A 57,671-nucleotide genomic window follows, 5' to 3' on the forward strand; every position below is an offset into this window, starting at 1 on the left:
CTCGGCGGTGCCGCTGTCGGCTGGGTGCTGGCGCGCGTCCTGTTTACCATCCCGCGTGGCAATGTCCTTGCCGACACGGCGTCCGGCGTCTTGGCGATCGCGGGGGTCCTTCTCTGTTACGGCGCAACCGAGCTTGCTGAAGGTTACGGCTTTATCGCCTGTTTCGTCGCGGGCGTCGTCCTTCGCCGGGTCGAAGCCGAGCATGAGTTCCACGGCAAGCTTCATGGCTTCAACGAAGCGATCGAACTGGCACTGACCGCGCTTCTCCTCATTCTCATCGGCGCCACCTTTCCTCGCCTCTTCGGCGAACTCGACTGGGCGCACGCAGGAATTGCGCTCGCTTTGCTGTTTGTCGTGCGGCCCCTGGCCGGCTGGATCAGCCTGCTGCGAACCGGGCCGCCGCCGGCCGATCGGCTCGTGATCGCTTTCTATGGTGTCCGGGGCATCGGCTCGATCTATTACCTTGGCTATGCGGCCAGCCATCTGGAACTGGTGAACGAGGGGCAGCTCTGGGCGACGATTGCGCTCACGATCCTGTTGTCGACCGTTGTTCACGGCTTCACCGCGGGCCCTGTCGTCGACCATATTGTAAGGCGCCGACAGGCAGGGGACATCCAGAGCTAATAAGCGAATCAATATTGTCCTAGAGAGAGCGCTCAGGATTGCATCTGAACGTCCGCGCTCCTCGCTTTCGGCACAAGAGCGGTAAGTCTCCTAACGGCCAATCTCTGCCGAGAGTCGCAGATATCTCCGACACCAAACCCCAATTCTGTCCGAAGGCGCCGCACCGCTGTATCCACGAAATGTGCTATTCGCCGTTGCCACCGTCACGCACGGCGGGCCTCTCCTTTTGGAACCCATGCATGCCGAGCCACCATTGCAGCGCGATGATCGCACCCTTCGCGGGCTGAAGGAAGGCTATCATCAGCGCGAGCATCAGCGGGACGATGATGGCGGCCAGTGCGGGCAGCGGCAGCGCTGTTTCCTGAACAAGCGCGATGATGACCGGCGCCATGATGTGGCCGGTGAGGAAGATCGACACATAGGCCGGAAAATCGTCGGCTTGCTGACGCGTCCAGTCCTGGGCGCAGTGAGGGCAGTGCGCGACTGGCTTAAGGAAGCGGGTAAATAGTCTCGCCTTGTTGCAGCGGGGGCAGCGACCTAAAATGCCGCGGACGACTGCCTCGCGGCCCGTGGCGGGGAGTGCGGGGCACGCATCTTCAGGGACATGGTCGGGCGAGGGGGGAGGCGCCTTCCTCACGATCGGCCGGTCGAAGGGCGTCTGCATGAAATCGGGCATCGGCTATGCCCGCTGCTCGCGTCTGGACGGCGCGTGATTTGATCGATTGCTTAGCATCATCCATATATACAGTATTAGATGATGGTGTTAAGATTGATAAATGATGTCTGAAACGTCAAGGAGCTGATATGATCACGTCGCAGCAGATGCGCGCCGCGCGTGCCCTTCTCGGGATCGACCAGCGGGAGCTCGCTGAACTGGCAGGCCTTTCGCTTCCGACCATCCAGCGCATGGAAGCGTCCAATGGCCAGGTTCGCGGCGTCGTCGATACGCTGGTGAAGGTGATCGGCGCGCTTGAAAGCAACGGCATCGAACTGCTTGGCGAATATTCTTCGAGCGCCGGGACGGGACGCGGTGTGCGATTGCGCGAAGCGGCTGAAACCGATCTTAAGCGGCCCGGGCGCGGGCTTCTTTCCGCCAAATTTCCGAGCCGGCCCGAAATTCGGTGAAACCCGAGGCCTATACGCCGAAGCTTCTGACGGTCTTTCGCGAGGGTTATTCCGCCGCCACCTTCCGCGCCGATGCGATCGCCGGCCTGACTGTCGCGATCGTTGCGCTACCGCTCGCCATGGCGCTCGGCATCGCCAGCGGGGCGTCGCCCGACAAGGGGCTGATTACCGCGGTCGTCGCGGGCTTCCTGATCTCGGCGCTCGGTGGATCGCGCGTCCAGGTCGGCGGGCCGACCGGCGCCTTCGTCGTCGTGATCTTCAATGTGATCGCGATCCATGGCTATGACGGGTTGCTCGTCGCCACTTTCCTCGCGGGACTTATCCTGATCATCGCCGGGGTGCTGCGGCTCGGCCAGATGATCAAATATATCCCGCATCCGGTCATGACGGGTTTCACCGCGGGCATAGCGGTCATCATCGCCTCGAGCCAGGTCAAGGATTTCCTCGGGCTTACTATCGACAAGGTGCCCGCCGATTTCCTTCCCAAATGGCAGGCTTATCTGGGGGCGTTGCCGAGTGCTAGCTGGGCCGCCATCGGCGTCGGCGTCGGCGCCCTCGCGATTATTATCTGCCTTCGCAAGCTGGCACCGCGACTTCCCGGCTTCCTGATCGCCGTGGTGGCCAGCTCGTTCGTCGTGGTGCTGTTGAAGCTTCCGATCGAAACGGTCGGCTCGCGCTTTCCGGACATGCCGGCGGGCCTGCCGATGCCGTCTTTCCCGGAGATTTCATTCGCGAAGATCACGGCCGTCCTGCCGTCGGCCTTCACCATCGCCTTTCTCGCCGGGATCGAGGCGCTGCTCTCGGCGGTTGTCGCCGACGGAATGGCCGGAACGCGGCACCGCTCGAACCAGGAACTGATCGGGCAGGGCGTTGCCAATATCGGCTCGGCGCTGTTTGGTGGTCTTCCTGCCACGGGGGCGATCGCCCGCACCGCGACCAATATCCGTTCAGGCGCGAAGACCCCCGTCGCGGGCATCCTGCACGCGGTCTTCTTGCTGCTGTTCATCCTCTTCGGCACCGACCTGATGGCCTATGTGCCGATGGCGACGCTCGCCGCGATCCTGTTCATGGTCGCTTGGGGCATGAGCGAATATCAGCGCTTCCTCGCCTTGCTCCGCATGCCGAACAGCGATCGGGCGGTGCTACTGCTCACCTTCGGGCTGACGGTGCTCGTCGACCTGACGGTCGCGATCGGTGTCGGTGTGACGCTCGCGTCGCTGCTGTTCATGGCGCGCATGGCTGAGATGGTCGAAGTGGATGGCAGTGGCAAGCGCGATACCGAACTCGATGCCGAGGATCTCGACCAGCGCGATGATTTGCCGCCGGGGGTGGAAGTGTTCCGGATAACCGGTCCCTTCTTCTTTGGCGTTGCGGGCGAATTGCTCGACACGCTGCGCCGGGTGGGGCAATCGCCGCGCGTCATCATCCTGCGCATGCGGCTCGTGCCGCTTCTCGACGCGAGCGGCGCGCAGGCGCTTGAAGAATTTGTCGAGCAGGCGCGGATCGCTGGAGCGCGGGTCATCCTGTCCGGCGTGCAACCGCAGCCCCGTTCGATGCTCGATCGCGTCGGACTTGGTGAAACGTCGGCCAAGCTCTCGCACGCGGTCGATTATGCGCGCGCGCAGTCACTCGCGGTCGAGCTGCTCTAGAAAACATGAACGCGGCGGGGGCTCCGTTGAAGCGAGGACGGGAATATTGACCATGCCCAATGTTCAAGCGCCATTCCAGCGCGGCTTGCTATGGCTTGCGTTTTCCGCGACGGCGCTCGCCGGTTTTGTCGATGCCCTCGGTTTTCTGGCGTTCGGCGGCCTGTTTCTCGCCTCGCCCGACGCGAACAGCATCGTTGCCGCGGTCGCTGGCCGATGGCAGCCGCGTTGCATTACATGCCGGCGGTGCCGTCCTGGCCCTGCTTTCGGGAGTCGTGCTGACCAGCTTGATCACCAGTCGCTCGACGCGCTTCCGGCGCAGCGTCGCGCTGCTGGTGGCCGGCCTGTTCCTGGGTTGCGGTTTCGTCCTCCTTCACGCTGGCCCGGCTTATGGGGCCATCCTCCTCATCGCTTCGGCAATGGGCGCGGCCCATTGCTTGTTCGAACAGGATGCGGCGCCGCTCCGCGACACCTTGCTGCCCTCGGTCCAGGCGGTGCGTCTGGGCGAGGCACTCGCCGCTGGCAGGCTGCGCGAGACAAGGCGGTCACTGGCCTTCTGGCTCGTTTTCGTCGTCGGTGGGATGCTTGGCGCCGGTGCTTGGTTCCTGACCGACCGCTGGGCGCTCGTCCTGGCCGCGGGCTTCGCCTTTTGCGCGGCGATCGGCGCGCGACAACTCGAGCGGTTTCGATCGACCGACGGACCGTCCAACCCCAATGGAGCATGAAATGACCAGCGATAATGATTATGTCTATGACGAGGAAAGCGGCGAGTGGATGCCGGCCTCGCCGAAAGATCGAATATCCGGTTGAGGCCCGATGATTGGGCGCTCGGCACCGCTCGCACCCCGGAAGATTTGGCGATGCCGGGCGAAAGGCGCCCGCGCGAAAACCGGATCGACCTAGATCAACCGGCTCGATGGCTCCGGGCCTCGACGATAAGAAACATGGTGCTTGTCACATGACCTCCCAGCCCAGCCTCAAACCAACGACGCGGAGCGGTGAATTCTATTTGGCCCGCATGCAGGCGTGCCAGGCGGAGGCGAGCGCGACAGCGCTGCCCAATGCCACGCCCGTTGCCGATGCTGCGGCGCCGACCGACGCTGCTGGCTATATCGCGAAAGCGGGTGCGGGTGATCTTTGGGAAATCGAGTCTTCCAAGACGCTGATCGCCAAGTCTACGAAAGACGATGTGAAGGCCTTTGCGCGGATGATGATCGATCAGCACGGAAAATCGACTGCGAAAGTCAAGGCGGCCGCCGCGACAGCCGCGCTGCCGGTCCCGGCCCCGGTCCTCGACAGCAGCCAACTGGCTATGCTCGACGAAATCAAAAAGGCCGACCCGGCGACCATCGACGACATCTACCTGCGTCATCAGCAGACCGCGCACGACGCGGCGCTTGCTTTGCACCGCAGTTACGCGACCAATGGCGATACCGATAACCTCAAGAAAGCGGCCGGAGAAATCGCGCCGGTGGTCGAGACGCATATCGCCGATCTTGCCAAGCTCGGCCAGGCGGAGGCCGCAAATGCCCAGTGACACGACGCCGCGCCGCCCGCTCGGCGACGCCCGCTCCGATGCCGACCCCAAGGATCGGGCGCCCACGCCGGGTTCGCTCAAGCAGGCGGATGTCCAGAACCGCGAGAATGTCGGAACGGTGACGCCCGAGGACTATCCGCATGATCAGCGCGCCAAGCTCGACGAGGCCGGCCTGAACCGGGGCCGACGCGCCGGTACGGGAAGCGGACCGGCGACGGGCAGTGGGGCCGGCGCGGGTGGCAAGGGAAATGACGAGGATTATGACTCGGATCCGCAGAGCGGCGGCGGTGAGGCCGAAGTCCGCACCGATCATGGGCCCAAGACTGGCGGCGATGCGCCTGTTGGCGGCAGCCGCTAAGCTCGAGTTCGTCCGCGGCCGGCTTCAGGCCTGCTGAAGGCGAAGCGTATAGCCCCGAATGCGTTCGTCCTTCTTCCACGCGGCGACGAGCGAGAGCGCTTTCTTCTCGTCGAAACCGTCGGCGACCGCCGCGAATTTGACCGTATCGCCAATGAGTGTCTCGTCGACGGTCAGCGCCTTCAGGCCATGTTCGTCGAGCAGGGCGCGAAATTCGTCGGCGTTGACGTCGGCATTTCGGTCATAGGTCGCGCTGAGCCTTGCGACCCGTCGCTGCGGCGCGTGCCGCTCGGTGATCGTGACGGCGGCGAGAACGAGGAGCGATGCGGCTGTACCAAACAGCGCAAGCTCGTAGAAACCGATTCCGAACAGCATCCCGAGCGTTGACGTCGTCCAGAGCGACGCGGCAGTCGTCAGTCCGCGGACGCTCAGCCCTTCGCGGAAGATGACGCCGCCGCACAGGAACCCGATGCCAGTCAAAATGCCATGCGCCATCCGCACGGGGTCGATCCGGATGACCTCGCTCGGCGCATCGTTGAGCCACGCCATCTGGTGGACCGCGGCGAGCATCAACAGGCAGGAAGAGAGGGCGACGAGAATGTGCGTGCGCAGCCCCGCCGGGCTGGCGCGATATTCGCGTTCGGCACCGAGGATGGCGCCCGCGGCGATGGCGCCGACGATCGGCAGGAAAAGCCCGGAATCGAGAATGTTCATGCGCGATTTACGGTCGGGAGGCCCGAGAGTTCCGCTACGCCGAGGCGCATCATGCCTGTGGCTGTCGCGGCGGCGGAAAATCGTCGTAACATGGATTAATCGGCGCAACTTGGCTGGGTTGGCCTTCGTTTGCCGGTCATGCTTTCAACGACCAATGACAATGATCATCCGCTCGCGCTGCGCTTCGCCGACTTCATCCGAGACGTGGATTTTCCCTGCGTCGGCGCAAAGTCCGCGCTTGCCAAGCAGCAGATCCGCTTCGTCGTCGGGCGTGACCTCCGGTCGGCGTGGGACGATCTGCGCATCTATCCCAACCTGCTCGACCTGGCGTGGTCCTACGCGCGCGAACCGTCGCTCTTCCAGTCGCTCGTCATATTGTTCGAAGAGGACAGCGATCTCGACGAAGCCGGTTTCGAGCGCTGCCTGTGGGAGCGGCTCGCCTCGCTCTCGAACAAGGACGATTGGCATGGCCAGACGCCCGATCCGCGCGTCAGCACGGATCCGTCCGATCCGCATTTCTCGCTCAGCTTTGGCGGCGAGGCTTTTTTCGTCGTCGGCCTGCACCCCCGCGCAAGCCGTCCGGCGCGACGCTTCGAACGCCCGGCGCTCGTCTTCAACCTTCACGGCCAGTTCGAGCAGCTGCGCGCCGCCGGCATGTACGACAAGATGCGCAGCACGATCATCGCGCGCGATATCGCACTTTCCGGCGAGGCGAACCCGATGCTCGCGGCCCATGGGACCGTGTCGGAAGCGCGGCAATATTCGGGGCGCGCCGTTGGCGACGACTGGCGTTGCCCGTTTTCGGGGCGCGCAGTCGCGAGCGTCGGGAACGGCGCGCTCGGCGGACGAGGCGATTAATTGCCGGCCGGCTTGTGAGTTGCTCGAATTGATCTGGGTTGCGACGATTGACGGAGGCTCCTTTGCGGATGGCTTCCGGCGACTTTCGCTCGTTATCGGGGATCATTCTATCCGATAGTGGATCGGTTTGAATGTGCCGCCGCAGCTGTCATAGGCCGAACAGGCCGTCAGCCCGATCACGAGATCTGCGAGCGCGCGCAGGCGGATATAGTCGCCGGCCTTCGTCGTCGGCGGAAGCACGCGGAGCGAGCCATCGTCCGCGACCGGCACGTTCATGAAGATGTTGAAGGCGACGGGAATTGCGTCGGGATCGATGCCAAAGGGGGCGAGCGCTTCGGCAAGATTGCCGAAGCAGCCGCGATGGACGGGCTTGTCGCCATAAAAATGCCGGAAGGTCGCCTCGCTGCACGGGGTCAGCAGGAAGTCGTGCGTGCCAACGCTGTCTTCGATGATCTCGAGCATCGGCGTCGAGCGGTTCGACCAGAGCCGGTGGCCGCGCGTCAGGCGAATCCGTTCCTCATAATCGAAGGTGCGGCCATTCGAGATCGCCTCGCGCGGATCGGCCGCCATGAAGGCGAGCAGGTCGCTGACCTGGCCGCCTTCGGGGTCGATGACGCGGAGAACATCGCCCTTCCTCAATTCGAAGGCGGTGCCGCTGCGCGGCGCGATTTCGACCGCGCTCGCATCGGGCGCGCGGCGCGGCGATCCATTTTGGTCGTTTTGTGATGGAATTTCGGTCATGCTATTTCCTTGCGCTTTGAGGTCCGAGGGTGGCCTTCCGCTCTCCTTCTGACAATCGATCGCCTCATCTTCGGACCCGACGCTCGCTTGCGGCTAGCTCGATCCACGCCGGCGCATGGTCGCTCGTTTTCTCCCAGCCGCGCGGTCGCGTGTCGACGCCTGCGGCCCGCAGCCGCTTCGTCGCCGGCTTGTTGAGAAGAAGATGGTCGATCCGGATGCCGGCATTGCGCTCGAACGATTGCCGCCAATATGCCCAGAAGCTGTAAATGCGCTCGTCGGGATGAAGGTGGCGGATCGCGTCGGTCCAACCTTGGTCGAGAAGACGCCGGTAGGCGGCTTGCGCCTCAGGCGCGTAAAGCGCGTCGTCTTTCCAATTCTCGGGTTTGTAGACGTCGAGATCGGTGGGGATGACATTATAGTCGCCGCACGCGACGACGGGGGCATCGAGCTCGAACAGGCCCGCGAGGTGGCCGTGCAGCCGCTCCATCCACGTCAGCTTGTAATCGAACTTGGGGCCAGGCCAGGGGTTGCCGTTGGGCAGATAAAGGCCGGCGACGAGAATGCCGCCGACCGCGGCCTCGATATAGCGGCTCTGCTCGTCGTGCGGGTCGCCGGGGAGACCGCGCCGCGTCTCATGGATTTCGCCTACGCGGCTGAGCATGGCGACGCCGTTCCAGCGGCTCTGCCCGTGCCAGATCGCGTCATAACCCGCGTCGCGGATTTCCTTCTCGGGAAATTTATCCTGCGGCGCCTTCAGTTCCTGGAGGCAGACGATGTCGGGCTCGGCGAGCGCGAGCCATCTGAGCAGGATGGGAAGCCGTCCGCCGATCCCGTTCACATTATAGGTCGCGATCTTCACAGATCAGCCAGCTTCTGGTCAGCCCGGCGTAGCCGGAGAGGAGGCGAATAGCGCGCAGAAGTCGCAGGCGCCGAACATTTTGGCTTGCCCGCTACTTCGGCTCCTTGGGCAGGGGAATTCGCAGTGCCAGCCATCCTCTATAGACCGACCGCAAGACTATTCGTTCCCGCAGCGACCTCAGCCGCAACTTGCCCCGGGCAAGCGCGTTGCTTTGGGGAACAAGGAGCCGATCATGGCAGACGATAAAGGCAGTACCGGTGCACCCGACCGCGACCGCATCAGTCTCGGCGAAGATTATGAGGTGCGCGACTGGACGAAGACGCTTGGCGTCAGCGAAGCGGAACTGCGCGAGGCGGTCGATGCGGTAGGCAGCGCGACCGATGCCGTCCGCGCCTATCTGAACAAAGATTGATGGCATCCGGCCTCGACCGGGCGATGACCTCGCCGCTCGAACGAGTGGCCCGCGTTCTCGCGGGGCATGCCCTCAGCCGCAACGCCGACGGCGACATGACCTCGGCGGGCGAGGCTGTGGACGCGCTTTGGGGTGACTATAGCGATGCCGCTCTGGCGGTGTCGCGTGCCCTCCGCGAACCGAGCGCCGCGATGCTGGCCGTCGGCGACGGCGACATCTGGGACTGCATGCTTCATGCCGCGATCGAGGATGAAACGATCTCGGACTAAAGGCGCTGGAGGACGGGGCGTGCGATGCCTCGCTACCCGTCTCCCTCCGCCCTATTTCGCGACGAAGGTCAGCGTCGAAACATGGATGGTCTTCTCGACCGTCTTGCCGCCCAGCGTGCGGGCGCCCTCGACATCGTGCGAGACGGACAGCAGATAACGGCCCGGCGTGGTTATCGGAACCGCGATGCCGCCCTGGGGGGTGGCGGTGAAGCTCTTTTGCCAACGGTCGGCATTGACGACGGTGACCTTGGCGCCCGGGAGCGGTTTGCCGAGCCAGTTTACGACGAAGCTGTCGGCGTTGGCGCTGACTGGGCTGATCTCCAGATCGAGTACGGATTTCGCTTCTTCGCGGCCCGCCCGCGCATAATAGACGACGCCTTCCCATTTCCCGCCTTCGCCCTGCCACGGCGCGAAGACATTGTCGTCGGAGAGGCGGACGTCGCCCGAGCCCGCGGCGGCGGCCTCGATATGATTTGCGCGGCGCACGAGCGGCGCGGGCTTTGCGGGATCGCCCTGAAACAGCTTCGGCGCCTTGAGGTTCGGGAACTCGGGATCGCCCGCCTCCGGCACGACATCGGCGGGTTCGCCCAGATAGATGCGCGCGGGGCCTGCGGCGTCCCGCTCGATCCAGACCTCATGCGCCATCGCGGGCGATGCAAGGAAACTGAAAGCCATCAAGGCCGCAAAACTCGTCTTCATAAGAACCTCCAGATGACATCGTTGGCTGCAAGGCAAGCCCCCGGGTGCCCACTATGTGCCCGCCGACGCGCCTTATTGCAAACGATTATTAATAGCTTGCTATTGCACGCGGTTCGCTATAGCCGCCGCCCCTAATTGAGATTGAGTCGCAAAAAGGGGAACGCCATGACCGTCCGAATGATCGCGCTCTGCGGAGCAGCCACACTCGTCGTCGCCGCCAATTCGGCCTGGGCGAGCGAAGCTGCGGGGGCCGCCGTTGCAGAGGCCGCCACCGCCGAAGGTGATGCGGGCGCCGGCGAGGACATGATCGTCGTCACCGGCTATACCGGAACGAAGACCGACACCGCGCTGGCCGAACTGCCGCAGCCGATCAAGGTCATCACCGCCGAGCAATATCAGGCGCAGGGCGCGATCAGCATCAGCGACACGGTGAAATATGCCGCTGGCGTTCTCGCCAATCCTTACGGCCGCGACACGCGCGTCGACGGTTTCAACGTTCGGGGACTCGACGCGTTGCAGTTCCGCGACGGCATGCGCGACATTTTCTCCTATTACGCCTCGATCACCTCGGACCCGTATAATTTCTCGCGTGTCGAGATCGTCCGCGGGCCGGCGTCGGTGCTGTTCGGCCAGGGGTCGATCGGCGGCCTCGTCAATCTGGTCAGCAAGACGCCGGACTTCGTCACGCGCGGTGAAGTCAATCTCGTCTATGGCAGCTATGACCGCAAGGAAGTGCTGGGTGACGTCAATCTTGCGCTCGCCGACAATCTCGCCGTCCGCTTCGTCGGCCGCGCGCGCGACGCCGACACCTTCATCGACCATGTCCCCGACGACCGCGTGATGTTCGCGCCCTCGATCCGCTGGCAGCCGACCCCTGACACCGACGTCATTCTCACCGGCCTCTATCAGGAGGACGACACCGGCTCGACCTCGCAATTCCTGCCGATCGTCGGCACCTTCCGGCCCAACAAAGTCGCGGGCGCGCAGCTCGATCGCTATACCTTCGTCGGCAAGGCCGGCTGGGACCGCTATAACGGCCGCTCGCTCCAGGGCGGCGGATCGATCACCCACCGCTTCTCGGACAATGTGAAGCTCAGCCTCAAGGCGCGCTACATCGACAGCGACCTCGAATATAACACTCATTATGCCGACAGCTACACCAACCCGCAGGACCCTTTCTCGGTCTATGGCACCAACGGGCGTACAATCGCCCTGATCGCCGACGCCAGCGACGCGCGGATGAACGTCTTTTCGACCGACAATAATCTCCAGTTCGATTTCGCCACCGGCGCCAATATCGAACACAAGCTGCTCGTCGGTATCGACTACAGCTGGAACAAGGTGGGCAAGCGTTACGCCGGGGGGCGCGAGATCGTCGACCTCTACGACATCGATTATGACGCGCTGCTAACCTATGATCCGAGCGGCGACTTCACGAAGGAAAGCCAGAAGCAACTGGGCATATACGTCCAGGACCAGATCCGCTTCTTCGACCGCGTCTCGGTCGTGCTGGGCGCGCGCCGCGACCGCGTCACCGGCTCGTCGGGGCAGAAGGATAATGCCACGACCTTCCGCGCCGGGATCATCGGCGAGATCGGCGCGGGTTTCTCACCCTTCTTCAGCTATACAGAGAGCTTCCTGCCGGTCGCCGGCCGCATCGACAATGGCGACGGCACCTTCGGCGATCCTTATCGTCCGCAGACCGGCACTCAATATGAAGCGGGGGTGAAGTGGCAGCCGACACCTAACACGCTCGTCACCGCGACCGCCTTCAAGATCAAGGAACGCAACCGCGTCCTCTATCTCGCCGCCGGCGGTACGACCCAGTCGGGTGAGCTCAACACAAAGGGTTTCGAGATCGAGGCCAGTCACACGCTACCGGGCAATTTCGAACTGCTCGCCAATTACGGCTATTCGAAGCTCAAGTCCGAAACCAACACCAGCCTCGACTATATGCCGCGCCACACCGCGTCGCTGTGGTCGACCAAGACCTTCGGCCTTGCGGACGAAGCGCAGCTGCGGCTCGGCGGCGGCGTCGTCTACAGCGGCAAGAGCGTGTCGACGAGCGACATCTGGTCGATCGTCACACCGTCGCGCACGACGGTCGATGCGCTGGCCGAGATCAGCTGGAACAATTGGCGCGTCGCGGTCAACGCCACGAACATGCTGGGCAATAAATATTACGCCTCCTGCCTCGCGCGCGGGGACTGCTTCGTCGGCGCGCCGCGCAACGTGATGGGTACGCTCGGTTATCGCTTCTAGTGCGCTATTGCGAGTTAGTCGCAATCTTGCGATAGGGTCATCATGAGCAGGGCGGTCGAAATTTTACGCGGCGCAATATGGCGCGATGTCGCTGCGCGCGCGCTGGCCGCGGTGCCGCTAAACTATGCCGTGACCAGCGCGCTGACGATGCTGATCGCGCGGCTTTTGCCCGGCGGTGCCCAGCAGGCGTCGGTCGGCGCGACGCTTCTGTCCTTCCTCATCTTCGCGGGCGTTGCGATGGCCGCGTTCGCCGTGCGCTCGGTGTCGTGGCTGTGGGCGGGGCTGATCGCGACGGGGGTGGCCGCGGGGCTCGCCGACTGGTGCTTCATCGCCTGGGGAGGCCGGCTGTGAAGAACGGCTTCCGGCAATCGATGGCGTGGCTTCACACCTGGACCGGCCTGCTGTTGGGCTGGCTGCTTTTCGCGATCTTCGTCACCGGCACGTCTTCTTATTTCCAGGAAGAGATTACCGCCTGGATGACGCCCGAGGTTCGCAGCGTTCCGGCGGACGGCCCGAAAAGCTTTGCGGCGGCGACGCGCTGGCTTGAGCGGGAAGCACCGGGCGCCAGCGAATGGTCGGTCTATTCGGCCGGCAAGCGCGCGGCGGGCCTTCAGCTTTATTGGGTCAACGGTCCCGATGCGCCCGCAGACGCACCGACCGATGCACGCCTTGACGGGGGGGGTCGCAAGGCAGAGGCACGCGAAACGCGGGGCGGCGAGTTCCTCTACCGCTTCCACTACGACCTCCATTATATCAACTGGTACTGGGCGCGCTGGATCGTCGGGATCGCCGCGATGGCGATGCTCGTTGCGATTTTTTCGGGCATCGTCACGCACAAGAAGATCATCGCCGACTTCTTCCTGCTTCGCCTCGGCAAAGGCCAGCGGAGCTGGCTTGATGCGCATAATGTGTCGAGCGTGCTGTTCCTGCCCTTCATCCTGATGATCACCTATACCGGGCTGGTGAGCCTTGCGACGCATTATATGCCTTGGGGTATCGCCGCGAATTATGCCGACCAGCAAAAATTCTTCGACACGACCTTCCCCTGGCCGACGCCGGCCGAAAAGGTGGGACCGGCGCCGCTGACCGCCGTGGCGCCGCTGGTCGAGCGCGCCGAGCGCACATGGGGCGCCGGCGCCGGAAGCGTCCGTATTCTTAACCCGGGCGACCGGACGGCGCAGGTCATCGTATCGACCGCGCCCGACGCCGGCATGTCGGTCCGGCCGCGGTCGCTGACGTTCGACGGCGTGACCGGTAAGCTGATTTCGGCGCACAATCCGTCGGGCGCCTCGACGGCGACCGAAGGCACGATGATCGGCCTGCACGCGGGCCGCTTCGCCAGCGGCGTGCTGCGCACCCTCTATTTCCTCTCGGGCCTCGCCGGCTGCATCATGGTTGCCTCCGGCCTGATCCTGTGGACGGTGAAGCGCCGCGCCAAGCTGGCCGATCCCGACCGGCCGCATTTCGGGTTTCGCCTCGTCGAGAAGCTGAACGTCGGCGCGATTGCAGGGCTGCCCTTCGCAATAGCCGCCTACTTCCTCGCCAACCGCCTTTTGCCCGTGGGCGGGGCAGGGCGAAGCGACCGCGAGATCGCGGCCTTTTTCATTGCGTGGGGCGCCGTGTTCGTCTGGGCGACGGCGCGCCCCTCAGCGCGGGCCTGGGTCGAGGCTCTTGCCGCGGTGGCTGTGTCCTTTGCGCTCGTCCCGGTGATCAATGCGCTGACGACCGACCGCTCGCTGGTTGCCAGCCTGATCGCCGACGATTGGGTCTTTGCGGGCTTCGACGCGACGATGTTGCTTATCGCCGCCGGTTTCGGATGGGCCGCTTCGAAGGTGCTGCGTCGCTCGGCGGGCCCAAGGACGGCGAGAGGCAAGCGGCCGGCCAGATCGCCTTCGGTCGAGGTCGCATGATCCATTTCCTGCTTCTGCTGCTCGCGACCGCGGGCTTCGGCCTGCTGTGCCTGTCGCGCGAACGACACCAACGCGACCTGATCGGCCGCAAGCTTCCGATGCGAACGGGATATTATGCGCGGTGGAGCGGGATCGCGATCCTTGCCATTGCCTTCGTGCTTGCGGGCAGCCGCCTGGGGTGGGGCGTCGGTACGCTCGAGTGGCTGGGTCTGGCGAGCGTGGGAGCCGTCCTGACGATGGCGATGCTTTCGCGCCGATCGGGGCGCATTTCGTAGCCGCGCTGACAAGGCTGCCATCGCGGTCGGAATCCCGTGAGCAGGATTGGCAAAAAAGGAGGGCCCCGAGGGACCCTCCTTTGTTTTCAGTCGCTCCACATCACTTCATCTTGAAGCGGACCCCTACGCGGAAGGTGCGGCCCAGCAGGTCCGAAAACGTGCTGTTCGCTGCAAGGCCGGTTTCAGGCAAAAGCAACGGATCGGCGTCGAACAAATTGGTCACGTTGAAGAAAAATTCGCTTTCCGAGGCGTTCCCCACGCTGACCTTTTGCGTCAGGTTGAGGTCGATGTAGAATGTCCCCTTGACGTGATTATTGTCATAGGTCGGGAACTGGCTGCTCGAAGTCGGGCATCCCGATGTACATTCTATGGCATTAGCCAGATATTTGCCCGAACTGACGCCGCGGCCTGTGACCGTACCGGAGAAGGTCGGGGTCGAATAGTTGAGGTTGGCGCGGAATATCCACTTGGGGGTGCTAGCCTGACCGCCATTTGCCCCGACCGTGTTCACGGGGGTCGTTCCGGCGATGCCGGTGTCCGAAAGATTTTCGATATAGCGCGTCGCGGTTCCCTTCAGGGTGATGGCGCTATTTTCCCCGACCGGCAGACGATAAGCCGCGTCGAAGTCGATACCGCGCACCAGCCGGCTCACATAGTTGAACGGCTGGGTGCGGATCAGCAGATAAGGCGTGGTCGGCGTCGAACGGGTCGGGTCGGTGGTGATCGCGTCGCAGAATGTCTGCACCCCTTCGTCGCACCGGTTGACGACTTCCTGCGCACTGATCGTGTCGATCGCATCTTCGAGGTCGATGCGGAAATAATCGACCGATGCGCTGAAGCCCGGCAGGAAGCGCGGCGTGATCACGCCGCCGATGTTCCACGAATCCGCCTTTTCGGGCTGGAGCGCCGGGTTGCCCGTCGTCAGGCCGGAATAGGGAAAGAATTGCGGCCCATTGGCCGGATTGTTGGCGTCGAAGTTCGGGTTGCGGACCGAATCGCTGTTCGCGGTGCCCGCCTGAAACTGCTCGTTCAGGTTGGGTGCGCGAATGTCGCGCGACCGTGTCACGCGGAACCGGATATCCTCGATCGGTGCCCAGGTCGCGCCAAGCTTCCACGTGGTGACATAGCCCGAGGTCGAATAATCGGTCGCGCGCACCGCGCCGTTGAATTCCAGGCCAAAGCCAAGCGGAACCACGGTCTCGAGATAAGCTTCCTTCACATTATAGCTGCCCTTGAACGGCAGATAGTTGCCGACCGACCAGGCATTCCGGAATCCGGGCCGCCCGTTGGAGTCCACCGTCGCGATCGGCTGGAACTCGGTCGGCACGCTGCCGCGGATCTTTTCTTCACGATATTCGCCGCCGATCGCGACGCTGACGTCGCCCGCCCAGGTAGCGAACGGCGTCAGCGACAGGTTGGCGCCGGCGACATATTGTTCGAGCACCTGTTTGCGGTACGGATCGCCGAGCACATAATCGATCGCCGCCGGATCGGCGACGCCAATGCCTAGGCGGTTCAGCGGCACGCAGCCGGCATCATTGTTTGTGGTGTCGGCATCGACGTTGATCAGGCACTGGATCGAACCGTCGGGCGCAAAGGCTGCGTTCGATGCGTTCGCCATGCGCGTGACATGCATGATGTTGCGCAGCTGTTCGCGCACATCCGACCGGCCATATTGGCCAAAGATGTCCCAGCGCGCCGATTTGCCAAAGGCGTCGAACTGACCCTCGGCGCCGATGACATAGCGCTGGACCTTGCGTTTGTTGTTGATGCCGCGGAAGGGCAGGTCGGCCGCCGTGGTCGTGATGCTGACGCTGGTGACACCGGCGAGCCGGTCGGCGCCTAACGTTTGCAGGGCAAAGGCGTTACAGGTGGTGGGTACCGGAATCGTCGTACAGCCAGTTGTGTTCAGCACCGCCGAACCGAGGTTGGGCCCCGCGTTGAAGAAGACTTCCTGCTTGTTGAATGACCCTTCGGCGAACAGCGTGACATTGTCCGAGACGTCGAAGCTGGTGCGGCCATAGACGCCCCAGCGATCGTCCTTCGGCGCGAGGCCGATGCGGCGGCCCGAATCGTTGAGACGCCAGTCGCCGCCAACCGTCCGCGTGACCGCGGAGCCAGTGCCGGGGCCGGTGGGGTTGAGCGTCGGCGAGTTGAACGACCCATATTGGAACGGAATGACCTGGCCGTTCTGGCCGAAATACAGGCCGCGCAAACTATTGGCAGAGGTCCCGGTCGAAGCGGTGATGAAGCCGCCCGGCGCCTGATTGGTCTGTCCGGCATTCTCGCGGAAGGTGATGAAGGCCGGCTGGCCGTTCGTCGCGGTATAGGCGGGGTTGGCAAAGGCCAGATAGCCCTTGTGGTTCCACGGCCGATCGTTCGGATCGATTTCGTAAATGCCGTCCTGATGCGCGATTTCGGCGTTGAAGATGGCGTGACCGCGGCCGTCGGCGAACGACATGCCGCCCGCGATGCTGCCCGAATAGTTGAAGCCGTCGCCCTTGTCGGTGAGGCCGATGTCGCCGGTGATGCGCAGCCCCTCCATCTTCTTGTTGAGGACGAAGTTGACGACGCCGGTGACCGCGTCCGAACCATAGGCCGACGAGGCGCCGCCGGTAACGACCTCGACGCGCTCGATCAGCGCCTGCGGGATCGTGTTGATGTCGACCCAGCCGAAGATCGTGGAACCGACCGACCGACGACCATCTACCAGGACAAGCACGCGGCTTTCGCCGAGGTTGCGCATGTTGATCGCATTGATACCCGCCGACCCGTTAGAGATGTTCAGGCGCGAGTTGGCGGGCTTTGTCGATCCGGCAAGTTGGGGCAGTTGGTTGACGAAGTCTGCGATGTTGTTCGACGGCGAGGTGTTCTGGATATCCTCCTGCGTCAGGACCACCACTGGGGTAGGCGCCTGAAAGCCGTCGCGTGCTACACGCGAGCCGGTGACGATGATCTGGTCACCCGATGCCGCTTCGACGCTATCAGCGGGGGCGGTCGCCTCCTGCGCCAGTGCCGGCGCGCCATGCACCAGCGCCAGCGCGGTCATCGCCGCGCCGAAGCGGCCTTTGTGGCCCAGCGGCCGACGAATTCGTCCCATATCACGCATCTAACAGTCCCCTTTTTCCGAATGGCCAAGCCGCACGCCGCCGATGCGTGCCCCGGCGTCGATACGCCGGGTTGGCTTGCCGTCTTTGCCCTACCTGCCGTTTGGCGGATGTTTGGCTCCGCCTTTTTATTTTGTGCTATTCGTCCGTCCCGGTCCGGCCGTCGCCATCGCCGAGGGCGTGGGCGGCCAGTTTCGTGACAGCGAAGTTACAGGGTGGTTGCAGGGGGTCAACAGCTTCGCAGCTAACCCGGCGATATGGACATATAGCCCCAGGGAATAGCGTCGCCGGATGCCGGGCTGATCGGATAGCTTGCAGTTATAGGGCGTAGCCCGGTTGCTATGGCCTTGCGGCGCTTTGCTGCGATAGGGTCGCATTTCGTCATTTCATATCTGATTGGGGAGGGCCTGTTGATCCAGCGCCGCGCGTTTCTTTTGGCTTCGGTTGCGCTTGCCGCGATGCCGGGAAGCCTTTTCGCGAAATCCAGGGTCCAGGGCACCGCGCAAACCATCCGCCTTTCGGGCGCGCGGGCGCCGGTCGAGGTGGTCGAGGACGAGCTCGGCGTGCCGCACGTCCGCGCCGCCTCGCTGCACGACGCTTTCTTTGGGCAGGGCTATCTGGTCGCGCGCGACCGTCTGTTCCAGATCGACATCGACCACCGCCGCGATATGGGGCGACTGGCCGAAGCATTCGGGCCGCAGTTCGTCGCCGCCGACCGGGCGGCGCGGCTCTTCCACTATCGCGGCGACGTCGCCGCCGAACTCGCGGCGCTGCCCGCCGACGTGCTGGAATGTGCACAGGGCTATGTCGCCGGGGTCAACGCCCGGATCGATGAACTCGCGGCCGACCCGTCGGCATTGCCGCTCGAATATGGCATATTGGGGATCAGCCCGCTGCGCTGGGAGGTCACCGATCTGGTGCGGGGACGCGGCATTGGCATGGGCGACGCCGATGACGAGGTGCGCCGCGCGCAGCTTCAGGCGCGCGGGTTGCTCGATGCCGACCAGCTGATGATCCCGCTGCGCCCCGCCTGGTCCTTTACCGTCCCTGATGGGCTCGATTGCGCGGCGGTCAGCGACGCCGATCTTGGCGTCCTCGATCCGTCGAACCGGCCGATCGATTTCGACGCGGTTCAGGAGGCGCGGCTCGACCCCGAAGCGCGCTGGACCGACCGCTTCGCGCTGGGCAGCAACGCATGGACGATCGCGCCGTCGCGGAGCGCAACGGGCCGGCCGATCCTGGCCAACGACCCGCATCTCGGCATCGGCCGCGCCAGTCCGCGGCATATGTGCCACCTGTCGGCGCCGGGGCTCGACGTCATCGGCGCGGGCGCGCCGGGGCTGCCCGGCATCATGCAGGGGCACACCGACCGCTTCGCCTTCGGCCGCACCAATTTCCACATCGACCAGACCGACCTGTTCATCCTGCGCACCAAAGAAGGCGATCCCGGCCGTTATTGGCACAAGGGCGAGTGGAAGGCGTTCGAAACCTTCGAGGACGAGATCCCGGTCAAGGGTGCGCCGAGCGAGCGTGTGACGTTGCGCTATGCCGCGGGCCGCCCGATCGTGTCCGAGGACGCCGCGCGCAGCCGCGCCGTCGCCTTCGCCACGGTCAGCATGCTGCCGGGCGCCAACATGCGTTTTGCGATCATCGCGATCAACCTGTCAAAGGATTGGGCGTCGCTGCGCCAAGCGTTCAAGCTGCATGTGTCGCCGACCAATCTCCATTACGCCGATATCGACGGCAACACCGGCTGGCAGACGATCGGTTTCACGCCGCGCCGGCCGAAGCATGACGGGCTGTTTCCGGCGCCCGGCGACGGCGATTTCGACTGGACGGGCATCTTGCCGGTCGAGGATATGCCCCACGTCTATAACCCGCGCGAAGGCTGGTTCGCCTCGGCCAACCAGATGAACCTGCCGGCGGACTATCCCTATCGCGAGCGGATCATCAGTTTCAGCTGGAGCGATCCGTTCCGCTACAACCGCATCGCCGAGGTGCTGCGCGCGCAGCCGAAGCACCGGATCGCGGACAGCATCGCGCTCCAGCACGATGTTCAGTCGCTTCCGGCGCGTGCGCTGTTGAAGCTGCTTCCTGCCAATCCGACGGCCGAGGCTGCGCCCGCAGTCGCGCTGCTCCGGCGCTGGGATTGCGGGATCGAGGCCGATAGTGCCGCAGCATTGCTTTATGAAATGGTGATGCCGGCGCTATCGACGGACTTTTACGACCGGATCGTGCCCGCGGCGGCGCGCGATCTGATCGCGTCGGTCAATCTGTCGGAAATGCTGCGCATCCTTGCGTCGCCCGACAAGCGCCTGGGCGACGATCCTGCCGCGGCGCGCGATGCGATTATCGACCGCGCGCTGGCGGCGGGATGGAAAAAGGCGGTCGAACTCGGCGGCCCCGACCCGGCGCGCTGGAAATGGGGCGACCTGCACCGCGTGACGATCGCGCATTCGCTGGCGTCGAACCCGGCGATCGCCGCCGCTTTTCCCCGGATCGAGGGCGGCCGCTCGGGCGGCGACGGGACGACGCCGATGGCGCGCGGCTTCAACCCCAAGCGCGGTTTCAACGTGTCGCACGGCGCGAGCTATTTGTTCGTCGCCGACGTCGGCGCGTGGGACAATAGCCGCTTCCTGCTGTTGCCCGGCCAGTCGGCCGACCCCCGCTCGCCGCGTTACCGCGACTTTTATCCGCTCTGGCTGGCGGGCGCGATGCAGCCCCTGTGGTTCAGTCAGGCGGCGGTCGACCGGCATGCGGAAAGCCGACTGGTGCTGACGCCCGCGGCTGGATGACCTAAGCTACCATCCGATCCGTTTGCATCGAGCGAAGTCGAGATGCCCCTCGGCCTTACGCTGTTCGGACTGGTGTCTCGACTTCGCTCGACACGAACAGATACGTCGCGGCCTAAAGCGCTTCGGCGATGGCGACGAGCGCGCGGTCGACCGCGGCAGTGGCCTGACTGTCGGTGCCGTCGGGCATATCGTTGGCCAGCGCCGAGAAGATCAGCGTCCGTCCGCTGCGCGTCGTCAGATAACCCGACAGCGCGCGTGAAGCGTTGAGCGACCCGGTCTTGGCGAAGAGCTTGCCCTCGAGCAGCGTGCCCTTGAAGCGGCTCGCCAATGTGCCGTCGCGCCCAGCGATCGGCAGCGTTTCGCGCCACGCCATGCTCCACGGCTGGCGCGCGATCCAGCTGAGCAGGCCCACGGCGGCGCGCGGGCTGATGCGGTTATAGCTCGACATGCCCGACCCGTCGGCAAAGTGATAGCCGGTCGCGGGCAGCCCCGCCTGTGCCATGACCTTGTACATCACCGCCTGCCCATCGGCGATCGAGCCGCTGCCCGCCTGACGCGCGACGCGGCGCAGCATCAGTTCGGTGTGGAGATTCTGGCTCTCCTTGTTGATCCGCACCATATTTGTCGCAAGCGACGGCGCGGGCAATTCGGCGAGCATGACGGGCTCGGTCGGCAGGATCGCGGCCGCACCCTTGCGCTTGGCGGGATCGTCGGCGGCGGTCAGCGGCCGGTGGCGGACCGCGATGGTGCCGTCGACGCGCACCCCGCGTGCGCGCAGCAACTCGCCAAGGCGCCACGCGGCATAATGCGCGGGATCGTCGATGCCATAACGCAGCGTCAGCGGCGCGGCGTCGGCGCCGACCGTGCCGGTCAGGCGCAGAACGCGGCTGTTCGGCATCCGGAACGCCTCGATCGCCTCGTCCTTGCCGGCGACGGTCGTGACGTGATTTTCGATGGTATAATAGCCGGGCGCCTCGACGCCCGGCGCGGCGCCGACCGCGCCCGGTGCCAGCTTTACCACCAGCTCATTGTCATCAAGCGTCAGCGCCGACGTGCCGGTGCCGTAACGCGACTGGATATTGTTCCAGCTCATCCCCGGACCCCAGCGTTCGTCGGGGAACCAGCTGTCGTCGCCGACGACGTTGCGGACGTGGCGCGTTTTCGCCGCAACCGCGTCGGCGAGCGTTTGCAAGCAAACGTTCTTGCAATCGGCGGCGCTCGACAGCAGCGCGTCGCCGCGGCCGTGCAGCACCACATCGACCGCGCCGTCAGCGTCCGTTTCGAGCCGTACGCCGGTGCCTTTTGCGGTCCGCTGGAGCAAAGGCAGTTCGGCATAGGCGATGGCGGTGGTGAACATCTTGGTGTTCGATGCCGGGATGAAGCGTTGGTCGGGGGCGATCGATACCAGCACTTCGCCGTCGAGCGTCGTGACGAGCATGCCGAAGCGCGAACCCGCAGGCCCTTCGGCCAGTTTCTGTTCGACCGTCGCCCGCAGCGAGGCGGGCGCGGGGCTCGTCTGCGCGTTCGCCGCGGTCAGCGACAGGGATAGCGCAAGCGCGGAGGCGAGGGCGAAGCGTCCAATCGAAGTCGTCATATTATATCCGTTCGTCCCATGCAGTGATGACCTGGTCGCCCACCGCGGGCCGCAGGGTCGCGATGCCGCTGTCGGCGTGGCGGGTCGGATGGACCCGGTTGGTGAGCAGTGTCCATGCAAGACCGCGCTCGAAATCGATCCAGAGGCCAGTGCCAGTGAAGCCGGTATGCCCGATGGTGTCGGCCGAACAGGCGTCGCCGCCATGCCAGCCGGCAAAGGCGCGCTCCCACCCCGCCGTGCGGTGGCGTTCGTCTGCGGTGCGCACCTCGGCCAGCATCGCGGGCGACAGCATCGACCCGTCGAGCATCGCGCGCGCAAAGCCCAGCACGCCGTCGACGGTGCCGAACAGCCCCGCATGGCCCGGTGCGCCGCCGAGCGCGAAGGCATTTTCGTCGTGCACCTCGCCCCGCATTACGCGCCCGCGCCAGCGGCAATCCTCGGTCGCGACCGCCGGGCCGGGCGGCGGGCCAAAGCCGAGGGCCGCGCCGAGCGGCCAGTCCGACAGCGGCGCGCCAGTCAGGCGCTCGATCGCGATGCCGAGCAGGATGAAATTAATGTCCGAATAAACGGGTGGCCCCTGCCGCCATTCGCGTTGCAGGACAAAGGCCCGCAGCCGCGCCGGATCGTCGCCATAGGTATAGATGGGTTCGACCGCGGGCAGGAAGCTGCGGTGCATCAGGCAGTCGCGGAAGGTCAGCCCGCGTTCGGCGGCATTCGCGACATCATATTGGCGGAGGTCGGGGATCGCGTCGGTCAGCGGCCGGTCGAGGTCGAGCCGCCCCGCTTCGGCAAGCGTCAGGATCATTGTGGTGGTCGCGATCACCTTGCTCAGCGAGGCGAGGTCGAACCAGTGGTCGCGCGTCAGGGGCTCGCGTTCGGGGACGAGCGCGGCCATTCCGGCGAAGCGCACCGCGCTCGCGCCATCGGCGCTCACCACGCCGAGCGTGGCGCCGGGGATGCGGCCGCTCTGGGCCGCTTCCAGCGCGGGCGCGAAACCTCGCTCGCAGACCGACTCGATCGTCATGGCGCCGCGCGTGCCCGGACGCGCACAATGATGGGCAGCAGGAAGATCGCGGCAAAGCTCAGTGCGCCTGAGAGCAGGAAGAAGCCGTCATAGCCGATCTCGGTCTGCATCGAGCCTGATGCGCCCGCGAGCAGGCGCGGCAGCAGGAAGGCGAAGCCCGACAGCAGCGCATATTGGGCACCGGGATATTTCGGGCTCACCAGCATCGAAAGATAGACGACGAAGACCGCGCCGGCATAGCCATTGCCGAACTGGTCGACCGCCACCGAGGTATAGAGGACAAAGGCCGAGGGCGCGCTGTGCCACAACCAGACATAGATCCAGTTGCCCGCCGCCGCCGTCACCGCGCCGATCCCGAGCGTCCAGCCGAGCGACATCCGCGTCGACAAAAAGCCGCCGAGCGCGACACCGAGCATGCTCGCGGATAGCGCGACGACGCCGTCGGCGACGCCGATCTGGTGCAGGCTGTAGCCCCTGTCGTTCCACAGCGGGTGCGACAGCGTCAGCGTGAGCACATCGCCCATGCGATAGAGCGAGACGAAGGCGAGCACCGCGAGCACTGGCGTGCCGTAGCGCCAGAACAGCTCGACATAGGGTGCGGCGAAGGTCGACATGTTCGAAAGCGCATCGGCGGGCAGGCGGCGGATGCGCGGCAGCGCGAGCGCCAGCGCCACGAAGGGGAGAAGCGCAATGGCGAGGACGATCGGGGTGACATTGGTCTTCGCCGACAGGCCCGCGCCTTGTGCGGCTGAAAGCAGCGCCCAGCCGAGCAGCGCGGTGACGAGCGCGGCGGCGAATATGACCAACAGGCTGGTGATGATTCCCGTGACCAATGCCTGCGTCCGGCCCGCGCTGGCTTCGCGTTCGGGGCGCATCGCCGCGAGGATGGGGAAGGGCAGGAAGGCGGCGAGGGCGATGACCAGATAAGCCCAGGTCCAGTCGGCCCAAGCTGCGACGAGGATCGCGCCGCTGCCCGCCGCGACCATCGCGCTGCGATAGCCCCACAGATTCGCCGCGACGATCGGAGCCTGTTCGGCCTGCGTCGGCGCGAGTTCGATGCGCCAGCCGTCGGCGGCGACCTCGAGCGTCGTTGTCCAGAAGGCGAGCAGGACCGCGAACAAGGCGGTGAGCGGCAGGCTCTTGTCGCTCGACGTAAAGGCCATCGCGATCATCGAGAGGAAGATACCGAGCTGCGACAGCATGATCCACCCGCGCCTTCTTCCCCAGAAACGCGCGAAGCCCGGCACATCGTAACGTTCGATCAGCGGCGCCCAAGCGAATTTGAACGTCGGCAGCAACGCGATCCACGCGAAGAAGCCGATGATCACGATGTCGACGCCGTGCCGCGACAGGCGCAGCGTCAGCACCGCGTTGAACATGTAAAAGGGCAATCCGGCGGAAAAGCCAAGCAGCAGGTAAAGACCGAAAAGACGTCGTGCCGATGGCTTGGCGGGCAGGTCGCCCGCCAAGACCCCCGCTACGGCCTCGGCGGCCACCGCGGTCACGCCTTTTTCTCCGGCTCGATCTTGTCCTCTGGCTCGACGGCATTTTCCCAGCGCGCGACGACGCTCGTGACCGTCAGGTTTGCACTCGCGCTCGCCACCGTGCGCGTCATGTCGAGCAATCGGTCGAAGGGTAGGACGAAGCCGACGACGAGCGCAGTCTGCTCGGGCGAAACGCCGACCGCGGAAAGCACCGCGGCGAGCATGAACAGCGACGCCGACGGGATCGGCGCGGTGCCGAAGGCAGCGAGTGCGCCGGTGAGCAGGACGATAGCCAGCATCGGCAGGTCGGGTTCGACCCCGACCGCCTGCAACGCGAAAATGCTGAGCAGGCCGACATACATCGCAGTGCCGTCCTTGCCGATGCTCGCGCCGATCGGCAGCACGGTCTTGGCGACACCGGGCGCGATGCGCAGCTCTTCAAGCGCGATGCGCAGCGCGACGGGCAGGGTGGCGGCGGACGATGCGGTCGAAAAGGCGACCGCCAGCGCATCGATAATCGTGCGATAGAAGCGCAGGACCGGCCGCCGCGCGACAAAGGCGATAAGCGGCACATGGACGAGCAATATCTGCAGGATCACCCCCGCCACAACGCCGACCGCCAGCCAGCCGATGTTGGCGAACACCGCGACGCCATTGTCGGCGACCGCCTTGGCGATCAGCGCCAGCACGCCGAAGGGGGTGATTTCCATGACGATCCGCACGAGCTGGAACAGCACCTGTCCCGCGGATTGCAGCAGATTTGCCATCGGCTGTCCCTGCTCGCCGGCAAGGATTACGCCGAAACCGAAGAGGATGGAGAAGAAGATGATCGCGAGCATGTCGCCCGCGACAAGCGCCTCGACGATATTGACGGGGACGATGCCGACCAGCTGGTCGTGCAGCGATTTGGGTTCGCCCAGCGCATGCGGGACCGCGCTGCCGAGCGCGGCGCCCTGTCCGGGTTCGAGCAGCAGGCCGACGATCATGCCGATCGACACCGCGCAGAATGTGGTCGCCGCGAACAGGCCGACCGTGCGCGCGCCGACCGACCCCAGCTTGCGCGGATCGGCGAGCGCGGTGACCCCCGACGCGATGCTGATAAAGACGATCGGCACGACGAGCATCCGGATGAGGCGGACGAACAATTCGCCAATGAAGGCAATCGCTCCGGTCGCGGCAGGCCACAGCAGTCCCAGCAGCACGCCGACGACCATCGCGCCCAATACGCGTTGCCACAGCGGCACTGCGAACCAGCCGCGAAGAAACCCTGTCATCCGTCCCCCTGTTTTGATCGTATCAAATCCCGCCCCAGAAACCGGGCTGCGGCGGCGACATGATGCCGTGCGCCGCGCTGACCCCGCCCGCGCGATCCTCTGCAAGCCAGAGCGGTCCGTCAAGGTCGACGAAGCCGCTATTCGCCGCGATGGCCCATGCCGGGGCGATCGACAGCGACGAACAGATCATGCAGCCGGTCATCACGCCGAGCCCGCGACTTCGCGCCGCCTCTGCCAGATCGAGCGCGGCGGTCAGTCCGCCCGCCTTGTCGAGCTTGATGTTCACAACGCCATAGCCATCGGGCAGGCGGTCGAGATCGGCCGCGACATGCACCGCCTCATCCGCGGCAATCGGGATAGCCGAACGGAAACCAGCAAGGTCGCCATCGGCGTCGGCGGGCAACGGCTGTTCGAGCAGGTCGATGCACAAATCGGTCATCAGACCCTGCAAGTCGCGGACCTCTTCGATCGTCCAGCTTTCATTGGGGTCGACGATCATCTTGGGTTCCGGCGCCGCGGCGCGGACGGCGTTGAGCTGGGCGGCTGGGTCGCTGCGGTCGACCTTGATCTTCAGCAGCGGCGCGTCGGCAAGCGCCGCAGCGGCCATCGCCATGCGGTCAGGCGTATCGAGGCTGACGGTCATCGCGGTGACGATCGGCCGCAGCGGCTGTTCGAGGCCGAAGGCCGCCGCAAAATTGGTGCCCGCGCGCCGCAGCTCGAGATCCCACAGGGCGCAGTCTACAGCATTGCGCGCTGCGCCCGCCGGCATCAGTTCCAGCAGTTCCCGCCACGTCGCCCCTTGCTCGATGGCCCGGCGTGCCGCTTCGATCGCGAGGATCGTGCTTTCGGCATTCTCCCCATAGCGGGGGTAAGGGACGCATTCGCCGCGCCCCACCACCCCGTCCTCTGCGATGGCGACGGTTACCACCTGCGCGGCGGTCTTGATCCCGCGCGATATGCGAAACGGCGTGTGCAGCGGCAAAATCTCGCCGGCGACGGTCAGCGTGCGGGGCATCGCCGGTCGTCAGGCGATTGCGGCGAGCAGGGGCGTATCGAGCAGCCGGTCGAGGATCGTCTCGACCCCAAAGCGATAGGGGTCGCTGGTCGGCAGTCCGAATTCGGCCTCAATGCTGGCGCAGAGCGCGCGCGCTTCATCCTCTGCCATCGTCGAGGTGTTGAGCGCGATGCCCACGACCCGCACATCGGCGTTGGTCAGCCGCGCGACGCGCAGATTGGCGTCCAGCGTTTCGGCGATGCCGGGCAGCGGATAATGCGGCAGGCCGCGCATATGCGGACGCACCGGGTCGTGGCAGAGCACGAGCGCATCGGGCTGCGCGCCGTGCAGCAGCCCCGTCGACACGCCCGCGAAGGAGGGGTGATAAAGCGAGCCTTGGCCTTCGATCAGGTCCCAGCCATCGTCGCTGCGCGCGGGCGAAACCTGTTCGATCGCGCCCGAGATGAAGTCGGCGACCACGGCGTCGAGCGGGACACCGTCGCCCGCGATCAAGATGCCCGTCTGTCCGGTGGCGCGGAAATCGGCGGCCAGCCCACGCTTCTCGAGCGCGCTGGCGAGGCACAGCGTCGTGTACATCTTGCCGACCGAGCAATCGGTGCCGACGGTCAGCAGCCTTTTGCCCGCACGCTTCTTGCCATTACCGATCGGAATGTCGGGGCGCGGGTCGCGCACGTCATGCAGCTTGCGGCCGAGCCGCGCGGCGGCTTCGACCAGACGCGGTTCGGCGTTCAGCCGGTGGTGTAGTCCGGATGCAATGTCGAGACCCGCCGCCATCGCGGCGAGCGCGTCGACGATCAAATCCTCGCCCAGCTTGCCGCCTGCATTGGCGATACCCAGCACCAATGTCCGCGCCCCGGCGGCATGCGCAGCGGCAAAATCCATGCGCGGCAGGTTCAGTGTCAGCGGGCAATTATCGTGGCGATATTCGCCGATGCTGATGTCGGGACGGAACACGGCGAGCCCGCGCGAGGTCTTGATGTCGGCGGGGTCGCTGCTGTGACCGAGGTAGAGAAGATAGGGCGTTTCGATCATGGATGCGGGAAACCTGTGAAAGGATGAGAGGCCGATATTATCGCTACCCGCCCCAACGCCCCAATATCTAGCGCCTCCTATCCTATAGCTTGATGCTATAGATCCTCGATCACCGCCGCGAGCACGGCAAGGAATTCCGACGCGGTTCGCGATGGCGGGCGGTTCTGCAGATAGACCGCGTTGATGTCGAAGGTGATGGCGGGCTGGAGCGGCCGGCTCGCGAGGCCGGGGGGCAGCGCGGCGTGCGCGGTGAAATTGTCGACGATCGCCATGCCGACGCCTGCGCCCACCAGCGCCGCCGCGACATAATAGGTGCGCGCCGACACCACCTCGTCGAGCTCGACCTCGAGCCGGCTAAGCTCGCTCGACAGCATCCGCCCGATCGGGCCGCCCTGAACCGGGCTGATGAATTTTTGCCCGCGCAACTCGTCTAGGTGCAGGCGCGGCGGCGCGCGGGGCATGTCCTCTTCGCGATAGATGACCACCAGCTCGCCTTCGCCGATCACCTGATGTGCGACGGGCGCCGACAGCGGCACTTCGAAACTGATCGCGATGTCGGTTTCATGCTCGTAAAGTTTGCGCACCATTTCGTCGTGATGCAGCGTCTGGAGATCGAACATGATGTCCGCATGATCACCCATGAAGCGCGACACCGCCTCGGGGATCGCACCAAGGCCCAGCGACGGCAGCGCCGAAATGCGGAGCAGCCCGCCGCGCCCGTGGCGCAAATTCTGGCACGCCTGGCGCAGCGAACGCACCCGGTCCTGAATATCGGACACTTCGGCGAACAATGTGTGGGCGTCCTGCGTCGGGATCAGCCGCCCCTTCGACCGTTCGAACAGGGTCAGGCCGATCGAGCGTTCGGCATGGCGGAGCACCTTGGTCACCGACGGTTGCGACACGTTGAGCGACCGCGCGGCGGCGCTGACGGTGCCGTGCAGGAACACCGCGTGAAATATCTCGATCTGGCGCAGGTTCATCCGGTTACGATCCCAAAGTTACGACCCGGGGTATTAGATTACCGCTTGTTTTGGCCGAATAATGTTAAGGCTGCCATCTCTATGCCATCGGGTTATAGGGGGTGCAACAACGCTGTCTGGACGGCGAACGCCTGTTCGAGACATCCTTGTCGCCGATCAAAGCCCTATGGAAGGATCCCTCCGATGCCTCAGCCGCTTGCCCCGCTTTCGGTTCGTCGGACGATCGGTTCGTTTTCGCTGGCCGCGGCGCTGCTGTGCGTGGCGGGCGCGTCCGCGAAGACGGACGAGGCCGTTGATGTGATCATCCGGGGCGGCACCATCTATGACGGCGGCGAGGGCAAGCCCTTTGTCGGCGATGTTGCGATCCGGGGCGACCGGATCGTCTATGTCGGCAAATCCGGCCGCCATAAGGCGGGCAAGGTCATCGACGCGAAAGGGATGATCGTCGCGCCGGGCTTCATCGATCCGCACACGCATGCCGACAGCTTTATCCGCTCGCCCGACAAGGCGGTGCGCGTCAATGCCGCGTGGCTGCGTCAGGGCGCGACCACGGTGATGATCGGGGTCGACGGGTCGGGCACGCCCGATGTCGCCGAGGATGCCGGCAAGCTGGCGGCGTCGGGGATCGGCACCAATATCGTCCCGTTCGTCGGTTTCGGTCCGGTTCGCCAGCGCGCGCTCGGTCAGGACGCGCGTGCACCGAATGACGCGGAACTCAATGCGATGAAGGGGTTGGTCGCGAAGGGCATGTGCGAAGGTGCGGTGGGCCTGTCCACCGGACTTTTCTATGCGCCGCAAAGTTTTGCCACGACGGGCGAAGTTGTAGCGGTGGCGCGCGAAGCCGCAATCCGCGGCGGCATCTACGACACCCACCAGCGCGACGAATCAAGTTACAGCATCGGCCTGCTCGGGTCGGTGAAGGAAGCGATCGAGATTGGGCGTGAGGCAGGAATGCCGGTCCATTTCGCGCATCTGAAGGCGCTTGGCGTCGATGTCCACGGGCAGGCCGGGGCGGTGATCGCCGCGATCGATGCGGCGCGCAAGGCGGGCGTCGATGTGACCGCCGACCAATATCCCTGGCTGGCGTCGGGGTCGAGCCTCGACGCGTCGCTGCTGCCGCGCTGGGCGGTCGATGGTGGCGGACCGGCGTTGCTCAAACGGCTCGACGATCCCGCCACGCTGGCGCGGATCCGGGCCGAGATGCAGGAAAATCTTCGTCGACGCGGCGGGGCCAGCGCGCTGCTCCTGATCGCGCAGGGCTTTCCCTGGACCGGAAAGACGCTGGCGCAGGTCGCGGACGAGTGGAAGCTGGACAGCCGCGATGCGGCGCTGCGTATCATCAGGAAAAGCATCGAGGAAAAGGATCCGGAACGGGGCGGTGGCACTGCGGTCGCATCGTTCAACATGGCGCAGGCCGACGTCGACCTGCTAATGAAACAGCCGTGGATGGTGACATCGTCGGACGGATCGGACGGCCACCCGCGCATGTTCGCGACCTTCCCCGAAAAATATGTTCGCTATGTTCGCGAGCGGAAGGTCATCGACCTCAGGGCCTTCATCCGCCAGTCGACGGGGCGCACCGCCGACATCTACAAGCTCGACCGGCGCGGCTATCTGCGTCCCGGTTATTTCGCAGATATACTCGTCTTCGACCCCGACCGCTATGCCCCGCGCGCCGATTATGTGCGTCCGCGCGAGCTCAGCGTCGGTGTCCGGAAGCTGTTCGTCAACGGCGTCTTGGCGGTCGACGACGGACGGACGACGGGCGCTGCCGCAGGCCGCACCCTGCTCCGATCCCGCCCGTCTGGCTGCTCGTAACCGGACCCGCCTTTCGACCTGATCGCTGCACCTTTGCGGCGCCCGCCATTGACAGGGCGGCACCGCTCGGCTTTATCTAAAATCGAATTATTAAAGCGCCTATGCTTTATGAATCGAGTCTGTTTGGCGGGGGGCGCCGGGCATTCGGATAAGCTTGAAGGATAATCCAGCGATGACGCTTAACCTTCCGGGCCTTGACCGGCGGCAATCGACGAAAAATGGTCCCGAAGCGCGCGATGCCCGGCTGACGCTCAGTCTTTCGGGCACCAATCTCGAGCGCGCGGGCGATTATAACCAGCGCATCGTGCTGCAGGCCATTCGCCTGACCGAGGAGACGACGCGGAGCGACCTTGCGCGCGTCACCGGGCTGACGCCGCCGACGATCGTCAACATCACCAAGCGGCTGATCGATATGGGTCTCGTCAAGCCGGCGGGGCGGTTGCAGGGCAAGCGCGGCCAACCGGCGATGCGGATCGTGATCAACCCCGACGGCGCCTTTTCGATCGGGCTCAACATCGACCGCGATCATATCACGCTGGTGACGCTCGATCTCGCGGGCAAGATCCGCAGCCGCCACACGCGCGAAATTGCTTTCGCGCTGCCCGGAACGGTGGTCGATCATGTCCGCGACATCCTGCCCGGACTGCTCGAAGAGGGCGGCGTCGACCGGGCGCGCATCCTTGGCGTCGGCGTCGCGTTGCCCGACGATCTCGGGCGAATTTCACTGCCGCATCGGCCGACCGAATATGATGCGTGGGATGACATCGATCTGGGCGCGCTGCTCGGCGAGGTGCTCCCCTGGCCGCTGCATGCCGACAATGACGCCGCATCGGCGGCACTCGGCGAGGTGCATCTGGGCAACGGCATCTTACTCTCCAGCTTTTTCTACCTGTTGATCAGTGCGGGTCTGGGTGGAGGCCTCGTGATCGACCGCAGCTATGTGCGCGGCGCCGATTCGCGCTCGGGCGAGATCTGGGCGATGCCCGATCCCGATCGCGAGGGGGCGAATGTGCAGGACACGGTTTCGCTATCGGCGCTCTACGCGCGGCTGGAAGCGGCGGGGCATCGGGTCGACCGGCCCGAGGCGCTGCTCGACGGATCGGCTGAGAAGCAGGCCGTGGTGGTCAAATGGCTCGACGATGCCGCCGACGTGCTCGTCCAACCGCTGATCGCGGTCAATTGCCTGATCAATCCCTCCGCGATCCTGATCGGCGGGCGGCTGCCGGGCCAGTTGGCGGACGCGCTCGTCGAGCGGCTCAATGGTCGGATGGCGGGGCGCAAGCTTCCGGTGCTGGCACCGGTGCGGCGCGCCGAGGCGGCCGACGATGCGTCGGCAATCGGCGCCGCAATCATCCCGTTCCTCGACCATGTCCTGCCGTCCGAATCGATCCTGATGCAGGCGGGTCGCTGACGCTTCACTCGATCCGCTGTGCCATCTCGTCGAGATCGACGCCGCGCGTTTCGGGGAAGATCGCCGCGACGACGATGAACTGGACGACCATTGCGGCGGCGAAAATCGCGAATGGCGCGCCGGGCGACCACGCCACCAAGATGGGGAAGATACCGGCGATCAGCGCATTCATCAGCCAATGCGTGCTGGCGCCCAGCGCGCTGCCGCGCGCGCGGACCGGTGTTGGGAAGATTTCCGAGATATAGACCCAGATGACCGCGCCCTGGCTCGTCGCGAAAAAGGCGATGAAGCCGATGAGCGCGGGCAGCATCAGGCCGTTGCCGAGCGCGCCGTAGAGGACCCCCGCCGCGGCGGCGAGGCACAAGGTCATGCCCGCGGCGCCCGCCAGCAGCAGCGTCTTGCGCCCGATCCGGTCGATCAGCGCCATGCCGACGAGCGTGAACACCAGATTGGCGATGCCGATCAGCACCGCCTGACGGTCGGGCGACAGCGAGCCGGCGCGGGCGAAGATGTCGTTGAGATAATAGAGCACGGCGTTGATGCCAGCGAGCTGGTTGAACATCGCGACGAGGATCGCCAGCGTCATCGGGCGGCGATGGCGGCGCCATGACAGTTTCTCGCCCGGCGGATCGCGCTCGAGCGCTTGTTCGACACGGCGGAGTTCGGCTTCGGCTGCGCCGGGGGGCGTGCCGATGCGTGCGAGGGCGATGCTCGCTTCGGCCCGGCGGCCCTTTGCGATGAGCCAGCGCGGGCTGTTGGGGATCGCGAACAGCAGGATGAAGAAAAGCAGGGCAGGGGCGGCGGTTATGCCCAGCTTCCACCGCCAGGCGATATCTCCGCCGACCAGCCCCGCGATCGTCGCATTGCTCAGATAGGCGACGAGGATGCCGGTGACGATCATCAGCTGGAACAGGCCGACGAGGAAGCCGCGATGCCTCGGCGGTGCGATCTCGGTGATATAGACGGGGGCGAGCACCGACGAGCCGCCGATTGCGAGTCCGCACAGGAAGCGGAAGAGGAGGAACAGCGGCCAGCTCGGCGCCAGTGCGCAGCCAAGCCCCGCAATAAAGTAAAAGGCGGCGAGCATCCGCAGGCTGTCGCGGCTGCCGAAGCTATCGCCGGGCTTCCCCGCAAACAGCGCGCCGACGAGGGTGCCCCAAAGCGCCGCCGAGACGGTGATGCCGAGCGTTTCGGGAGTCAGCGAGAAGAGGCTGGTGAGGTCGCCGGTGACGCCCGCGATCACCGCGGTGTCGAAACCGAAGAGGAGACCCGCAAGGGCGGCCGTCCCGATCGCAGCGGCCAAGGTGCCGCGACCTCCGATGCGCTGCGATATGTTCGAACCTGAATAGGCGTCGCGGCCCTGCTGCCCTGTCATCCACTCTCTCCAACGGCGAGCGTCAGCGCCCGTCCTGATTGCCCATCAACATGCCACAAAGGCGATTCCGATCAAATAAATTAATTTTCATTATTATCTTGACGGCGAGCGGTCTGCCGGGGCAGTTTTCGTGGACCAGACCCGGAACGGTGGCTGGATAACAGGGAGAGGTTCGTGCCGGCGACATTGGTTGCGACCCATCGCGTGGAAAAGCCCTGGGGGCGCCACCAGCTATGGGGGCCGTTTCGCAACGCGCCCACAGGCAGCGAACCCGTCGGCGAAATCTGGTTTCAGGCGCCCGGCGACAGCACGCCCGATCTGTTGATCAAATATCTCTTCACCAGCGAAAAACTGTCGGTGCAGGTCCATCCTGACGACGAACAGGCGCATGCGCGCGGCCTGCCGCGCGGCAAGGACGAATGCTGGCTGATTCTCGACGCCGAACCCGGTTCGGTCATCGCGCTCGGTACAAAGGCTCCCGTCGACCCAGCGGTATTGCGCGACGCCGCGCTCGACGGCAGCATCGAGCAATTGCTCGACTGGAAGCCAGTCAAGGCGGGCGATTTCTTCTACGTCCCGTCGGGCACGGTGCATGCGATCGGCGCCGGTCTGACGCTGATCGAGGTGCAACAGAACAGCGAGACGACCTATCGCCTCTATGATTATGGTCGCCCGCGCGAGCTGCATCTGGAAGACGGCATCGCGGTGTCCGATCCGCAGCCCTATGCTGCCTATCCGTCTCCGGGTCGCATCGCCGACGATCGGACGATCCTCGTCGACGGGCCGAAATTCGTGCTCGAACGGCTGGCGGGCGGCGCGCGCACGATCGCGCTGCCGGGTGGCGTCACCGCATGGCTGATCCCGGTTTCGGGCAAGGGGGCCGTCGATGGCGTCGCTTTCGCGGCGGGTGAATGCGTCGCGCTCAGGGGCTCGGTTCGGATCGATGCCGATGCGGAGGCCGACCTGTTGCTCGCCTATCCGGGTGCGGAGCGATTGGCATGACCGCCGGCCGATCGGGCACTGCCTGGACCTTCGCCTATGTCACGATGCTCTTTTTCGTCTGGGGCGCGGTTACGGCGGTCAACGATATATTGATCCCGGCGGTGAAGGCGATCTTCGCGCTCAGCGACACCGAAAGCTTCCTCACCCAATTCGCATTTTTCATGGCCTATGGCGTCGTCTCGCTGCCCGCCGCGGCGCTTATGGGACGGCTCGGCGCGGCGAATTCGATCATCGTCGCGCTCGCCACGATGATCGTCGGCTGCCTGATCATGCCGTTCGCGACCATCGTGCGCGAATATGCGATCGTGCTCGTAGGCCTGTTCGTGATCGCCTCGGGGATTACGCTGCTGCAGGTCGCCGCGAATCCGCTGTCGGCGTCGCTTGGCCGGCCCGAACGCTCGCATTTCCGGCTGGTGCTCAGTCAGGCGTTCAATTCGCTCGGCACCGTTATCGCGCCCTATCTCGCGGCGCGGACCCTGCTGCAGGGCGGGCTGTTCGAAGCGGGGCCGGTGACCGAGGCGAAAATCGCCTATTCGCTCGGCCGGATCGACGTCGCTTATGTCTTCATCGCGGCGGTGATCGCGGTGCTCGCCGTCTTCCTCTACCGCGTCCGCCACGAGATCACCGCGGCCGCGCCGTCGGCTGAAAAGAGCGCCGGGGTCGCGAGTGCCTTCACCTCGCCCTGGGCGCTCGCCGGCGCGCTTGCGATCTTCCTCTATGTCGGCGCCGAGGTCGCGATTGGCAGCGCGATGGTCAATTTCCTCGAACAGCCCGATGTGTTCGCGATCAGCGCGGTACAGGCGGGCAGCCTTGTCAGCCTCTACTGGCTCGGCGCGATGATCGGCCGCTTTGTCGGCTCGGGCCTCCTCTACAAACTGCCCGCAGGACCGTTGCTCGCGGTGGCGGCGTTCGCCGCGGCACTGCTTTGCCTCACGATCAGCCAGATCAGCGGGCCCGCGGCGGGCGTGCTCGCCATCTCGGTAGGGCTGTTCAACTCGATCATGTTCCCGGTGATTTTCTCGCTGACGATCGAGCGGTCGACCGCGCCCGCGTCGGCGACCTCGGGGCTACTCTGCATGGCGATCGTCGGCGGTGCCCTGGTGCCGCTCGTCTTCGCGCAGGTCGCCGATGCCAGCGGCAGCCGCTTCCTCGCCTTTCTGGTGCCGATGGCCTGTTACCTCGTCATCGCATTGTTCGGCTGGCGCGCGGCGCGCGCGCCCGCGCGCGCCAAAGTCTTCGCAAATTCGCTGCACTGACCACGCAGAAAACAAAATATTCAGGGGAAGAGGGTCGCAATGGGTATCGACAGGAATTTGAACCGCGGGTGGAAATTGGGCGCCATTCTGGCGTCGTCGGCGGCGATATTGCCGCTCATGGTCGCCTTCTCGCCGGCGGCGGCGCGGCCCAAAGTCGGCCAGTCGCCGGTCGAACTCGCCGATCCGCTCGTCGGCACCGCGCCGCTCGACGATCCCGCGGTGATCGGCAACGCGCCGCCGCCGGGCGAGCCCGTCTATTCGGGGCAAACCTCGCCGGGCGCGCGCCTGCCGCACGGCTCGGTCGAGGCGGCGCCGGTGAACAATAATATCGAGCTTCTCTATCCGAACGGCGTCCCCGTTCCCTATTATTACACCAACCCGACGATGATCGGTTTCACCGGTGGCGGCGGCTCAACCTATGGCGGCGGCGCCGAACCTTTCATCATGCCCGTGGTCGGCGATTGGTCGCCGCCGCCCGCCTATAGCCAGTCATACTATGACAAGTCGCGCGAAAAGGCGTCGCCGGGCTATTATTCGGTCTATCTCGACAGCTTCCGCACCCAGGCCGAACTGACCGCGACGCGCTGGGCGAGCGTGATGCGCTTCACCTTCCCCGAAAGCCAGCGGTCGAACATCATCGTCAATCTGCCGCGCCACGGCGGCTCGGTCGAGGTGGTCGGCGACCGCATCGTGCGGGGGGTGTCGAACGACAAGGACAGCGCCGACGGTGGCTATTTCGTCGCCGAATTTTCGAAGCCCTTTGCCGCGCTCGGCACCTTCCGCAAATCGCCCGGCGACAATGAAGGCTGGGGCATCGGCACCAGCGACGTGAAACCCGGCGGGCGCGAGATGACGGGCAGCTATGCCGGCAGCTATGTGACCTTCAATACCAAGGCCGGCGAACAGGTGCTGGTGAAGATGGCGCACGGCACCAGCTATGAGCAGGCCGCGCAGCGGCTCGCCGCCGAAGTGCCGGGATGGGATTTCGACGGCGTTCGTCAGGCCGCGCAGGGCACCTGGGCGCAACTGCTGAACCGCGTCCGCGTGACGGGCGGCACGGACAAGCAGCGCAAGCTCTTCTACTCGACCCTCTTCCAGTCCTTCGCTTCGCCGCGGCTGATCGCGCAGAAGGGCAAGAAGTTCGCCGACACCAACGGCAAGGTCCAGACCGCGACGCACGACCGTTACGGCCCGGTCCCCTTCTGGGACACGGGGCGCAACCAGATCGTGCTGCTCGAACTGATGGAGCCCGAGGCAGTCCAGAACATCATGGCCTCCGAACTCGCGATGGCGCGCGAGAAAGGCTATATGAACACCTCGTTCCACGGCGACAATGCGGTGTTTCTGTTCCTCGGCGCGTGGGAGCGCGGCATCGAATTCGATTATGAAGCAGCCTATGAATATCTGCGCAAGAATGCGACCGACCCGAAGGGGCCGCGTGGATATCTTGCCGAATATATGAAGCAGGGCTGGATTTCGGACATCGTGCCCGACCATAACCCCAGCCCGCCCTATGCCGGCGGCAAGGCGGGCGCGGACAAGACGCTCGAATATGCGTGGGACGATTATGCGCTCGCGCTCTATGCGAAGAAGCTCGGCAAGGACACCGACTACCGGATGTTCCTGAAACGCGCGGGCAATTATGTCCATGTCTTCGACAAATCGATCGGCTTCATGCGCGGGCGCACCGCCGACGGCAAATGGATCGCGCCCTTCGATCCGCAGGAGCCCTATTATAATTTCATGATGAAGGAGGCGTCGGGCTGGTCGACCCTGTGGCTCGTCCCGCACGATGTGCAAGGACTGATCGGCCTACTCGGGGGCCGCGATGCGTTCAATGCCAAGCTCGACGAATTTTTCACCAAGCCCTATAATCCGACGGGCATCTGCCGCGACTGCACCGGCGTGATCGGCCAATATGTCCACGGCAACCAGCCCGACCAGCAGGCGCCCTATTATTACAACTGGAGCGGCCAGCCGTGGAAGACGCAGGCGCTGGTGCGCCAGATCCTCGAGAGGACCTATGGCAGCGATGCGTCGGGCTATGGCTATCCGGGGATGGACGATCAGGGCGCGACCTCGTCCTGGTACGCGCTTTCGGCGCTCGGCTTCTATCCGGTCGATCCGTCGAGCCAGGATTATATCATCGGCAGCCCGCTGTTCGACGACGCCAGCCTCGACATGGGCAACGGCAAGACGCTGCGGATCGTCGCGAAGAATAATTCGGACACGAACGTCTATATCCAGTCGGCGACGCTGAACGGCAAACCGTGGAACAAGCCATGGTTCCGCCACGACGACGTCAAGGACGGCGCGACCTTCGTCTTCACAATGGGTGCAAAGCCGAACAAGGCGTGGGGCGCCGCGCCCGCCGCCGCGCCGCCGTCGATGTCGCGAAAGCCTTAGCCAGCCCCTCGCCCCCGCGCCCCCCGCGGGGGCGCGAGCCCAGGACCCGCCATCCCCCCTCTGGGTCCTGGGCTCTCCCATTCAAAAGGACAGACACCATGCGCAGCCTCTTGATCACCGCATCGCTTCTCGCCCTCGCGCCCGCCGCGGCGCACGCGCAGACCGCGCCGTCTGTCAAAGACGCCGTCTATACCGGCGACCTGATGACGCGCTGGGGCAAGGAGGTGACGCCCGAAAACGCTTGGCGCCTCTATCCGCGTCCGCAGATGGTGCGCGAACGCTGGGTCAACCTCAACGGCCTGTGGGACTATGCGATCGCGCCCAAGGCGGCCGAGCGGCCGGCGGCGATGGACCGCAAAATCCTCGTGCCGTTCCCGGTCGAATCGAAGCTCTCGCGCGTCGCGCGCAAGGTGACGCCCGACGACCGAATTTGGTATCGCCGCAGCTTCACCGTTCCCGCCGACTGGCGCGGCCAGAATGTCATGCTCAATTTCGGCGCGGTCGATTATGAGGCGACGGTGCGCGTCAACGGATCGGTCGTCGGCTCGCACAAGGGCGGCTTCGACGCCTTTGGCTTCGACATCACGCCCTATCTCAAGGCGGGCGAAAATGAGTTGATCGTCGAGGTCACCGACCCGACGAGCGCGGGGACGCAGCCGCGCGGCAAGCAGATCCTCGCCCCCGCGGGCATCTGGTACACCGCGGTCAGCGGCATCTGGCAGACGGTGTGGCTCGAACCGTTACCCAAGCTCCATATCGCCGAGGTGCGCGCCACCCCCGATATCGATCGCGGCACCGTCGATGTCGCGGTGGCGCTCAGCGGCTGGGCCAATGATACCGACGCGGTACGCCTGACCGCGAGCGCGGGCGGCAAGCCGATCGCCTCGACGATTATCCGCGCCAACCGGCAGGCGACGCTCGCTATCCCGAACGCGCACCTCTGGTCGCCCGACGACCCCCATCTCTATGACCTCAAGGCCGAACTGGTGACGATCGCCGATCCCTATGCGGGCGAGGCCGAGCGCGACCGCAAGGCCTATGACTCGCGCTTCACCGACCACGAAAGCCGCGTCTATGCGAAGGCGCAGGTTCAGGGCGCGCCGCGCGACAGCGTCGCCGCCTATTTCGCGATGCGCAAGGTGTCGATCGGCCCCGGCCGCGTCGCGGGGCAACCCGCGATCCTGCTCAACAACAAGCCGCTCTTCCAGCACGGCACGCTCGATCAGGGCTGGTGGCCCGACGGGCTCTACACGCCGCCGTCGGAAGAGGCGATGAAGAGCGACATCGTCTTCTTGAAGAAGGCGGGGTTCAACATGCTGCGCAAGCATATCAAGGTCGAACCCGCGCGCTATTATCACGACGCCGACCGGCTCGGCATGCTGATCTGGCAGGATATGCCCTCGGGCGGCGGCGAAGATCAATATCTCGCCGGCACCAGCCAGTATCAGGCGATCTTCCCGTCGGAAACGCTCGCCGAGCAGCAGAAACAATTGTCCGAAATGGTCGGCGAGCTGCGCGCCTTTCCGTCGATCGTCACCTGGGTCGTCAATAACGAGGGGTGGGGCCAATATGATTCGGCGACGCTTGCTCGCTTCGTGAAGGGGCTCGATCCCTCGCGGCTGGTCAATGCCAATTCGGGCTGGGTCGACGTCGCGCCGGGCGTATCGGAAATGCTCGACATCCACACCTATGAAGATGTGCCGAGGACGCCGCCGCTCCAGACGAACCGCGCGTTGGTGCTTGGCGAATATGGCGGGGTGGGTTTCCCGGTGCCGGGGCATATCTGGAAACCGGGCAAGGACAATTGGAGCTATCAGGTCGCCAAGGACGAGAAGGAATATCTCGTCCGCTTCCGTCGGAAGATGGAAGGCGTCATCCGGCAGGCAAAGGAGAATGGGCTCAGTGCCTCGGTCTACACCCAGACGACCGACGTCGAGGACGAGATCAACGGCCTTTTGACCTATGACCGCGCGGTGCCGAAGGCGTCGGCGGAGGCGTTGGCAGAGATTGCTGCGCCGCTGTGGAACCCCCCGGCTCCGGACTGACCGGCCCCGAGCGGAAATATGGCAGCACCTGCCGTCCCCGGAATCGGGGAGGGCGGGTGCGCTGGTCCGTGGCTACGAGTCAATTTCGACGGAAAACTGAGAAAAATTGGCTCTTCGTGACGGGTCTGTAACGATTCATCGCGTCCCGCCACCGGCTCGAAAAAATTATTTTGACAAATTGTTTTTTATATTCTGATAGAGGCTCAACGGGTCGGAGTGATCCGCTGCTCGGCGACTCCAAAGGCGCCGAATAACGAGTGGGGGCGAACAGCCCCTCGAACAGGGAGGTCGATGTGATGAAGGCAGGTCAAATCCATTCAGCGAAGGCGACGCGGCGCGAGCGGCTGGTGCGCGAACTGATGCTGGGCGCGGGCGCGCTCGTTGCGTTGGGCAGCGCCGGACAGGCTTATGCGCAGGCAGCACCCGCAGCGCAGCCGCAGGCGGACGATACGGCCGAAGCGCCGGGCGACGCGATCGTCGTCACCGGCTATCGCAAATCGATCGAGCAGAGCCTCGAGCAGAAGCGCGAAGCGAATGCGCTGGTCGAAGTCATCACCGCCGAGGACATCGGCAAATTCCCCGACAAGAACGTCGCCGACGCGCTGCAGCGCGTCCCCGGCGTGATCATCACGCGTGACGGCGGCGAAGGCAGCCGCGTCAGCATTCGCGGTCTCCAGTCGGACCTGACCCTCACCCTGCTCAACGGCAATTTCATCGCAGGTGCCGACAGCGGCGATCCGTCGCGTTCGTTCAACTATGTGTTGCTGCCGTCGAACTTCATCGGCAGCACCGAAGTCTATAAATCGGCGGAGGCGCGGCTCGAAGAGGGCGGCGTCGGCGGCACAGTTATCCTGAACACCCGCCGTCCGTTCGACCTGCCGGCCTGGTCGGGCTTCGTCTCGGCCGAGGGCACTTATTCGGACACAACCAAGAAATTCGACCCGCAGATTGCCGGCCAGATTTCGTGGAAAGACCCCGAAGAGCGGCTCGGCTTCCTGGTCGGCGTGACCTATCAGGAACGCGCGAACCGCGAACTGCGCGGCTCGACCGAAACCTGGCGTTGGTGGAGCGACCGCGACGCCAACGGCGACATCATCACCCCCGCAACCGACGTCAACGGCAATCCGTTCGAGAATGACGACGCAATTTCCTATTGGCCGGGCGAGGGCGTGACGGGGCAGGACGGCAAGCATTATTCGGGTTATTGGGCGCCGCAGTCGGTCAACGCCGAAATTTTTTCGCAGCAGCGCAAGCGGCTCGGCATCCAGGCGACGGCGCAGATGCGCCCGGTCGAAAACCTGACCGTTACCGCGAACTATTTCCGCTTCGATTACAAGAGCAGCTTCCAGAGCAACGTGCTGAAGATTCCCGAATGGGGCTATGGAAATTTCTTCACAGCGCCGACTTTCGACGAGAGCGGGACGATCTTCCAGTCGGCGAATTTCCAGGTGCCGCCCGCGGGAACCGGATGCTTGGTAGTGCCGGACCGGCCGCCGTGCACGATGGAAACGCCGCAGATCGCGGGGACGTACAGCCGCGAAAAGCAGGTTTCGGACACGTTCGAGACCGAGGTGGCCTGGAATCAGGACAATTTCGACGCGGTGCTGAAATTCGGGAAGACGAAGGCTACCGGCGGTCCGTCGATGCGCTTCGGCGTCGCCGTGAAGCCGCGCCTGACGATTACCGGGCAGGAGCAGAACGGCAATTTCCTGAGCGAATGGGATTTCACCGGCGGCAACCTCAATATGGAATTCTCGCCCGAGCTGCAGGAAAATATCAAGAACGGCATCGCGCAGATCGACGTCGGCTCGACCGGCTCGGGCTTCACCAACAGCGCGATCTCGCAGCGTTATGCGCAGCTCGATCTCGTCCGCCGCTTCGACAGTTTTTTGAGCGCGTTTCGCGTCGGCGGAAAGTGGCGTGAAATGAGCATCCACCGCGAAACTGGCCGCAACGAATGGTACGCCGATCCGGCAACGAAGCTGCGCTATCAGGACACGCCCGCCGGCGCGGTCGCGCGCCCCGAATATTTCTATGACAAGCCGATCGGCAACATCGCCGGCGGGTTCAACGCGAGCGCGTTCCCCGGCATCAACTTCAGAAATTATCTCGATTATATCAACGACACCTATGGCCCGTCGGTGCGCGTGCCCGAACCGAACAACACCTATAATCTGAAGGAGAAGGTGTTCGCCGGCTATGTGCAGGCCGATTTCGAAGCCGGTCCGCTCCGCGGCAACATCGGCGTGCGCGTTGCGCACACCAAGCAGTCCGGTTTGACCTCGGACCGCCTGCAATTCCTGAACGATTATTGCGTCGACGGCCCGGGCGGCCCGTTCGATCCGAACGTGCCGGTCGGCTCCGACGGCAACTGTCAGGTGAGGCCGCTCGACGAGCGCGAGGTGATCGTCAACACCCAGGTCGATCAGTCGAAGAGCTACACCGACTGGCTGCCCAGCCTGAACGTCGCCTATGAGGTTACTCCCGATATCGTCGTTCGCGGCGCCGTCGCCAAGGTGATCGCGCGTCCGTCGTTCAACGATCTGGGGTCGCAGCGTTCGCTGACCTATCGTTCGGCGGAATATGCCTTCGATCGCGGCCAGTTCGGCGAGTTCGAGGGCTGGTCGGGCAGCGGCGGCAACGCCGACCTCCAGCCCTTTTCGGCGTGGCAGTATGACCTTGGTGTCGAATGGTATTTCAAGCGTGGGTCGGTGCTCGGTGTTGGCGTTTTCCGCAAGGACGTGTCGGACTTCGTCGTCCCGCTGGTGCTCGACGTGACGCGCGAAGTGAACGGCGAACAGGTGCTGATCCAGCCCTATTCGACCGTCGCCAACGGCTCGAACGCCAAGTCGCAGGGTGTCGAAGTCTATGCCCAGCACACGCTGGACTTCGGCCTCGGCGCACAGGTGAACTTCACCTACAACGACACCTCGGTCGCCGAGATCACGCTCGATGGCGAGGCGGTCGGGAAGTCGGCGCTGGTCGGCAGCGCCAAGACGCAGGTCAATGCGTCGGTCTTCTACGAAACCGACAAATTCCTCGTCCGCGCATCGTACAATCGCCGCGGCGAAGTCGTCGGCGGGCTCCAGTCGGGCCTCAACGTCTACACCGACCCCTATGAACAGGTCGACATCAATGCCTCGTACGAGCTGATGGACGGGCTGATGCTCACCGCTTCGGTCATCAACCTGACCAAGTCGGAAGAGCGCCAGCACCTTGGTAACGACACCAAGGACCGCTTCGTCCGCAGCAATTACTTCGGTCGCCGCGCTTATGTTGGTGTTTCGTACAAGTTCTGATGGGGCCCATACCCCAGCTCTCCCCCTCGGGTGGCTCCGCAAGGAGTCACCCGTCTCTTTCCAGAAGAGCTGGTATGATTATTATGACAGATAAAATGGGGAGCGGCGCAAAGTGCGAGTCGGGTTGAAATCGCTGATCTTGGGGATGGCGCTGCTAACCGGCGGCACGGCTGCGGCAGAGAATCCGATCGTCCCCGGCTGGTACGCCGATCCCGAGATCCGCGTCTTCGGCGACCGCTACTGGATCTATCCGACCTATTCGGATCATGGCGAGACGCCCGACGTCTCCAAACATTTCAGTGAACGGCAAAAACAGCTGCGCGAGCAGAAGACGGTCCGGCCGTCCTATTATTTCCAAACCTTCTTCAACGTCTTTTCATCGCCCGATCTCGTCCACTGGACGAAGCATGATCACGCGCTCGATGTCGAGAATGTGACGTGGGCTGCCTATGCGGTGTGGGCGCCGTCGGCGATCGAGAAGGACGGCAAATATTATCTCTTCTTCGGCGCGAACGATATCCAGTCCGACGACCAACTCGGCGGCATCGGCGTCGCGGTCAGCGACCGGCCCGAGGGACCGTTCAAGGATGCGATCGGCAAGCCGCTGATCGATGCCTTCCACAATGGTGCGCAGCCGATCGACCAGTTCGTCTTTCGCGACGATGATGGGCAGCATTATCTCTATTATGGCGGCTGGAAGCATTGCAACGTCGTCCGCCTCGGCGACGACCTGACCTCGATCATCCCCTTCGCTGACGGCACGACCTATAAGGAAATCACGCCCCCCGGCTATGTCGAGGGCTCGTTCATGGTGAAGCGCAAGGGCGTCTATTATCTGATGTGGTCGGAGGGCGGCTGGACCGGCCCCGATTACTCGGTCGCTTATGCGATGGGGCCGTCGCCGATCGGGCCGTTCAAGCCGATGGGCAAGATTTTGGAGCAGGATTTCAAGATTGCGCGCGGCGCGGGCCATCATTCGGTGGTCAATGTGCCGGGCACCGACGACTGGTATATCGCCTATCACCGCCGCCCGCTTAGCGAGACGAGCGGCGAGCGGCGCCAGCTTGCGATCGACCGCATGATTTTCAACGCCGACGGCACAATCGCGCCGGTGATAATGACAAACGAGGGCGTCGCAGCGCGCCCGCTGCCGGCCCGAACGGCAAACAGGGGAGAGACGAAGTGAAGACGATCCGCAAGATGATGCTGGGCGCCGCGGCAAGCGCGCTCCTGCTCACCAGCGTCGGGACGCCCGCCGCCCTCGCGCAATCGGCCGCGAACCAGATCGCGCTCGTCGATTACGTCAACCCGCTGATGGGCACCGATTCCAGCTATCGCCTGTCCTACGGCAACACCTATCCCGCGGTCGCCGTCCCCTTCGGCATGAACAGCTGGACCCCGGTGACCGGCGAGCCCGGCAGCGGCTGGGGCTATACCTATGACGGCGAGAAGATCAGCGGTATCAAGCAGACGCACCAGCCGAGCCCGTGGATGAACGACTATGCCGCCTTCGCGCTGATGGCCGAAACCGGGCCGGTGAAGGTCAAGCAGCAGGAGCGCGGCAGCTGGTTCAGCCACAAGGCTGAGGTTGCGCGCCCCTATTCGTACAAAGTCTATCTCGCCGACTATGACGTGACCGCCGAGGTCGCACCGACCGAACGCGCCGCGCAGTTCCGCTTCACCTTCCCCGAAAGCGACGACGCGCATATCCTGCTCGACGGGCTCGCGGGCGGCTCGATGGTCAAGGTCGACGTCAAGAGCCGCCGCATCACCGGCTATGTCCGCAACAATCACGGCGGCGTGCCCGACAATTTCCACAATTATTTCGTCGCCGAATTCGACCGCGACTTCACGCTCGCACGCACCTGGGCGGGCGAGAATGCGCCGACAAACGAACTTGCCCGCGAAGGCGACCATGTCGGCGCGGTGCTGAGCTTCAAGACCAAGAAGGGCGACAAGGTCCATGTCCGCGTCGCCTCGTCCTTCATCAGCCCCGAACAGGCGCTGCTGAACCTGCGCAGCGAAATCGGCAGCGACAGTTTCGATACGACGCAGGCAAAGGCGAAGGCGGCGTGGGAGAAGGAACTTTCGCGTATCCGCGTCACCGATCCGGACCCCGAAAAAATCCGCACCTTCTATTCGTCGCTCTACCGGATGCTGCAATTCCCGCGCGTCTTTTACGAAAAGGACGCGAACGGCAAAATCGTCCACTACAGCCCCTATGACGGCAAGGTGCACGACGGTTACATGTTCACCGACAACGGTTTCTGGGACACATGGCGCGCGGTCTTCCCCTTCTTCGCGCTGATGTATCCCGAACTCGACAGCCAGATCATGCAGGGGCTGGTCAACACTTACAAACAGGGCGGCTGGCTGCCCGAATGGGCGAGCCCCGGCTATCGCAATGTGATGATCGGGTCGAATTCGGCGAATTTGATCGCCGACGCCTATTTCAACGGCGTGCGCGGTTTCGACGTCGAGACTTTGTATGAAGCGATGATCAAGAATGCGACGACGAGCGAGGGCCGGCCGCGCGACAAGGCGGGCAAGGTGATCGCCGCCGTCGGGCGCGAGGGCGCCGAATATTACAACCGCCTCGGCTATGTCCCCTATGACGTCGGCATCAACGAAAATGCCGCGCGCACGCTCGAATATGCGACCGCCGACTTCTCGATCGCGCAGCTCGCCAAGCTGCTCGGCAAGGAAGGTGATGCGAAGAAATATCGCGAGCGGGCGCTGAACTACCAAAAGCTCTACGACAATCAGAGCGGCTGGATCCGCGGCCGCAACCAGGACGGGTCGTGGTCGACGCCGTTCAACCCCTATAAATGGGGCGACGCCTTCACCGAGGGTAATGCGCTCCATTACAGCTGGGCGGTGATGCAGGACGTTCAGGGGCTTATGAACCTGATGGGCGGGCGCGAGAAATTCGTCGAGCGGCTCGATGCGATCTTCACCACTCCGCCGATCTTCGACGAAAGCTATTATGGGCAGGTGATCCACGAGATCCGCGAGATGCAGATCGTCGACATGGGCCAATATGCCCATGGCAACCAGCCGATCCAGCACATGCCCTATCTCTATAATTGGGCGGGCGCGCCGTGGAAGACGCAGCATCATGTCCGCGACATCATGGCCAAGCTCTATTCGTCGGCGCCCGACGGCTATCCGGGCGACGAGGATAATGGCCAGACGTCGGCCTGGTATGTCTTCTCGGCATTGGGCTTCTATCCGGTCGCCTCGGCGACGGGCGAATATGCGATCGGCAGCCCGCTGTTCCAGAAGGCCGAACTGACGATGCCCAATGGCAAGACGCTCACGATCAACGCGAAGAACAACAGCGATGCGAATATCTATCTCCAGTCGGTCGCGCTCGGCGGCAAGCCGCTAACCAAGACCTATTTCACCCACCGCGCCTTGTCGCAGGGCGGCACGGTCGACTTCGTGATGCGCGCCACGCCCAACAAGCAATGGGGCACCGCCCCCGCCGATGCGCCCTTCTCGATCAGTGCGCCGTCCAAATGAATTCGGAGATGAACATGACCCTGGGCCGCCGCGAAATCATGGCCGGAGCCGGTGCGCTCGCGCTCGCCGCCGCCGTGCCGACCGCCGCACGCGCCGCCACCGGCTTCGCCAGCAAGCGCCCCGCGCCCGCCGAGCGCGCCTTCACCAGCCCCGCGATCGAGGCCGAGATCGCGCGCGTGAAGGCGCGGATCGCCGACCCCGAACTCGCCTGGCTGTTCGAGAATTGCTACCCGAACACGCTCGACACAACGGTACAGGCGGGGACGCTCGATGGCCGCCCCGACACCTTCGTCATCACCGGCGATATCGAGGCGATGTGGCTGCGCGACAGCTCAGCGCAGGTGCAGCCCTATATCCATCTCGTCGCCGAGGACGCAAAGCTGAAGCGGCTGTTCCAGGGGCTGATCCAGCGGCAGGCGCGCTGCATCCTGATCGACCCTTACGCCAATGCGTTCGACAAGGACCCGACCGCGCCGTCGAAGCTCGAATGGTCGCAGACCGACAAGACCGAGATGAAGCCCGGCGTCGCCGAGCGCAAATGGGAAATCGACTCGCTCTGTTACGCGATGCGCCTGTCGCACGAATATTGGACGCGCACGAAGGACAAAGCGCCGTTCGACGAGACATGGTCGCGCGCGATGAAGCTCGCGGTCCAGACTTTCCGCGAACAGCAGCGCAAGGACGGGCCGGGGCCGTACAAGTTTCAGCGTCCCGCGCTCCAGCCGTCGGACAGTCTGATGCTCGGCGGCTATGGCCGGCCGACGAAAAAGATCGGGCTGATCCACTCGATGTTCCGCCCCTCGGACGATGCGTGCCTCTATCCCTTCCTGATCCCGTCGAACCTGTTCGCGGTGTCGGTGCTGCGCAAGATCGCGACCGTCCACCGCGAAGCGCGCGGCGATAACGCCGCGGCGACTGACGCCGAGGCGCTCGCCGCCGAGGTCGAGACCGCGCTGAAAGCGCATGCGCTGATCGACGACGGCAAGGGCGGGCAGGTTTGGGCCTATGAAATCGACGGCTTCGGCAATTATGTCTTTATGGACGATGCCAATGTGCCCAGCCTGTCGGGCCTGCCGCTGATCGACGTCGTCGACAGGAACGACCCGCTGTTCCGCCGCACCGCCGAACTCGCCTGGTCCGACCGCAACCCCTATTTCTTCAAGGGCAAGGCGGCCGAGGGCATCGGCGGGCCGCACATCGGCCTCGATATGATCTGGCCGATGTCGATCATCACCCGTGCGATGAACGCCGACGACGATGCGACGATCCTGCAATGCCTGCGCTGGCTGAAGACGACGCACGGCGGCACCGGCTTCATGCACGAAAGCTTTCACAAGGACGATCCCAAGAATTTCACGCGCAGCTGGTTCGCCTGGGCGAACGCGCTGTTCGGCCAGCTGATCGTCGAGGTCGCCGACAAGCGTCCCGCGCTGCTGTCGCGGCCGCTGTGAACGGGAAGGGCGCGATGATCACGACCAGCCGCCGCCAGCTTCTTGCTACCACCGGCCTGCTTGCACTTGGCGGCGCGATCCCCGCTGGCTGCTCGCGCGTCGCGGGCGGAGGCGCAGCGCCCGTCGTTGGCAAACCCAATCTCTTCATCGGCACCGGCGGGCACGGCCACACCTTCCCCGGCGCGTCGCTGCCTTTCGGCATGGCGCAATTGAGCCCCGACACGAACACCCACGGCTGGGATGCCTGTTCGGGCTATCACCAGAAAGATGGCTCGATCATGGGGTTCAGCCATACGCATCTGTCGGGCACCGGCATCGGCGACATGCTCGATGTGCTCGTCGTGCCGACGCGGCGCGAGCTGAAGCTCGAACCCGGCACGATCGAAAAGCCCGGCGAGGGTTATCGCCAACGCTATTCGGACGAACATGCCGAGCCCGGCTATTACCGCGTGAAGCTCGAAACCGGCGTGCTCGCCGAACTGACCGTCACCGAACGCTGCGGGCTGCACCGCTATCATTTCGGGCAAGGGGCAGGGCATATCCTGATCGATTTCGCTCACGCGATCGAGGATGACTGGGACAAGGGCATCGTCGTCGAAAAGGCCTCGCTCGACCTTGGCGAAGACGGAACGCTCACCGGCAGCCGGCAGGTCAACCGCTGGGCCAAGGGCCGCCATATCCATTTCGCGATGCAAATGTCGCGCCGCCCCGACCGCGTGCAATTTTTCGGCGACGACGGCAATCCCGCGCCCGACGGCGCGACGTCGATCAAGGGCAACAAGCTCAAGCTCGCCTTCTTCTTCGACGATGCCGGTGGCCCGCCGATCCTGATCAAGACCGGCCTTTCGGCGGTCGACGTGCAGGGCGCGCGCGATGCGCTCGCCGGTGAGGCGAAGGGCTGGGATTTCGATGGTGCGGTCAAGGCTGCGCGCGCCACCTGGGCCAAGGCGATCGGCGGCATCCGCGTGTCGGGCGGCACCGAGGCGCAGCGCGTCATCATGGCGAGCGCGCTCTATCATGCGCAACTCGCGCCGACGCTCTTCACCGACCGCGACGGCCGCTACGTCGGGCTCGACCGCGAGGTGCATCAGGCCGCGAACGGCGAGGAAGCGTTCAGCACCTATTCGCTGTGGGACACCTATCGCGCGCTCCACCCGCTCTTGACGCTGATCGATCCCGACCGTGCCGCGCTGCTGACGCGCGACATCTGCCGCCAGACCGCGCAGAGCCCCGCGGGCCCGCTCGTCTGGCCGCTGCAGGGAGTCGAGACCGCGTGCATGATCGGCTGGCACGGCGTCTCGGTGCTCGCCGAGGCGCATGCCAAGGGGATCAAGGCCGACTATGCCGCCGCCTGGCCGAATATCCGCCGCCGCGCCTTCGATCGCGATTATAAGGATATCGACAGCACCTTGGGCCGCGGCTTCTATTACGACCTCGGTTACATCCCGTGCGACGAGGTGTGGGAATCGGTCAGCCGGACGCAGGAATATGCCTATGACGACTGGGCGATGGCGCATCTCGCCGACGCGGTCGGCGCCAAGGAGGATGCCGCGGCGCTGCGCAAGCGGGCGCAAAATTATCGCGGCGTCATCGACCCCGAAACGCGCTTCGCGCGCCCGCGTTTCAAGGACGGCAGCTGGTGGCAGGATTATGACCCGGTCCAGATCGGCCATGACGTCAAGAAATGGCGCGACTATACCGAGGCGAACGGCTGGCAGGCGACCTTCCTCAACCAGCATGACGTCTATGGCCTGATCGACCATTTCGGCGGCGACGCGGCGTTCGAGAAACAGCTCGACGCGCTGTTCAACGCGCCATCGACCTTGCCCGACAATGCGCCGCCCGACATTTCGGGGCTCGTCGGTCAATATGCGCACGGCAATGAGCCGAACCACCATGTCGCCTATATGTACGCCTATTGCGGCGCCCCCGCGAAGACGCAGGCGATGGTGCGGCGGCTGCTCACCGAAATGTACAAGAACGACCCCGACGGCGTGATCGGCAATGATGATTGCGGCCAGATGAGTGCCTGGTTCATCCTCTCGGCATTGGGTTTCTACCCGGTCGACCCGGTGAGCGCGATCTACGTCTTCGGATCGCCGCTGTTCGATGTCGCCGAGGTGACGGTAGGCGCGGGCAAGACGCTGACCGTCCGTGCCGAGGGCAATGCTGCTGATCGGCCTTATGTCCAGTCGGTGCGCTGGAACGGCAAGCCGTGGAGCAAGAACTGGATCGCGCATGCCGACCTGATCGGCGGCGGCGAACTGGTCTTCGAAATGGGCGCCACGCCGTCAGCGTTCGGCACCGCCAGGGCCGATCGCCCGCCATCTTTCGGTTCCGCGCCCGCATGACGCAAATTTGCGACAAATTTTTGGTAACGAAAAGAAAATGATAAGAACGGAATGCGTTGTGAAACCTCTCCCAATCCTGCCACGTTCGGCCTTGCGCTGCGCTCCGGCGCCCTTCAAAAGCCTCGACGATCGAGCGGGGGGATGGCGCTGATGGATGGTGCAGTAACAGACCGCGGCGAAACGCGCCTGTTCGCCGGCGTCGAGCTGGGGGGCACCAAGTGCATCTGCACGCTCGCGTCGGGGCCGGACGACATCCGCGACCAGCGAACGATCGCGACCACCGTGCCATGGGAAACGCTGCCCGCGATCAAGGCGGTGCTCGATGAGTGGGCGTCGTCATACGGCTTCTGCGCTCTCGGTATCGCCTCCTTCGGGCCGATCCGGCTCGATCCCGCAAAGGCCGATTACGGCCAGATCGGTGCGACCAACAAAGCCGATTGGGAAGGCGCCGACCTGCTCGGGCCGCTGCAATCGGCCTTTGACGTTCCGATCGGGTTCGACACCGACGTCAACGGCGCCGCGCTCGCCGAAATCCGCTGGGGCAGCGGCCGCGGTCTCGACGACTTTGCCTATGTCACCGTAGGCACCGGGGTCGGCGTCGGGCTGATCGTCCACGGCCGTCCGACGCGCGGCTTCAGCCACAGCGAAATCGGCCATGTCCTTGTGCCGCGTCTTGCGGGTGACGACGTGCCGAGCGTTTGCCGTTTCCACGACGATTGCGTCGAGGGGCTCGCCTCGGGAACCGCGTTGAACGCCCGGCTCGCCGGCCGGTCCTTGTCGGACGTCGCGGCCGATGATCCGGTGTGGGAACCGATCGTGCACACACTCGCGACCATGATACATGACCTTGCCTGCACGACCGGGCCGATGCGCGTCGCAATGGGCGGCGGCGTGCTTGCGGGGCAGCCGCAATTGTTGCCGCGCATCAACGCAAGGCTCGAGGCCAGCCTCGCGGATTATATGCAGATTCCCGGCGGCGGCTCCTATGTCATCGCGCCCGAACTCGGCACGATGGCGGGGCCACTCGGCGCGATCGCGCTGGCGATGGACGCAATGGACGTCCGCGCATGATGACGTTGGACAGCGCCCGGCCTTCGCGGCACAAAGCCAGGATGAAACGCCTGACCGCTGCCGCCGCGCTGCTCGCGCTCCTGCCGATCCAGTCTTTCGCCGAACAAGCGGCGCCCGATCCGCTGAGCTTCGTCGACCCGATGATCGGCACTGGCCCCGAAGGCCACACCTTCCCCGGCGCGACCGCGCCGTTCGGCATGGTCCAGCTGTCGCCCGACACCGACGCGACGTGCCAGATCCGCGACTGCTATGATCATGCCGCGGGCTACAGCTATAACGATCCGACGATCCAGGGGTTCAGCCACACGCATTTCTCGGGCGCCGGCCATTCGGACCTTGGCGACATCCTCGTCATGCCGCAGGTTGGTGAGGTCAAGCTCGATCCCGGCGATCCGAAACAGCCCGGTTCGGGCTATCGCCAGCGTTTCGACCATGCGACCGAAAAGGCGAGCCCCGGCTATTATGCCGTTACGCTTGCGGATTCGGGCATCCGCGCCGAACTCACCGCGGGCACCCGCGTCGGCATCCATCGTTACAGCTTCCCGGCGGGCAAGGACGCGCACCTGCTGCTCGATCTCCGCTCGTCGCTCTATGATTATCCGGGCAAGATCCTCTGGTCCGGCCTTCACCTTCGCCACGACGGCACGCTCACCGGCTTTCGCGAGACGCGCGGCTGGGCGCCGGGGCGCAAGCTCTATTTCGCGATGCGCTTCTCGGCGCCGCTCAAGGGGCATGCTTTCCTCGATCGCGACGAGAAGGTCGCGTACAAGGGCTTTCAGGCACCCGGCCGCGGCAGCGACGCGCTCGCCGAAAAGCTCGGCAAGGCGCTCGAAGCGCGGCTCGATTTCGGCGCGCTGACCGGCCCGCTCGAAGTGCGCGTCGCACTCTCGGGCGTTGATGAGGCCGGCGCGGTCGCCAACCTCGATGCAGAAGGCGCTGGTTTCGACGCCGTTCGCGCCCGCACCGAAGGTGAATGGCGCAAGGCGCTTGGCGCGCTTCAAATCGAAGCGCCAGCGCCGATGCGCACCAATCTCTACACCGCGCTCTATCACAGCCTGCTCGCGCCGAGCGTGTGGAGCGATGTCGATGGCCGCTATCGCGGCCCCGACGATCAGGTCCACAGTGCCAAGGATTTCACTTTCCGCTCGACCTTCTCGCTCTGGGATACCTTCCGCGCGCAGCATCCTTTGCTGACGCTCGTCCAGCCCGACAGAACGAACAGCGACATCGTCAAATCGCTCGTCGCCAGCCGCAAGCACAGCCCGCACGGCATATTGCCCGTGTGGCAATTTCACGGCCGCGAAACCTGGACGATGATCGGCTATCACGCGGTCCCGGTGATCGCCGACGCCTATATGAAGGGCGTGGGCGATTTCGACGCGAACGAGGCTTTGGACGCGATGGTCGCGAGCGCCGAATACGCCCCCTATGGCGGGCTCGGCGACTATATGAAGCTCGGCTATGTCGCGATCGACCGCGAACCCGAAGCGGCGTCGAAGACGGTCGAATATGCCTATGACGACTGGACGATCGCGCGGATGGCGGAAAAGATGGGCCGCAAGGACATCGCCGACCGCTTCTACAAGCGCGCCGGTTACTGGCGGAACAGCTTCGACGCCAAGACCGGCTGGCTTCGTGCGCGCAAGACCGACGGCAGCTTCCGCACCCCGTTCGATCCGACCGCGATCAACTATGGCTCGGACTATACCGAGGGCAATGCGTGGCAATATAGCTGGTTCGTCCCGCAGGACCAGGCCGGGCTCTTCCGCATCCTCGGCGGCGATGCCAAGACGATCGCCAAGCTCGACGCGATGTTTGATTATGACATCTCGAAGCTCGATTATAGCCATGCCGAGGATATCGCCGGGCTGATCGGCCAATATATCCACGGCAACGAGCCGAGCCATCATGTGGCCTATCTCTACGCCTATGCCGGCGCGCCGTGGCGGACGCAGGAGCGGCTGAAGCAGATCGTCGACAGCCAATACAAGCCGACTCCCGACGGGCTGTCGGGCAACGATGACCTTGGCCAGATGTCGGCGTGGCTCGTCTTCACCGGCCTCGGTTTCTATCCGGTCGCGCCGGGGTCGAACCAATATGTGATCGGCCGGCCTTTCGTCGACCGCGCGGTGCTGAACCTGCCCGGCGGCAAGCGCTTCACCGTCGAGACGGCGGGGCTGTCCGACGCGAACCGCTACGTCGGCAAGGTCGAGCTCAACGGAAAGCCGCTGACGCGCAGCTGGATTTCGGACGCCGAAATCCGCGGCGGCGGCACGCTGCGCTTCACGATGCAGGCGAAGCCCGATACCGCTTGGGGCAAGGTGCCCGGCGCGCGGCCCTATTCGCGTTCTACGGATGGCGCGCGCTGATCCGTTATTTTCGCGCCGGGCCTTGATTCCTTATACCTTTCCCGGGCACGTTGACCGCTCAACGACCGGGTAGGGGACGAACCATGGCCGCAGACACCGCCCATGCCGCCGAAGCCGCCGCGCACGGGTTCGATCTGTTGCCGATCGTCATCCTGCTCGCCGCCGCCGTCGTCGCGGTGCCGCTGTTCAAGCGGCTCGGGCTCGGCTCGGTGCTCGGCTATCTTGCGGCGGGGCTCGCGATCGGTCCCTTCGGGCTGGCGCTTTTCTCGGACGCGCAGACGATCCTCCACGTCGCCGAACTCGGCGTCGTCATGTTCCTCTTCATCATCGGGCTGGAGATGCAGCCGTCGCGCCTGTGGGCGATGCGCGGCGAAATTTTCGGGCTCGGTGCGGCGCAGGTCGGCGGCGCGATCGCGCTGCTCATCTGCGTCGGGCTCGCGCTCGGCTATCCGGTCGCGGCGAGCTTCGTCGCGGGCACCGGGTTCGTGCTGACCTCGACCGCGATCGTCATGCAGATGCTCGACGAACGACGCGCGATGGGGCTGCCGAAGGGGCGGCGGATCATCGCGATCCTGCTGCTCGAGGATCTGGCGATCGTGCCCTTGCTCGCGCTCACCGCCTTCCTCGCGCCGGGCGGCGAGGCGGTGTCGATGACCGACCGTCTGATTTCGGTTGCGATCGGCCTCGGCGCGATCATTGGGCTGATCCTCGCGGGGCGCTACCTGCTCGACCCGATGTTCCGCCTGCTCGGGCGGGCCAAGGCGCGTGAGGTGATGACCGCGGCGGCGCTGCTCGTCGTCCTCGGCGCCGCGCTCGCGATGCAGACGGCGGGGCTGTCGATGGCGATGGGCGCCTTCCTCGCCGGGGTGCTCCTCTCCGAATCCTCGTTCCGCCACCAGCTTGAGGCCGACGTCGAGCCGTTCCGCGGCGTCTTGCTCGGCCTCTTCTTTCTCGGCGTCGGCATGGCGCTCGACCTTAATATCGTCGCCGCCAATCTAGGCCTGATCGCGATTTCGGTCACCGCTTACATGACGCTCAAGATGATCGTCATCTATGCTGTCGCGCGGCTGTTCCGGAGCAGCAATGCGGAGGCGGTCGAGCGCGCGGTGCTGATGGCGCAGGGCGGCGAATTCGCCTTCGTGCTTTATGCCGCGGCGGCGAGCGTCGGGATCATCGATGCGACAAGCAACGCGATCCTGACCGCGATCATCATCGTGTCGATGGTGCTGACCCCGATCATGATCATCCTCCACGACCGCTTCATGCCGCGCGCCGCGGATCGGGCCGACGATCTCGACGTCGCCGACAATCTTAGCGCCAGCGTGTTGATGATCGGATTTGGCCGCTTCGGCCAGATCGTCAGCCAGCCGCTCTTCGCCAATGGTTGCACCATATCGCTGATCGACACCGACACGATCGCGATCCGCGAATCGATGGCCTTCGGTTTCAAGATTTATTACGGCGACGGCACGCGGCTCGACATCCTTCATGCCGCCGGTGCGCAGGATGCGCGGATGATCATCGTCGCGACCGACGACCGCGAAACGACGCTCAAGATCGTCGAGCTGGTGAAGGCCGAGTTCCCGCACATCCCGCTGCTCGCCCGCGCCTTCGACCGCGAACATGCGATCGAGCTGGTGAATGCCCGCGCCGATTATCAGGTGCGCGAGACGTTCGAATCGGCGCTGGTGATGGCGGAGGAAGCGTTGCGGCGGCTGGAGGTCGACGAAGAGGCGATCGGCGACATCATGGACGAAACGCGGCGGCGCGATCAGGAGCGGTTCGACATCGACATCTGCAACGGTGTCTACGCCAGTCGCCATCTGATCCAGGGCAATGTGCCGGTCGAGGATCGCGACCGATATATCGTCAAGCCCAGCGACGGACGCTGAGCGAACCTTTATCCCCCGCCCGCCGCGCTTGGCAGCCGCGACGGGGGATGAGGTTTGGTGTGCACGATGAGAACATTAAGAGAACAAAACTCATTCGTCAACCTGTTTCTCGCAGTTTTTCAGCGCGCCTCTCCGTCCGGTTGACGCGAACGTCAATCAGGGTCAATGCATAGCAAACGAAGGAAAGGGAGTCTGATGGCGGAGCAACCGAAGTTCGACCTCACGGGACGCGTGGCGCTGGTGACGGGCGCCTCCTCGGGCCTCGGCGCGGGTTTCGCCAGGGCGCTCGCCGCCGCAGGGGCAAAGGTGGTGCTCGCCGCGCGCCGCGCCGACAAGCTGGCCGAACAGGTTGCCGCGATCGAGGCTACGGGCGGGCAGGCGATCGCGGTCAGTATGGACGTCACCGACGAGGCTTCGACGATCGCCGCCTATGACGCCGCCGAGGCTGCCTTCGGCACCGTCGACACGATCGTCGCCAATGCCGGGGTCGCGACCGAGAAGATGGCGATGAGCCTGACCGCCGCCGACGTCGATTTCCTGCTCGCCGCCAATGTCCGCGGCGTCTTCCTGACCGCGACCGAAGGGGCCAAGCGTCTCGACAAGGCTGGTAGCCGCGAAAAACAGCACGGCCGCATCGTCCTGATCGGTTCGATCACCGCCGAAAAGGTCTTTCCTGCAACATCGGTCTATGGCGCGACCAAGGCGGCGGTGCGCCACCTCGGCAAGGCGCTGGCGCGCGAATGGGCGCGGCGCGGGATCAGCGTCAATGTGATCCAGCCCGGCTATTTCGAATCCGAAATGACCGCCGAATTGTTCGATAGCGATACGGGCGCCGCGATGGTGAAAAGCTTCCCGCGACAGCGCATGCGCCCCGCCACCGACCTCCACGCGCCGCTGCTCCTCCTCTGCTCCGACGCCGCGCTCGGCATCACCGGCAGCGTCATCACCGTCGACGACGGGCAGACATTGTGACTGCGTTGCTGATCGAACGCCGCGGCGCGGTCGAGATCGCGACGCTCAACCGGCCCGAACGGCTCAATGCGCTGAACGAGGCGCTGGTCGACGAACTCAATGCCTATTTCGGCGGGCTCGCCGAGCGCCCAGAGGTCCGCGTTGTCGTTCTGCGCGGAGCGGGGCGCGGCTTTTGCGCCGGGCTCGATATCCAGGAAGACCGCTCGGGCGATGAAACGCCGGTGCTTCGCACGCTGCGCACCCAGACGCGCATCGGCAATATCTATCGCAAGATGCGCGCCTGTCCGCAGCCGATCATCGCGCTGGGGCAGGGCGCGGCGTGCGGCGGCGGCCTGTCGCTGCTGCTCGCGTCCGACGTGCGTTATGCCGCGCCTTCGTTCAAGGCGAACGCCGCCTATATCCGCATCGGCCTTGGCGGGTGCGATATGGCGTCGAGCTATTTCCTGCCGCGCCTCGTTGGCGCCAGCCTCGCGTCCGAGATGATCCTGACCGGCCGCTTCATCGACGCCGAGCGTGCGCTCCGCGCGGGCCTCGTCAGCGAGATCGTCGACGAGGAGGCGCTGCTGACCCACGGGCTCGCGCTCGCCGACGAAATGCTCGCGACCGCGCCCTATGGTCTGCGCCTATCGAAACAGGCGCTAAACCTCAACATCGACGCGCCAAGCCTCGACGCCGCGATGGCGATCGAGGACCGCCAGCAGGTGATCCTTTCGGCCACCGAAGACCATCGCGAAGCGCTCGCGGCCTTCCTCGAAAAGCGCGCGCCAGAATATCGTGAACGATAAATAACTGGCCGCGCACCGCCCCCATTGACTCGACAATATATTGACATAGTAA

44 protein-coding genes (1 of these 44 running past the window's edge) are annotated in these 57,671 nt (G+C 64.7%); 30 read left to right on the forward strand and 14 right to left on the reverse strand.

Annotated features, from left to right (window positions below):
- A protein-coding gene (locus SKP52_RS03740) for a cation:proton antiporter (protein ID WP_039571910.1) crosses the window boundary here: on the forward strand, positions 1 to 624 show its end. The gene continues 642 nt to the left of window position 1, outside the view; 624 of the gene's 1,266 nt are visible here — the last part of the coding sequence; its start codon lies beyond the left edge, outside the window; its stop codon occupies positions 622 to 624.
- Positions 625 to 808: 184 nt separating this feature from the next.
- On the opposite strand, the gene SKP52_RS03745 is transcribed toward SKP52_RS03740, so the two are convergent.
- Positions 809 to 1,300, reverse strand: a complete 492-nt coding sequence (locus tag SKP52_RS03745) for a DUF983 domain-containing protein (RefSeq protein WP_039571913.1) — start codon at positions 1,298 to 1,300, stop codon at positions 809 to 811.
- A gap of 128 nt (positions 1,301 to 1,428) precedes the next feature.
- Between SKP52_RS03745 and SKP52_RS03750 the strand changes: the two genes are divergently transcribed.
- The 5 genes from SKP52_RS03750 to SKP52_RS03770 all read left to right on the forward strand — a co-directional run bounded on the left by SKP52_RS03750 (position 1,429) and on the right by SKP52_RS03770 (position 5,290).
- On the forward strand, positions 1,429 to 1,749 hold the full coding sequence (locus SKP52_RS03750; RefSeq protein ID WP_039571916.1) for a helix-turn-helix domain-containing protein: 321 nt from the start codon (positions 1,429 to 1,431) through the stop codon (positions 1,747 to 1,749).
- Positions 1,746 to 3,398 (forward strand): SulP family inorganic anion transporter, encoded by a 1,653-nt coding sequence (locus SKP52_RS03755; RefSeq protein ID WP_039571920.1) that lies wholly within the window; start codon positions 1,746 to 1,748, stop codon positions 3,396 to 3,398. The genes SKP52_RS03750 and SKP52_RS03755 overlap by 4 nt, the downstream gene beginning before the upstream one ends.
- Positions 3,399 to 3,670: 272 nt before the next feature.
- Positions 3,671 to 4,120 (forward strand): DUF1275 family protein, encoded by a 450-nt coding sequence (locus SKP52_RS03760; RefSeq protein WP_267128037.1) that lies wholly within the window; start codon positions 3,671 to 3,673, stop codon positions 4,118 to 4,120.
- 95 nt (positions 4,121 to 4,215) lie between these two features.
- Positions 4,216 to 4,932 (forward strand): DUF4142 domain-containing protein, encoded by a 717-nt coding sequence (locus SKP52_RS03765; RefSeq protein ID WP_148309023.1) that lies wholly within the window; start codon positions 4,216 to 4,218, stop codon positions 4,930 to 4,932.
- On the forward strand, positions 4,922 to 5,290 hold the full coding sequence (locus SKP52_RS03770; protein ID WP_039571927.1) for a hypothetical protein: 369 nt from the start codon (positions 4,922 to 4,924) through the stop codon (positions 5,288 to 5,290). Before SKP52_RS03765 ends, SKP52_RS03770 begins: the two co-directional genes overlap by 11 nt.
- A gap of 24 nt (positions 5,291 to 5,314) precedes the next feature.
- Here SKP52_RS03770 and SKP52_RS03775 read toward each other — a convergent pair whose 3' ends face one another.
- Positions 5,315 to 6,001, reverse strand: a complete 687-nt coding sequence (locus SKP52_RS03775) for an MgtC/SapB family protein (protein WP_052207774.1) — start codon at positions 5,999 to 6,001, stop codon at positions 5,315 to 5,317.
- 138 nt (positions 6,002 to 6,139) lie between these two features.
- Here SKP52_RS03775 and gntA point away from each other — a divergent pair, with 138 nt between their 5' ends.
- Positions 6,140 to 6,859, forward strand: coding sequence for a guanitoxin biosynthesis heme-dependent pre-guanitoxin N-hydroxylase GntA (gntA, locus tag SKP52_RS03780; RefSeq protein WP_039571931.1), 720 nt, complete (start codon positions 6,140 to 6,142; stop codon positions 6,857 to 6,859).
- Positions 6,860 to 6,961: 102 nt separating this feature from the next.
- Here the strand turns inward: gntA and SKP52_RS03785 are convergent, their stop codons facing one another.
- Both SKP52_RS03785 and xth read right to left on the reverse strand, forming a co-directional pair.
- Positions 6,962 to 7,600, reverse strand: coding sequence for a DUF1989 domain-containing protein (locus SKP52_RS03785; RefSeq protein ID WP_081997193.1), 639 nt, complete (start codon positions 7,598 to 7,600; stop codon positions 6,962 to 6,964).
- Between the two features lie 64 nt (positions 7,601 to 7,664).
- Complete coding sequence (gene xth / locus SKP52_RS03790) at positions 7,665 to 8,459, reverse strand: exodeoxyribonuclease III (RefSeq protein WP_039571935.1); 795 nt, start codon at positions 8,457 to 8,459, stop codon at positions 7,665 to 7,667.
- Positions 8,460 to 8,691: 232 nt separating this feature from the next.
- Between xth and SKP52_RS03795 the strand changes: the two genes are divergently transcribed.
- On the forward strand, positions 8,692 to 8,871 hold the full coding sequence (locus tag SKP52_RS03795; RefSeq protein WP_039579659.1) for a DUF3606 domain-containing protein: 180 nt from the start codon (positions 8,692 to 8,694) through the stop codon (positions 8,869 to 8,871).
- A complete protein-coding gene (locus tag SKP52_RS03800) occupies positions 8,871 to 9,140 on the forward strand; it encodes a hypothetical protein (RefSeq protein ID WP_039571938.1) in 270 nt (89 codons plus the stop codon). The genes SKP52_RS03795 and SKP52_RS03800 overlap by 1 nt, the downstream gene beginning before the upstream one ends.
- A gap of 51 nt (positions 9,141 to 9,191) precedes the next feature.
- Here SKP52_RS03800 and SKP52_RS03805 read toward each other — a convergent pair whose 3' ends face one another.
- Complete coding sequence (locus tag SKP52_RS03805; protein WP_039571942.1) at positions 9,192 to 9,839, reverse strand: nickel uptake transporter family protein; 648 nt, start codon at positions 9,837 to 9,839, stop codon at positions 9,192 to 9,194.
- A 165-nt stretch (positions 9,840 to 10,004) separates the two neighbouring features.
- Here SKP52_RS03805 and SKP52_RS03810 point away from each other — a divergent pair, with 165 nt between their 5' ends.
- From SKP52_RS03810 to SKP52_RS03825, 4 genes are read left to right on the forward strand one after another with little or no spacing between them, the layout of a single operon-like run.
- Positions 10,005 to 12,101 (forward strand): TonB-dependent siderophore receptor, encoded by a 2,097-nt coding sequence (locus SKP52_RS03810; RefSeq protein ID WP_039571945.1) that lies wholly within the window; start codon positions 10,005 to 10,007, stop codon positions 12,099 to 12,101.
- A 42-nt stretch (positions 12,102 to 12,143) separates the two neighbouring features.
- A complete protein-coding gene (locus tag SKP52_RS03815; RefSeq protein ID WP_039571948.1) occupies positions 12,144 to 12,452 on the forward strand; it encodes a hypothetical protein in 309 nt (102 codons plus the stop codon).
- A complete protein-coding gene (locus tag SKP52_RS03820) occupies positions 12,449 to 14,011 on the forward strand; it encodes a PepSY-associated TM helix domain-containing protein (protein ID WP_039571951.1) in 1,563 nt (520 codons plus the stop codon). Before SKP52_RS03815 ends, SKP52_RS03820 begins: the two co-directional genes overlap by 4 nt.
- Positions 14,008 to 14,286 carry a DUF3325 domain-containing protein gene (locus SKP52_RS03825; RefSeq protein WP_039571953.1) on the forward strand — a complete coding sequence of 93 codons (279 nt, stop codon included), beginning with the start codon at positions 14,008 to 14,010 and terminating at the stop codon, positions 14,284 to 14,286. The genes SKP52_RS03820 and SKP52_RS03825 overlap by 4 nt, the downstream gene beginning before the upstream one ends.
- Before the next feature lie 100 nt (positions 14,287 to 14,386).
- Here the strand turns inward: SKP52_RS03825 and SKP52_RS03830 are convergent, their stop codons facing one another.
- Positions 14,387 to 17,395, reverse strand: coding sequence for a TonB-dependent receptor plug domain-containing protein (locus SKP52_RS03830; RefSeq protein ID WP_039571956.1), 3,009 nt, complete (start codon positions 17,393 to 17,395; stop codon positions 14,387 to 14,389).
- A gap of 408 nt (positions 17,396 to 17,803) precedes the next feature.
- On the opposite strand from SKP52_RS03830, the gene SKP52_RS03835 reads away from it, so the two are divergent.
- Complete coding sequence (locus SKP52_RS03835) at positions 17,804 to 20,188, forward strand: penicillin acylase family protein (protein WP_039579663.1); 2,385 nt, start codon at positions 17,804 to 17,806, stop codon at positions 20,186 to 20,188.
- A 112-nt stretch (positions 20,189 to 20,300) separates the two neighbouring features.
- Here the strand turns inward: SKP52_RS03835 and dacB are convergent, their stop codons facing one another.
- From dacB to SKP52_RS03870, 7 genes are all read right to left on the reverse strand, one after another.
- The gene (dacB, locus tag SKP52_RS03840) at positions 20,301 to 21,782 is read right to left on the reverse strand and encodes a D-alanyl-D-alanine carboxypeptidase/D-alanyl-D-alanine endopeptidase (protein WP_039571960.1); all 1,482 of its coding nucleotides are present in this window, start codon (positions 21,780 to 21,782) and stop codon (positions 20,301 to 20,303) included.
- A gap of 1 nt (position 21,783) precedes the next feature.
- The gene (locus SKP52_RS03845) at positions 21,784 to 22,806 is read right to left on the reverse strand and encodes a serine hydrolase domain-containing protein (RefSeq protein WP_039571963.1); all 1,023 of its coding nucleotides are present in this window, start codon (positions 22,804 to 22,806) and stop codon (positions 21,784 to 21,786) included.
- A complete protein-coding gene (locus SKP52_RS03850; protein ID WP_228383812.1) occupies positions 22,803 to 24,311 on the reverse strand; it encodes an MFS transporter in 1,509 nt (502 codons plus the stop codon). The genes SKP52_RS03845 and SKP52_RS03850 overlap by 4 nt, the downstream gene beginning before the upstream one ends.
- Entirely contained in the window at positions 24,308 to 25,564 is a 1,257-nt protein-coding gene (locus SKP52_RS03855; protein ID WP_039571966.1) for a dicarboxylate/amino acid:cation symporter, read from the reverse strand. The genes SKP52_RS03850 and SKP52_RS03855 overlap by 4 nt, the downstream gene beginning before the upstream one ends.
- Before the next feature lie 22 nt (positions 25,565 to 25,586).
- On the reverse strand, positions 25,587 to 26,579 hold the full coding sequence (gene dgcA, locus SKP52_RS03860; RefSeq protein ID WP_039571968.1) for an N-acetyl-D-Glu racemase DgcA: 993 nt from the start codon (positions 26,577 to 26,579) through the stop codon (positions 25,587 to 25,589).
- A 9-nt stretch (positions 26,580 to 26,588) separates the two neighbouring features.
- Positions 26,589 to 27,611, reverse strand: a complete 1,023-nt coding sequence (gene dgcN, locus SKP52_RS03865; protein ID WP_039571970.1) for an N-acetyltransferase DgcN — start codon at positions 27,609 to 27,611, stop codon at positions 26,589 to 26,591.
- Positions 27,612 to 27,706: 95 nt separating this feature from the next.
- On the reverse strand, positions 27,707 to 28,591 hold the full coding sequence (locus tag SKP52_RS03870; RefSeq protein ID WP_039571972.1) for a LysR family transcriptional regulator: 885 nt from the start codon (positions 28,589 to 28,591) through the stop codon (positions 27,707 to 27,709).
- A gap of 183 nt (positions 28,592 to 28,774) precedes the next feature.
- Between SKP52_RS03870 and SKP52_RS03875 the strand changes: the two genes are divergently transcribed.
- Positions 28,775 to 30,409, forward strand: coding sequence for an N-acyl-D-amino-acid deacylase family protein (locus tag SKP52_RS03875; protein WP_052207776.1), 1,635 nt, complete (start codon positions 28,775 to 28,777; stop codon positions 30,407 to 30,409).
- A gap of 172 nt (positions 30,410 to 30,581) precedes the next feature.
- Positions 30,582 to 31,820, forward strand: a complete 1,239-nt coding sequence (locus SKP52_RS03880; protein WP_039571976.1) for an ROK family transcriptional regulator — start codon at positions 30,582 to 30,584, stop codon at positions 31,818 to 31,820.
- A gap of 4 nt (positions 31,821 to 31,824) precedes the next feature.
- Here the strand turns inward: SKP52_RS03880 and SKP52_RS03885 are convergent, their stop codons facing one another.
- Positions 31,825 to 33,195, reverse strand: coding sequence for a sugar porter family MFS transporter (locus SKP52_RS03885; RefSeq protein ID WP_228383813.1), 1,371 nt, complete (start codon positions 33,193 to 33,195; stop codon positions 31,825 to 31,827).
- Between the two features lie 174 nt (positions 33,196 to 33,369).
- Between SKP52_RS03885 and SKP52_RS03890 the strand changes: the two genes are divergently transcribed.
- From SKP52_RS03890 to SKP52_RS03955, 14 genes are all read left to right on the forward strand, one after another.
- Entirely contained in the window at positions 33,370 to 34,197 is an 828-nt protein-coding gene (locus SKP52_RS03890; protein WP_039571979.1) for a class I mannose-6-phosphate isomerase, read from the forward strand.
- Positions 34,194 to 35,453 carry a sugar MFS transporter gene (locus SKP52_RS03895; RefSeq protein WP_039571980.1) on the forward strand — a complete coding sequence of 420 codons (1,260 nt, stop codon included), beginning with the start codon at positions 34,194 to 34,196 and terminating at the stop codon, positions 35,451 to 35,453. The genes SKP52_RS03890 and SKP52_RS03895 overlap by 4 nt, the downstream gene beginning before the upstream one ends.
- A 39-nt stretch (positions 35,454 to 35,492) precedes the next feature.
- Positions 35,493 to 37,859, forward strand: a complete 2,367-nt coding sequence (locus SKP52_RS03900) for a GH92 family glycosyl hydrolase (protein WP_081997194.1) — start codon at positions 35,493 to 35,495, stop codon at positions 37,857 to 37,859.
- Between the two features lie 98 nt (positions 37,860 to 37,957).
- On the forward strand, positions 37,958 to 39,904 hold the full coding sequence (locus SKP52_RS03905; protein WP_228383814.1) for a glycoside hydrolase family 2 protein: 1,947 nt from the start codon (positions 37,958 to 37,960) through the stop codon (positions 39,902 to 39,904).
- A 296-nt stretch (positions 39,905 to 40,200) separates the two neighbouring features.
- On the forward strand, positions 40,201 to 43,203 hold the full coding sequence (locus tag SKP52_RS03910; RefSeq protein WP_228383815.1) for a TonB-dependent receptor: 3,003 nt from the start codon (positions 40,201 to 40,203) through the stop codon (positions 43,201 to 43,203).
- 145 nt (positions 43,204 to 43,348) lie between these two features.
- Complete coding sequence (locus SKP52_RS03915; protein ID WP_052208848.1) at positions 43,349 to 44,389, forward strand: glycoside hydrolase family 43 protein; 1,041 nt, start codon at positions 43,349 to 43,351, stop codon at positions 44,387 to 44,389.
- Positions 44,390 to 44,403: 14 nt separating this feature from the next.
- Positions 44,404 to 46,728: a GH92 family glycosyl hydrolase gene (locus SKP52_RS03920; protein WP_039579688.1), complete on the forward strand. Its 2,325-nt coding sequence runs from the start codon at positions 44,404 to 44,406 to the stop codon at positions 46,726 to 46,728.
- A gap of 14 nt (positions 46,729 to 46,742) precedes the next feature.
- Positions 46,743 to 48,179: a glycoside hydrolase family 125 protein gene (locus SKP52_RS03925; RefSeq protein WP_039579692.1), complete on the forward strand. Its 1,437-nt coding sequence runs from the start codon at positions 46,743 to 46,745 to the stop codon at positions 48,177 to 48,179.
- 14 nt (positions 48,180 to 48,193) lie between these two features.
- Entirely contained in the window at positions 48,194 to 50,530 is a 2,337-nt protein-coding gene (locus SKP52_RS03930; protein WP_039579695.1) for a GH92 family glycosyl hydrolase, read from the forward strand.
- Positions 50,531 to 50,680: 150 nt separating this feature from the next.
- Positions 50,681 to 51,601: an ROK family protein gene (locus SKP52_RS03935; protein WP_052208849.1), complete on the forward strand. Its 921-nt coding sequence runs from the start codon at positions 50,681 to 50,683 to the stop codon at positions 51,599 to 51,601.
- A gap of 41 nt (positions 51,602 to 51,642) precedes the next feature.
- The gene (locus tag SKP52_RS03940; protein WP_039579701.1) at positions 51,643 to 53,970 is read left to right on the forward strand and encodes a GH92 family glycosyl hydrolase; all 2,328 of its coding nucleotides are present in this window, start codon (positions 51,643 to 51,645) and stop codon (positions 53,968 to 53,970) included.
- Between the two features lie 83 nt (positions 53,971 to 54,053).
- Positions 54,054 to 55,862 (forward strand): monovalent cation:proton antiporter-2 (CPA2) family protein, encoded by a 1,809-nt coding sequence (locus SKP52_RS03945; RefSeq protein WP_039571984.1) that lies wholly within the window; start codon positions 54,054 to 54,056, stop codon positions 55,860 to 55,862.
- Between the two features lie 195 nt (positions 55,863 to 56,057).
- Positions 56,058 to 56,834 (forward strand): SDR family NAD(P)-dependent oxidoreductase, encoded by a 777-nt coding sequence (locus tag SKP52_RS03950; RefSeq protein ID WP_039571986.1) that lies wholly within the window; start codon positions 56,058 to 56,060, stop codon positions 56,832 to 56,834.
- Positions 56,831 to 57,619, forward strand: a complete 789-nt coding sequence (locus SKP52_RS03955) for an enoyl-CoA hydratase/isomerase family protein (RefSeq protein ID WP_039571988.1) — start codon at positions 56,831 to 56,833, stop codon at positions 57,617 to 57,619. Before SKP52_RS03950 ends, SKP52_RS03955 begins: the two co-directional genes overlap by 4 nt.
- Positions 57,620 to 57,671 lie beyond the last annotated feature (52 nt).

Source organism: Sphingopyxis fribergensis (assembly GCF_000803645.1).
GTDB classification, from domain to species: Bacteria; Pseudomonadota; Alphaproteobacteria; order Sphingomonadales; family Sphingomonadaceae; genus Sphingopyxis; species Sphingopyxis fribergensis.

Excerpts from the sequence above, each read along its gene's own strand:
- SKP52_RS03800 (WP_039571938.1), top strand. The coding sequence starts at position 8,871 with ATGGCATCCGGCCTCGACCGGGCGATGACCTCGCCGCTCGAACGAGTG.
- SKP52_RS03905 (WP_228383814.1), top strand. The coding sequence starts at position 37,958 with ATGCGCAGCCTCTTGATCACCGCATCGCTTCTCGCCCTCGCGCCCGCC.
- SKP52_RS03915 (WP_052208848.1), top strand. The coding sequence starts at position 43,349 with ATGGCGCTGCTAACCGGCGGCACGGCTGCGGCAGAGAATCCGATCGTC.
- SKP52_RS03910 (WP_228383815.1), top strand. The coding sequence starts at position 40,201 with ATGAAGGCAGGTCAAATCCATTCAGCGAAGGCGACGCGGCGCGAGCGG.
- SKP52_RS03810 (WP_039571945.1), top strand. The coding sequence starts at position 10,005 with ATGACCGTCCGAATGATCGCGCTCTGCGGAGCAGCCACACTCGTCGTC.
- SKP52_RS03875 (WP_052207776.1), top strand. The coding sequence starts at position 28,775 with ATGCCTCAGCCGCTTGCCCCGCTTTCGGTTCGTCGGACGATCGGTTCG.
- SKP52_RS03830 (WP_039571956.1), bottom strand. The coding sequence starts at position 17,395 with ATGCGTGATATGGGACGAATTCGTCGGCCGCTGGGCCACAAAGGCCGC.
- SKP52_RS03945 (WP_039571984.1), top strand. The coding sequence starts at position 54,054 with ATGGCCGCAGACACCGCCCATGCCGCCGAAGCCGCCGCGCACGGGTTC.
- SKP52_RS03845 (WP_039571963.1), bottom strand. The coding sequence starts at position 22,806 with ATGACGATCGAGTCGGTCTGCGAGCGAGGTTTCGCGCCCGCGCTGGAA.
- SKP52_RS03745 (WP_039571913.1), bottom strand. The coding sequence starts at position 1,300 with ATGCCCGATTTCATGCAGACGCCCTTCGACCGGCCGATCGTGAGGAAG.
- dgcN (WP_039571970.1), bottom strand. The coding sequence starts at position 27,611 with ATGATCGAAACGCCCTATCTTCTCTACCTCGGTCACAGCAGCGACCCC.
- SKP52_RS03825 (WP_039571953.1), top strand. The coding sequence starts at position 14,008 with ATGATCCATTTCCTGCTTCTGCTGCTCGCGACCGCGGGCTTCGGCCTG.
- SKP52_RS03885 (WP_228383813.1), bottom strand. The coding sequence starts at position 33,195 with ATGACAGGGCAGCAGGGCCGCGACGCCTATTCAGGTTCGAACATATCG.
- SKP52_RS03925 (WP_039579692.1), top strand. The coding sequence starts at position 46,743 with ATGACCCTGGGCCGCCGCGAAATCATGGCCGGAGCCGGTGCGCTCGCG.
- SKP52_RS03900 (WP_081997194.1), top strand. The coding sequence starts at position 35,493 with ATGGGTATCGACAGGAATTTGAACCGCGGGTGGAAATTGGGCGCCATT.
- SKP52_RS03805 (WP_039571942.1), bottom strand. The coding sequence starts at position 9,839 with ATGAAGACGAGTTTTGCGGCCTTGATGGCTTTCAGTTTCCTTGCATCG.
- SKP52_RS03950 (WP_039571986.1), top strand. The coding sequence starts at position 56,058 with ATGGCGGAGCAACCGAAGTTCGACCTCACGGGACGCGTGGCGCTGGTG.
- SKP52_RS03880 (WP_039571976.1), top strand. The coding sequence starts at position 30,582 with ATGACGCTTAACCTTCCGGGCCTTGACCGGCGGCAATCGACGAAAAAT.
- SKP52_RS03750 (WP_039571916.1), top strand. The coding sequence starts at position 1,429 with ATGATCACGTCGCAGCAGATGCGCGCCGCGCGTGCCCTTCTCGGGATC.
- SKP52_RS03775 (WP_052207774.1), bottom strand. The coding sequence starts at position 6,001 with ATGAACATTCTCGATTCCGGGCTTTTCCTGCCGATCGTCGGCGCCATC.
- dacB (WP_039571960.1), bottom strand. The coding sequence starts at position 21,782 with ATGACGACTTCGATTGGACGCTTCGCCCTCGCCTCCGCGCTTGCGCTA.
- SKP52_RS03920 (WP_039579688.1), top strand. The coding sequence starts at position 44,404 with ATGATGCTGGGCGCCGCGGCAAGCGCGCTCCTGCTCACCAGCGTCGGG.
- SKP52_RS03940 (WP_039579701.1), top strand. The coding sequence starts at position 51,643 with ATGAAACGCCTGACCGCTGCCGCCGCGCTGCTCGCGCTCCTGCCGATC.
- SKP52_RS03855 (WP_039571966.1), bottom strand. The coding sequence starts at position 25,564 with ATGACAGGGTTTCTTCGCGGCTGGTTCGCAGTGCCGCTGTGGCAACGC.
- SKP52_RS03770 (WP_039571927.1), top strand. The coding sequence starts at position 4,922 with ATGCCCAGTGACACGACGCCGCGCCGCCCGCTCGGCGACGCCCGCTCC.
- SKP52_RS03795 (WP_039579659.1), top strand. The coding sequence starts at position 8,692 with ATGGCAGACGATAAAGGCAGTACCGGTGCACCCGACCGCGACCGCATC.
- SKP52_RS03935 (WP_052208849.1), top strand. The coding sequence starts at position 50,681 with ATGGATGGTGCAGTAACAGACCGCGGCGAAACGCGCCTGTTCGCCGGC.
- SKP52_RS03930 (WP_039579695.1), top strand. The coding sequence starts at position 48,194 with ATGATCACGACCAGCCGCCGCCAGCTTCTTGCTACCACCGGCCTGCTT.
- SKP52_RS03785 (WP_081997193.1), bottom strand. The coding sequence starts at position 7,600 with ATGACCGAAATTCCATCACAAAACGACCAAAATGGATCGCCGCGCCGC.
- SKP52_RS03895 (WP_039571980.1), top strand. The coding sequence starts at position 34,194 with ATGACCGCCGGCCGATCGGGCACTGCCTGGACCTTCGCCTATGTCACG.
- gntA (WP_039571931.1), top strand. The coding sequence starts at position 6,140 with ATGCTTTCAACGACCAATGACAATGATCATCCGCTCGCGCTGCGCTTC.
- dgcA (WP_039571968.1), bottom strand. The coding sequence starts at position 26,579 with ATGCCCCGCACGCTGACCGTCGCCGGCGAGATTTTGCCGCTGCACACG.
- SKP52_RS03815 (WP_039571948.1), top strand. The coding sequence starts at position 12,144 with ATGAGCAGGGCGGTCGAAATTTTACGCGGCGCAATATGGCGCGATGTC.
- SKP52_RS03870 (WP_039571972.1), bottom strand. The coding sequence starts at position 28,591 with ATGAACCTGCGCCAGATCGAGATATTTCACGCGGTGTTCCTGCACGGC.